The sequence below is a fragment of the Pseudomonas sp. URIL14HWK12:I6 genome (assembly GCF_000514195.1).
GTDB classification, from domain to species: Bacteria; Pseudomonadota; Gammaproteobacteria; order Pseudomonadales; family Pseudomonadaceae; genus Aquipseudomonas; species Aquipseudomonas putida_A.
In genome coordinates this window covers 115344-173014 of sequence record NZ_AZVL01000005.1, presented here as the reverse complement: position 1 = coordinate 173014, position 57671 = coordinate 115344, and the positions used below count along the sequence as shown (strand labels likewise).

General features: G+C 52.7%; 52 protein-coding genes and 3 pseudogenes (2 of these 55 cut by a window edge). 21 read left to right on the top strand and 34 right to left on the bottom strand.

Translation table 11 applies throughout. The annotated features are described in order from the left end of the window. A protein-coding gene (locus H043_RS29090) for an NACHT domain-containing NTPase (RefSeq protein ID WP_155953482.1) crosses the window boundary here: on the bottom strand, positions 1–2423 show its 5' portion. It extends 1939 nt beyond the left edge of the window; the window shows 2423 of its 4362 coding nt (coding positions 1–2423); it begins with the start codon at positions 2421–2423; the stop codon falls past the left edge of the window. A 266-nt stretch (positions 2424–2689) separates the two neighbouring features. Here H043_RS29090 and H043_RS29085 point away from each other — a divergent pair, with 266 nt between their 5' ends. The 4 genes from H043_RS29085 (at position 2690) to map (ending at position 6333) form a co-directional block, all read left to right on the top strand. Further along, on the top strand, positions 2690–3370 hold the full coding sequence (locus tag H043_RS29085; protein WP_081730210.1) for a nitroreductase family protein: 681 nt from the start codon (positions 2690–2692) through the stop codon (positions 3368–3370). A 328-nt stretch (positions 3371–3698) separates the two neighbouring features. Continuing rightward, positions 3699–4595, top strand: a complete 897-nt coding sequence (locus H043_RS29080; protein WP_049827854.1) for a TIR domain-containing protein — start codon at positions 3699–3701, stop codon at positions 4593–4595. Beyond that, the gene (locus H043_RS0110865; protein ID WP_027611880.1) at positions 4592–5365 is read left to right on the top strand and encodes a hypothetical protein; all 774 of its coding nucleotides are present in this window, start codon (positions 4592–4594) and stop codon (positions 5363–5365) included. Before H043_RS29080 ends, H043_RS0110865 begins: the two co-directional genes overlap by 4 nt. A 179-nt stretch (positions 5366–5544) precedes the next feature. Then, positions 5545–6333 (top strand): type I methionyl aminopeptidase, encoded by a 789-nt coding sequence (map, locus tag H043_RS0110860; protein ID WP_027611879.1) that lies wholly within the window; start codon positions 5545–5547, stop codon positions 6331–6333. A 1309-nt stretch (positions 6334–7642) separates the two neighbouring features. On the opposite strand, the gene H043_RS31005 is transcribed toward map, so the two are convergent. Continuing rightward, positions 7643–7885, bottom strand: a complete 243-nt coding sequence (locus H043_RS31005; protein WP_368681406.1) for a hypothetical protein — start codon at positions 7883–7885, stop codon at positions 7643–7645. A 9-nt stretch (positions 7886–7894) separates the two neighbouring features. On the opposite strand from H043_RS31005, the pseudogene H043_RS29720 reads away from it, so the two are divergent. Next, positions 7895–8208, top strand: a pseudogene (locus H043_RS29720) (aldehyde dehydrogenase family protein); the annotation flags it as partial. A 178-nt stretch (positions 8209–8386) separates the two neighbouring features. Here H043_RS29720 and H043_RS0110845 read toward each other — a convergent pair. From H043_RS0110845 to H043_RS0110835, 3 genes are all read right to left on the bottom strand, one after another. Further along, positions 8387–8734, bottom strand: coding sequence for a hypothetical protein (locus H043_RS0110845; protein ID WP_027611876.1), 348 nt, complete (start codon positions 8732–8734; stop codon positions 8387–8389). Positions 8735–8854: 120 nt separating this feature from the next. Beyond that, complete coding sequence (locus H043_RS0110840; protein WP_049827853.1) at positions 8855–10087, bottom strand: hypothetical protein; 1233 nt, start codon at positions 10085–10087, stop codon at positions 8855–8857. Positions 10088–10354: 267 nt separating this feature from the next. Then, a complete protein-coding gene (locus H043_RS0110835) occupies positions 10355–11008 on the bottom strand; it encodes a hypothetical protein (RefSeq protein WP_155953481.1) in 654 nt (217 codons plus the stop codon). A gap of 875 nt (positions 11009–11883) precedes the next feature. On the opposite strand from H043_RS0110835, the gene H043_RS0110825 reads away from it, so the two are divergent. The 3 genes from H043_RS0110825 (at position 11884) to H043_RS29075 (ending at position 13835) form a co-directional block, all read left to right on the top strand. Then, positions 11884–12240: a hypothetical protein gene (locus tag H043_RS0110825; RefSeq protein ID WP_155953480.1), complete on the top strand. Its 357-nt coding sequence runs from the start codon at positions 11884–11886 to the stop codon at positions 12238–12240. Between the two features lie 233 nt (positions 12241–12473). Next, positions 12474–13037, top strand: a complete 564-nt coding sequence (locus H043_RS0110820) for a TetR/AcrR family transcriptional regulator (protein WP_027611871.1) — start codon at positions 12474–12476, stop codon at positions 13035–13037. A gap of 60 nt (positions 13038–13097) precedes the next feature. Then, a complete protein-coding gene (locus H043_RS29075; RefSeq protein ID WP_049827851.1) occupies positions 13098–13835 on the top strand; it encodes a methyl-accepting chemotaxis protein in 738 nt (245 codons plus the stop codon). Positions 13836–14057: 222 nt separating this feature from the next. On the opposite strand, the gene H043_RS0110810 is transcribed toward H043_RS29075, so the two are convergent. Beyond that, entirely contained in the window at positions 14058–14564 is a 507-nt protein-coding gene (locus H043_RS0110810; RefSeq protein ID WP_027611870.1) for a DUF1993 family protein, read from the bottom strand. A 296-nt stretch (positions 14565–14860) separates the two neighbouring features. Continuing rightward, entirely contained in the window at positions 14861–15469 is a 609-nt protein-coding gene (locus tag H043_RS29070) for a TetR/AcrR family transcriptional regulator (protein WP_177325620.1), read from the bottom strand. 488 nt (positions 15470–15957) lie between these two features. Between H043_RS29070 and H043_RS0110795 the strand changes: the two genes are divergently transcribed. Continuing rightward, positions 15958–16248: a LysR family transcriptional regulator gene (locus tag H043_RS0110795; RefSeq protein ID WP_027611869.1), complete on the top strand. Its 291-nt coding sequence runs from the start codon at positions 15958–15960 to the stop codon at positions 16246–16248. 173 nt (positions 16249–16421) lie between these two features. Here H043_RS0110795 and H043_RS0110790 read toward each other — a convergent pair whose 3' ends face one another. After that, positions 16422–16961: a methylated-DNA--[protein]-cysteine S-methyltransferase gene (locus H043_RS0110790; protein ID WP_027611868.1), complete on the bottom strand. Its 540-nt coding sequence runs from the start codon at positions 16959–16961 to the stop codon at positions 16422–16424. A 122-nt stretch (positions 16962–17083) separates the two neighbouring features. Next, complete coding sequence (locus H043_RS0110785) at positions 17084–17992, bottom strand: DNA-3-methyladenine glycosylase (RefSeq protein ID WP_027611867.1); 909 nt, start codon at positions 17990–17992, stop codon at positions 17084–17086. Between the two features lie 276 nt (positions 17993–18268). Here H043_RS0110785 and H043_RS0110780 point away from each other — a divergent pair, with 276 nt between their 5' ends. Then, entirely contained in the window at positions 18269–19039 is a 771-nt protein-coding gene (locus H043_RS0110780) for a hypothetical protein (protein WP_256214179.1), read from the top strand. Positions 19040–19162: 123 nt separating this feature from the next. Here the strand turns inward: H043_RS0110780 and H043_RS29065 are convergent, their stop codons facing one another. The 3 genes and pseudogenes from H043_RS29065 to H043_RS29060 form a co-directional block, all read right to left on the bottom strand. Continuing rightward, positions 19163–19831 carry a hypothetical protein gene (locus tag H043_RS29065; protein ID WP_049827849.1) on the bottom strand — a complete coding sequence of 223 codons (669 nt, stop codon included), beginning with the start codon at positions 19829–19831 and terminating at the stop codon, positions 19163–19165. A 42-nt stretch (positions 19832–19873) separates the two neighbouring features. Then, positions 19874–20206 (bottom strand): annotated as a pseudogene (locus tag H043_RS29715) (MFS transporter); the annotation flags it as partial. 9 nt (positions 20207–20215) lie between these two features. Continuing rightward, positions 20216–20899: pseudogene (locus H043_RS29060) on the bottom strand (beta-ketoacyl synthase N-terminal-like domain-containing protein); the annotation flags it as partial. A gap of 151 nt (positions 20900–21050) precedes the next feature. Here H043_RS29060 and H043_RS0110765 point away from each other — a divergent pair. Further along, positions 21051–21611: a LuxR C-terminal-related transcriptional regulator gene (locus H043_RS0110765; RefSeq protein ID WP_027611865.1), complete on the top strand. Its 561-nt coding sequence runs from the start codon at positions 21051–21053 to the stop codon at positions 21609–21611. A gap of 105 nt (positions 21612–21716) precedes the next feature. Next, the gene (locus H043_RS31000; RefSeq protein ID WP_081730208.1) at positions 21717–22061 is read left to right on the top strand and encodes a LysR substrate-binding domain-containing protein; all 345 of its coding nucleotides are present in this window, start codon (positions 21717–21719) and stop codon (positions 22059–22061) included. Positions 22062–22452: 391 nt separating this feature from the next. On the opposite strand, the gene H043_RS0110760 is transcribed toward H043_RS31000, so the two are convergent. Continuing rightward, the gene (locus tag H043_RS0110760; RefSeq protein ID WP_218187160.1) at positions 22453–23229 is read right to left on the bottom strand and encodes an isocitrate lyase/phosphoenolpyruvate mutase family protein; all 777 of its coding nucleotides are present in this window, start codon (positions 23227–23229) and stop codon (positions 22453–22455) included. Between the two features lie 676 nt (positions 23230–23905). On the opposite strand from H043_RS0110760, the gene H043_RS0110755 reads away from it, so the two are divergent. Beyond that, the gene (locus H043_RS0110755; protein WP_027611863.1) at positions 23906–24409 is read left to right on the top strand and encodes a TetR/AcrR family transcriptional regulator; all 504 of its coding nucleotides are present in this window, start codon (positions 23906–23908) and stop codon (positions 24407–24409) included. A gap of 278 nt (positions 24410–24687) precedes the next feature. Here H043_RS0110755 and H043_RS0110750 read toward each other — a convergent pair whose 3' ends face one another. Continuing rightward, on the bottom strand, positions 24688–25809 hold the full coding sequence (locus H043_RS0110750) for an alkene reductase (RefSeq protein ID WP_027611862.1): 1122 nt from the start codon (positions 25807–25809) through the stop codon (positions 24688–24690). A 422-nt stretch (positions 25810–26231) separates the two neighbouring features. After that, the gene (locus H043_RS0110745) at positions 26232–27344 is read right to left on the bottom strand and encodes an alkene reductase (RefSeq protein ID WP_027611861.1); all 1113 of its coding nucleotides are present in this window, start codon (positions 27342–27344) and stop codon (positions 26232–26234) included. Positions 27345–27810: 466 nt separating this feature from the next. On the opposite strand from H043_RS0110745, the gene H043_RS30240 reads away from it, so the two are divergent. Next, positions 27811–28140, top strand: a complete 330-nt coding sequence (locus tag H043_RS30240) for a hypothetical protein (protein WP_155953478.1) — start codon at positions 27811–27813, stop codon at positions 28138–28140. A gap of 239 nt (positions 28141–28379) precedes the next feature. Here the strand turns inward: H043_RS30240 and H043_RS0110735 are convergent, their stop codons facing one another. The 3 genes from H043_RS0110735 to H043_RS0110725 form a co-directional block, all read right to left on the bottom strand. Further along, positions 28380–29504, bottom strand: coding sequence for a DUF3800 domain-containing protein (locus H043_RS0110735; protein ID WP_027611859.1), 1125 nt, complete (start codon positions 29502–29504; stop codon positions 28380–28382). Between the two features lie 505 nt (positions 29505–30009). Next, complete coding sequence (locus tag H043_RS0110730) at positions 30010–30921, bottom strand: LysR family transcriptional regulator (RefSeq protein WP_027611858.1); 912 nt, start codon at positions 30919–30921, stop codon at positions 30010–30012. A gap of 133 nt (positions 30922–31054) precedes the next feature. After that, on the bottom strand, positions 31055–31801 hold the full coding sequence (locus tag H043_RS0110725; RefSeq protein WP_027611857.1) for an SDR family oxidoreductase: 747 nt from the start codon (positions 31799–31801) through the stop codon (positions 31055–31057). Positions 31802–32327: 526 nt separating this feature from the next. On the opposite strand from H043_RS0110725, the gene H043_RS29055 reads away from it, so the two are divergent. Both H043_RS29055 and H043_RS0110715 read left to right on the top strand, forming a co-directional pair. Further along, positions 32328–32891: a TetR/AcrR family transcriptional regulator gene (locus H043_RS29055; RefSeq protein WP_218187159.1), complete on the top strand. Its 564-nt coding sequence runs from the start codon at positions 32328–32330 to the stop codon at positions 32889–32891. A gap of 172 nt (positions 32892–33063) precedes the next feature. After that, positions 33064–33747 carry a M15 family metallopeptidase gene (locus tag H043_RS0110715; protein WP_027611856.1) on the top strand — a complete coding sequence of 228 codons (684 nt, stop codon included), beginning with the start codon at positions 33064–33066 and terminating at the stop codon, positions 33745–33747. Positions 33748–33796: 49 nt separating this feature from the next. Here the strand turns inward: H043_RS0110715 and H043_RS0110710 are convergent, their stop codons facing one another. The 10 genes from H043_RS0110710 to H043_RS30415 form a co-directional block, all read right to left on the bottom strand. Beyond that, complete coding sequence (locus H043_RS0110710; protein ID WP_305809465.1) at positions 33797–34477, bottom strand: DNA-3-methyladenine glycosylase I; 681 nt, start codon at positions 34475–34477, stop codon at positions 33797–33799. 120 nt (positions 34478–34597) lie between these two features. Then, positions 34598–35785 (bottom strand): MFS transporter, encoded by a 1188-nt coding sequence (locus tag H043_RS0110705; protein WP_027611854.1) that lies wholly within the window; start codon positions 35783–35785, stop codon positions 34598–34600. Between the two features lie 251 nt (positions 35786–36036). Further along, on the bottom strand, positions 36037–36492 hold the full coding sequence (locus tag H043_RS0110700) for a helix-turn-helix domain-containing protein (protein ID WP_049827847.1): 456 nt from the start codon (positions 36490–36492) through the stop codon (positions 36037–36039). Between the two features lie 394 nt (positions 36493–36886). Next, positions 36887–38290, bottom strand: coding sequence for a hypothetical protein (locus H043_RS0110695; protein WP_027611852.1), 1404 nt, complete (start codon positions 38288–38290; stop codon positions 36887–36889). A gap of 145 nt (positions 38291–38435) precedes the next feature. Beyond that, on the bottom strand, positions 38436–38759 hold the full coding sequence (locus tag H043_RS0110690; protein WP_027611851.1) for a hypothetical protein: 324 nt from the start codon (positions 38757–38759) through the stop codon (positions 38436–38438). A 90-nt stretch (positions 38760–38849) separates the two neighbouring features. Next, on the bottom strand, positions 38850–39362 hold the full coding sequence (locus H043_RS0110685) for a hypothetical protein (RefSeq protein WP_027611850.1): 513 nt from the start codon (positions 39360–39362) through the stop codon (positions 38850–38852). Between the two features lie 191 nt (positions 39363–39553). After that, positions 39554–40600 carry a Wadjet anti-phage system protein JetD domain-containing protein gene (locus tag H043_RS29050; RefSeq protein ID WP_049827846.1) on the bottom strand — a complete coding sequence of 349 codons (1047 nt, stop codon included), beginning with the start codon at positions 40598–40600 and terminating at the stop codon, positions 39554–39556. Continuing rightward, positions 40600–44934 (bottom strand): hypothetical protein, encoded by a 4335-nt coding sequence (locus tag H043_RS30665; RefSeq protein WP_256214178.1) that lies wholly within the window; start codon positions 44932–44934, stop codon positions 40600–40602. The genes H043_RS29050 and H043_RS30665 overlap by 1 nt, the downstream gene beginning before the upstream one ends. Before the next feature lie 9 nt (positions 44935–44943). Continuing rightward, on the bottom strand, positions 44944–45654 hold the full coding sequence (locus H043_RS0110670; protein ID WP_027611849.1) for a hypothetical protein: 711 nt from the start codon (positions 45652–45654) through the stop codon (positions 44944–44946). Positions 45655–45663: 9 nt separating this feature from the next. After that, a complete protein-coding gene (locus H043_RS30415) occupies positions 45664–47130 on the bottom strand; it encodes a hypothetical protein (RefSeq protein WP_177325619.1) in 1467 nt (488 codons plus the stop codon). A 189-nt stretch (positions 47131–47319) separates the two neighbouring features. Here H043_RS30415 and H043_RS0110660 point away from each other — a divergent pair, with 189 nt between their 5' ends. From H043_RS0110660 to H043_RS0110650, 3 genes are all read left to right on the top strand, one after another. Further along, on the top strand, positions 47320–48135 hold the full coding sequence (locus tag H043_RS0110660) for a WYL domain-containing protein (protein WP_049827866.1): 816 nt from the start codon (positions 47320–47322) through the stop codon (positions 48133–48135). A gap of 198 nt (positions 48136–48333) precedes the next feature. After that, the gene (locus H043_RS0110655) at positions 48334–48750 is read left to right on the top strand and encodes a hypothetical protein (RefSeq protein WP_027611846.1); all 417 of its coding nucleotides are present in this window, start codon (positions 48334–48336) and stop codon (positions 48748–48750) included. After that, the gene (locus H043_RS0110650; protein WP_027611845.1) at positions 48747–48944 is read left to right on the top strand and encodes a hypothetical protein; all 198 of its coding nucleotides are present in this window, start codon (positions 48747–48749) and stop codon (positions 48942–48944) included. Before H043_RS0110655 ends, H043_RS0110650 begins: the two co-directional genes overlap by 4 nt. A 151-nt stretch (positions 48945–49095) precedes the next feature. Here the strand turns inward: H043_RS0110650 and H043_RS0110645 are convergent, their stop codons facing one another. Both H043_RS0110645 and H043_RS0110640 read right to left on the bottom strand, forming a co-directional pair. Then, a complete protein-coding gene (locus H043_RS0110645) occupies positions 49096–49293 on the bottom strand; it encodes a YbdD/YjiX family protein (protein ID WP_027611844.1) in 198 nt (65 codons plus the stop codon). A 2-nt stretch (positions 49294–49295) separates the two neighbouring features. After that, positions 49296–51353, bottom strand: coding sequence for a carbon starvation CstA family protein (locus tag H043_RS0110640; protein WP_027611843.1), 2058 nt, complete (start codon positions 51351–51353; stop codon positions 49296–49298). A 336-nt stretch (positions 51354–51689) separates the two neighbouring features. Between H043_RS0110640 and H043_RS0110635 the strand changes: the two genes are divergently transcribed. Next, positions 51690–53057, top strand: coding sequence for a cache domain-containing protein (locus tag H043_RS0110635; RefSeq protein WP_027611842.1), 1368 nt, complete (start codon positions 51690–51692; stop codon positions 53055–53057). Positions 53058–53092: 35 nt separating this feature from the next. Further along, on the top strand, positions 53093–53725 hold the full coding sequence (locus tag H043_RS0110630) for a response regulator transcription factor (protein ID WP_027611841.1): 633 nt from the start codon (positions 53093–53095) through the stop codon (positions 53723–53725). 77 nt (positions 53726–53802) lie between these two features. On the opposite strand, the gene H043_RS29040 is transcribed toward H043_RS0110630, so the two are convergent. From H043_RS29040 to H043_RS0110610, 4 genes are all read right to left on the bottom strand, one after another. Then, positions 53803–54705, bottom strand: a complete 903-nt coding sequence (locus H043_RS29040) for a hypothetical protein (protein WP_155953477.1) — start codon at positions 54703–54705, stop codon at positions 53803–53805. Positions 54706–54870: 165 nt separating this feature from the next. Further along, positions 54871–55599 carry a metallophosphoesterase gene (locus H043_RS0110620; protein ID WP_027611840.1) on the bottom strand — a complete coding sequence of 243 codons (729 nt, stop codon included), beginning with the start codon at positions 55597–55599 and terminating at the stop codon, positions 54871–54873. A gap of 182 nt (positions 55600–55781) precedes the next feature. Beyond that, entirely contained in the window at positions 55782–57104 is a 1323-nt protein-coding gene (locus H043_RS0110615; protein WP_027611839.1) for a type II toxin-antitoxin system HipA family toxin, read from the bottom strand. Between the two features lie 182 nt (positions 57105–57286). Further along, positions 57287–57671 carry the 3' portion of a hypothetical protein gene (locus H043_RS0110610; RefSeq protein WP_256214177.1) on the bottom strand. The gene runs 110 nt beyond the window's last position, so only the last 385 of its 495 coding nucleotides appear in the window; its start codon lies beyond the right edge, outside the window — the gene reads right to left on this strand; its stop codon occupies positions 57287–57289.

Here is a 57671-nt window from a genome sequence, read left to right as displayed (position 1 = left end):
GGATCGTCACTGACTAGAGGCCTCAGCGTTTCCACGTAGCTCGCCCATTCCTGAGAATGGTCAGCCGCCTGCGTGAGTGACGCTTCCAGCATGAGTTGACGCATGTCGAGAGAATGCAGACGGTCGGCCAAGGCTGTAATAATCCATTCAGAATCCTGAGTATGGTTCAGGTGTACCGCTCCGCTAAAACTCGATGCGAATAACCGCGATCGAGGATCGCTTTCAGCTTTAAGCCGTTGCCGCAGGCTGTCCTCGCAAGAAAATACGAATGATCTGACCTGCGAGGGTGCATTGGCGAATACCTCCCTGATCGTTGTGAAGTGTTCGCCGCGAAGTTGAATTGTTGTGGCTATCGCCAAGGTGAGAACGAGCCCTTCCACCACCTCCTGGGTGACCAGCTCCCGGGTAGAGAGCCGCAGCCCCGCGATCGCGAGCAACGAAACAAGATCAGGGCGAGATACACGGATGTAAGGCCAGTCCTCTGTCCAAGATACGCTTTCATTAAGCACTGTTGAGATCGCATCAAACAATCGCTGGAGCTCAGCGTCGCTGAGATTGGTGTCCTGTACGATTCGTGCTAAATACCCCATTCGCCCGCTTTCCGGTTTCGGATCCACCGGAAGTGAAGTTAACACCTGCACCAGCGCTTCGGGCCCCAAATAGGCCGGGAAAAGCTCGTTGATGGCCCCACGAACTAGCCGCTCTGACCAACGCTCTGAGGGCACCAGAATCTCTCGTACGAACGTTGATAAGCGTGGATCAGCCAACTGCACGAAGGCAGCGATTGCATCCAGGCGTTCATCATCTTCAACTGACGGATCCATGGCGATCGCAAATACGAGGTCGCTGCAATCATGCATATCTGCGTGCGCAACAAGCTGAATCAGCAGTCTTCGGATTTCCGTATTTTCGATCCCCTGCTCCAGCATCTTCCGGACTGTTGACGACATATCGTGAGAAGCAAATCGGCTAAGCTGCAACGACGGTATCTTCAATCCGCGCCAGCCCCCGTCACCGTATCGAGAGACAAAAGCCTTAAGTGCTTCGACTCGCTGCCTTGGGCTCAGGGACTTTGGATCACCTTCAGAGAGCAAAACTTCGGGTTCACGATTTCGAACTTCTTCGAAAATGCTGGGGTTCAACCGCGCTAACCACGCCGCGGTCGATCGCATGGAGGGTTTAATGATTTTGATGTTGTGCGATGTCTGAGCGAACAATAGGCGCTTGACGGCTTTGAGCGACATGCCGGCGGACAAGCGATCGGCGAGACGGTGAGCCGCCAGGTATTCGACCACCGACCGGTGGTGAAACCGGACACGGCCATAGCTTGCGAACCCGAAAATGCTGCGTTCCAAAAGCGTCTGGATTTCTTTGGCGCTCCAGTCGCTCAGTACGCGGTCAGGTTCTAATGCGATTGACTGCGGATTGGCCTCCAAATCGGATTCGGTGTTGTGACGGATCGTCAGCTTACGAGCCAGCATCGCGGCAAGGGCCAGTCGGCTGGCACCCTCCAGTGCGCGCTCAGGCGATATCTCACCAGGTTCAGCTCTACCAACGCGTGCTTTCAGCTTCACTTGGATATTCTGCAGAACTTGTTCTTGATGAGTTCGGATGCTTTTGGAGGCTCGCCAGTCAGCGCAGAGCTCGATCAGGTCTTGCGGGCGCCTGGCAAAATCCTGAGCATTTTTATTGCGAATTGAGGCGACAAAATCATCAATGTCCGTCACGCGCTGTGTGGCGGCCATCTCTCGAATCTGCGCATCAGAAAACGGATTTAGTCGAACGAGGAGAAGCGCTGCCGCGCGATCCTCATCGTCTGTTACGTCGGCGTGGATCATTTGACCGGATACGATCTCAGCAAATCGTTTGGCACTAGGCGCAGCCTTTTCTTTGAGGTTGCCCTGATATGGAAAATGTTGACGAATCAGATGCTGATCCACAGGAATCGGTCGGGTCGTGATGACGATACGTACCCTTTCCAGATTCCCCTGCAGTTTTTTACTCAGCTTGTTCACCGCTAGTTTGAATGAGCCGAATGTGAGCTGTAGCTCGTCGATTGAATCCAAAAAAAATGTTGCGATGTCCGACTGGCTTGTCTGCCAGGCATGGAATCGGGTTTCTTCTTGTGGGGATAGGAGATCCTCGAACGAGGACACTGCGAGATCTGATAGCTCCAGGAAAAATGCCGGCTCGCCTCTTTCCCAGAGCTGTTGCTGCTGAGCCTGACACTCAAACGTTTTGCCCGCACCGGCCTCAGAAACAATCAGCACGCGCATGGATTTCAGCAGTTCATCCCAGTCGATGATCGGAGCCAAACCAAGCTGCTCTCGTAGCATCAGGTTTTCAATGTCTGCGGCTTTTTCTTGAGAGAGGGTGCCAAAGGTGCGTCGAATGCGTGACGACTGCGTACTGATTGGGCTCATGGAGAGGACGCCGAGGGACGAAATAGCGCTTTTGTAATCCATTTTTCAAGCGGTGTCTGCAAAGCTGTGGGCGTATTACTGTCTCAAGCACTTCCCAGTCTCTTAACTCTGACGCGTAGGCGTCGTGCACCTCTGGCCCTCTCCGGATCAGGCTCCGAAGCGTTATCGATAACATCCAGTTGCAAGATTATAGATGACGTGTTTAAGCTATATAGGTCCCGCAACCCAATACGCGGATGCCCATATTGCCCCTCCAGGAGCCCGTCATGGATACGTTCCAAACGATTCGCGAACGCCGTTCAGTCAAGCATTATGATCCAACACACCGCCTCTCTCCCGAGGAAGAGAATCTGTTGATCGATCTTGCACTTGAATCACCATCATCCTTCAACGCACAACATTGGCGCTTGGTGGATGTGAAAGACCCAGCCATTCGCGCAAAAATTCGTGCCGCAGCGTTTGACCAGGAGCAAGTGACAGATGCATCGCTGCTCTACGTCATCTGCGCAGACATCAAAGCGTGGGATAAAGACCCGGCCCGTTATTGGGAAAAAGCACCTGCCAACGTTCGGGATGTCATCGTTCCAATGACGAGATCCTTCTATGAAGGACGTGAGCAACTGCAACGCGATGAGGCGATTCGTTCTGCAACCTTCCTTGCTCAAACAATGCTGCTCGCGTCCACAGCGATGGGTTATGACTCCTGCGTACTGATTGGCTTTGACGCGGACGAAGTGGCCAAAATCATCAGCTTGCCGGAAGATCACCTGATCTCTATTTTGCTGGTGGTTGGCAAAGGCACCAAGGCGCCCTGGCCAAAACCTAGCGCGATCCCAAAATCTGAATTCATTTTCAGAGACGGATTCTCAGTCACCAAAGCGGCGTCTGAAGCAGTCGAAACCCCAAGTGAAGTGGGTATCGGAGCAGGATTCTGGACAAGTATGTGAATACCTTTAAGTGCCGCCCGTAGCCTCCCAGCGCACCCTGCCCCCCTTCCAGATTCGGCTCAACAGCCTGCCGCTTTCGAACAGAAAAGACTCAATGTCAGTCGTTCCTGTTCGAGCAGTATCTTGTCGAGAAAAGGGTATTAGGCTGCAGGTACGGGGCGGGGACTGGATGACGCACCACCAGGAGATAAGCGTGGCAGCACCAAACAGGGAACATCATCAACACAGCGCTTCAAACATTCGCTTGGAAGGATGAGGTACCACGTTCATGATCCAATGCTTTTTTTGACTGACCATCAGACGATGTAAACGTACAAGGATGAAAAATATGTTTGAAAGGCTGAAATCGGACGACTCTGAGGTCGTTGACTTACTCCTCACCCAAGCACTGGTTGAAAGAGAATCTGATCGGGCAACGTTTCTGCAAACCAACGGTTTACTCGAACATTTCGCACCTGGCAAGGACCTGATCACGCTCGGAGACACTGCAACTGACGTCTATTTCCTGCTCACCGGCAAGGTAAAAATCAGCATCGGTAAGCGCGTCATTGTGGAGTCGTATGCGGCCGGAAATCATGTTGGCGAGCTGGCAGCGCTCCAGGTCACCAACCGTTCTACAACCGTCACTGCTTTGGATGACGTGGTCGCGTTGAAGATCACCAAACCCATCTTCAAACAATTCTTGAGAGACTTCCCAACCGCCGCCAGCGCGTTGGCTCAAGAGCTGGCTAAGCGGTTGGTCATACGCAATGCCAATATTGCCAAGCCAAATCCTAAGCATCGTATTTTTGCCATCTCATCGGCAGAGGCCCTCAAGGTGGCGTTGGGTGGAATGGCTTACTTTCTTCACGACAATCAATTCGAGTACGCGCCATGGCCTTCTGCTGATGTCTTCCAGATCTCAAGCTACCCCCTGGATGACCTCGAGGCTGAATTGGAACGCGCCGACTTTGCCATTGCGATTGCCCAAGCTGATGACATCGTGCACTCGCGAGACCAGCAATCCATGGTGCCTAGGGACAATGTCCTTTTTGAATTGGGCCTGTTCATGGGGCGCCTGGGGCGCAAACGAACGATTTTGATGGTGCCCAAAGGCAAGAACGTAAAGCTCCCCAGTGACCTGGGTGGCTTAACCATCATTTACTACCCGAGTGAGATGACGAAGTCTGAAGAGCTCGCTATTTGGGAGCAAATCAAAAATCATTTCAGGACGCTCATTCAATGAATGCCGACGAACAGAAACAGGTGCGTGACGCGGCAGTCGCCGGTCTTGATCAGGCTATCAAGACTTGGGGCAAGGTTAGGCAGGTGATGCTGGAAAACTTCGGCATGGAGAGCCGGGGCATCCCGGTAATGGACTCGGCCACTGCGAGCAACATCCCTGGGCACCCCTTCGTCGATTATGGAAAACCCGAGGCGACGGAGTTCGTGGCCATGGTTGTCGACATGCGTAACTCCACAGACAGACTGCAGAATCTTCAGCGCTTTGACGGTATAGAAGATGGCTTTCAGCGGGTGTACTACGAAACCTCTGCCCTCCTCCCAGCGCTTGCGACAACGGCGCTGTTCAAGGGCGGGCATGTGACCGAATACCTTGGCGATGGTGCCTTGATTCTATTCAAGGTAGATACCGACGACCGTGGGCAAACCGTCAAGGATGCCTACCGAGCAGCCTCGAACTGCGTGACTCTCACGCGCGACATCGTCAACGAGCTGTTGAGTAACCGATTCAGGCTACCTGCGTTGAGCATTGGGGCCGGTCTTTCGATGAGCCATGCAATCGTCACGTTGGTAGGCACGCGCGACTTCATGCAAGCAAAGGCGATTGGGACTTGCGTTTGGGAAGCGACAAAACTGAGCTCCGGCGTCAATGTGGTTCATGTTTCACAAAAAATGCGAGACGGTTGGCCTACTGGCAAAGGGGGCACAATCTCTTTTTCAAAATTGAATAATTTGCCTCCGAAGCTGACTGGATTTTCGGTATCGGAGCGTTGACAGGACGGCTGCGCCGGATCTCATAGAGCATTGAGGGGCGTGCGCAGTTCCTACAGCCCTTCATAACGCCGCCTGTTAATTTGCTCAGTGATGGAAGTCGGCTTAGCTCTGAAACAGATCTGTGCTCTCACGCACAGTCCACCTAACGCCCTGCGTCACGTAGCAACCGGAGCCAGAGAGTGAAAGTGAACGTCCCGATCAATTCTGTTGCGGAAATAGCCAAATCTCGCGCGGCTGCAGCCTTGGCCGCCGAGGTGCTGGCGATGATCGCATCCCATGTGAAAGCGGGAGTGACCACCGACGAACTGGATCGGCTCTGTCACGATTACATCGTCAATGTGCAAAAAGCCATTCCGGGCAACATCGGGTATCTCGGCTACCCGAAAACCGTGCTGACCTCCGTCAACCAGGTGGTCTGTCACGGCCTTCCTTCGGCCACCACGCTGAAAGATGGCGACATTGTCAATATCGACATCGCGGTGAAGAAGGATGGTTGGTACGGCGACACCAGCCGCATGTACTTCGTGGGCGAGCCGAGCCCCGAGGCGCGACGTTTGGTCAAGACGACCTACGAAGCCATGTGCGCGGGCATTCGCGTCGTTCGCCCGGGTGCCACGCTGGGCGACATTGGACACGCTATCCAAACGGTGGCCGAAAGGAGTGGTTTCAGTGTCGTACGCGAATACTGCGGTCACGGAATCGGCAAGGTCTACCACGATGAGCCACAGATTCTCCATTACGGCTATCCAGGCCAGGGGCTGAAACTGAAGGCCGGTATGATCTTCACCATTGAACCCATGATTAACGCGGGCAAGCGTCAGGTGAGAACCCTGGCGGACGGCTGGACAGTGGTCACCCGCGATAATTCACTTTCGGCGCAATGGGAGCATATGGTGGCGGTCACTGATGACGGTTTCCAGGTGTTGTCAGCGTGGCCCGATAGCAGTGAAGAATATCCCGCCGTCTGACGTGTCTCACTTGATTGATCGCAAAAATGCGAGAACTCAAAACCATTGAGAGTGTGGCATTGCATCCGGACTCTGATTTTTTCGTCGATTGCGATCTGCGGGAAACAGATCGACTTTGACGACCACCAACGCTCCGCAGGCCAAAACTGTTCCTGAACTCTTTGCGTTTACGGTCAAAAATATGATTAGTAGGCTCAAAACTGGTCGATCTGCTGTTATGTCCTGTGATCGATTGCGAAACCTTTCCAATTAAGAGGCGTGGAATGTCCAACATCGATGTGTTTTTACCCGCAGTTGATGGATCAGAATATCGACCCATAGCAAAGGGAGACTCGTGTAAAGAAGCGGTACACGTTCTCTTCACAGACGATTTCGCGGCCCCTCCTCACCGGTTGGTAATCAAAATCACAACTGATTCGGGGAAGGTTGTCGAGGTGAATATTCCGTACGATCACACCGGAAAAGCTACGGTGCGAATCGACGGCGAATCCGTATGAACTGTGTACCGCAAAGACGATAAGCGATTTGGCCAGACGGGGATCTCAACTGATCCCCGTCTGGCCTGAATCGATTATTCGGTAGGAAAATATTCTGCCTGCGCTTCGCAGAGTACTTTCGGCGCACTCGGCCAATGAAAAGCGAAAAAATTAGTCGGTTATGGCTTGTATCGCTGTCGCTGCATTCTTACAGAGCGTTGAAACCAGTATTTCGGCCGCCCAATACTCCCCCCTTCGCTGCCCTCTCAACAACAGGTAGTGCGCGTTTCGCCCGTCCACTCGGAAGCTTGCCGTTTTATAGTGAGCGAGTTTGTTAAGCGTATTACGCAGACTCAAACTCGTTGACCGCGTGCGGTCAATCTTTTTCCGAAGCAACATTCCCGCCTGGTCCGCCCTGGAAATATTTTCCGCGATAATACCGGTATGCACCTGCATCACGGAGGCATCAAGGTGCCCGTTATCCTGTTCGCCGCGGAGTATTTCAAATAGCTTCGTCATAACGTTCCAGGCGTCCTTGGAAGCTGCTTGCTGAGCCTTCTCATCTCCTGCAATTAGGGCTTTCCTGAATCGCTTCGAGGAACGTCGTAGCCGGGGCACCAAGCCTTTCGCCCGATCTCGTCGAGGGATATAGTGAAAATAATGAGTAGGCATTGATCCAAGTCTGCAAAGTGGCTGGCCGCAAAGATGCGAATTTGAGTGTGATATTGAAGCTCAAGGCGAGTCAATCGCGTGTTAAATGTCAACGGCTCGTGACGTTAGCATTCCTGCTTTTGAATTGGATCACTCGTAATGTTGATTGAAGCGAAGAGAAACTAAACTTTAGTGTTTCTTATGATCTCCTTCGAACTTCCGAACACGGTTTCAGAGGATCGCATCAACATGTTCCTGTTTAGCGTCTTCACCAGTTCAACTTCGGCTTTCACGATCCCAACGCCATATGTATCTGAATCATTGACCATGTAAACGAGTTTAGGGGAAATGGGGAAGTAGAAGTCCGTGTTGGATGGAGGTTCACCGCTAAGCTTTTTGTCCCTTACGGTCGGATGGACATTGATGACGGGGGCATCGCGCGTGAGGAAATTTTCGGCCCCGTGCTGACGATCATCCCCTACGACAATGACGCTGAGGCCATCAGCATTGCCAACGATACCGATTATGGACTTAGCGCTCTGGTGTTGGGGGAATAGCCCGGAACGCTGTGTGAACATCGCCCGTCAGATCGACTCGGGACGTGTGCTCATCAAAACCCTGACCCACGAACCGCGCGCCCCCCTTCGGTGGTTTCAAGCACTCGGGCCTTGGACGCGAAATGGGCAAATGGGGCATGAGTGCTTTTCTGGAGCCGAAGACATTGATCATGAATGGCCCGTTGAAATGACCAGGTCGGGTTCCTGCTAGGGAGCACTGTGTGGATAGCATCGCAAACCGGGCCAAAATCGCTCCTGGTATCCAGGAGCGATTCGAATAATTGCTAGAATTTGAAGTTGGACGTCCATGCTGCCGTACGCCATGCCTGGGAACCGCTCAATGCTCGCCCTGCCCTCAGATGATTGTGATCAAAGATCCAGATCCTTACTCAAGTGATCCTCCTTCATTGCATCAACGGCATGACCGATTTTCATGAGGTGCCACTGCAGATGGTAAGCAATGTGCGTTTTCAGACGAGATCTTATTTCGACGTAATTGTCAGAGACTCCCACGTCGGCGTCGTGGTGACGCAGCACTTTTCGTAAAATCTGGATACCCAGTAGCCCTATATGCGAAGCATGCAGCCGCACGAGAGGATCCAGGCCAGGTGCTCTCTTGTAGCCGTTGACTGCCTCTTGGACCAACCGCTCGAATGCCGGCGCATCGAAGAATTGTTGTATCAATCGCCAGACTTGAAACTCGAGTTCACTGTGCATTTTCACCCCATCGTCTGTGTTCAGTTTCGACTGTAAATGGGCTGTTACCCGACGGGAGCAAATTCACGTGGGCTTGTCTTGCTTAACGCGATCGTTCAAACAGTACGAGACGAATCGGCGTCAGTTTGAGTTTTGGCTAAGCGCGCCGAATGCACTTTTGGTATCCCCTATCCAGCGTTCAACCTCAGCCTTTGTGTCAAATATTTCCGAGTCAAATGGCATCAGTCCTTGAAGAAGTTTGAGCGCAGACCACGCCTCGAAATCATGGAAGGGGTTCAGGCCGATGACGTTGCCTAAACTTAAATCCACCTCGGAGACATCTGACGCAATCTGGGCAAACAGGTTGCTCGCCCGGTTCAAATCCCATTCTGAAATAAACAGAAGCAGCGATGAGAATGCCAGGAGCGGACGAGCCCCCTTTATGGAAACGCCGGTATCGCTTTTTGGCGTGGCCTGAGCTACTGGAGCGTAGTTCCTGCAGATGAACGTCGCCAAGACCTGTGCGCGTTGATACTCAAGCTGCAACGATGTCGGATCGAAGACCGCCTTACCTTGATATTCAACCGCTAGCTTTTCAATTCTGGAGGCAGTTCCGTGCATCCAGACTCGCTTTTCCAGAAGCGCATCCAGCAGCGCATGATGGCGACGCGTTACTGCTTCTCGTGCCGTAGCTACGAGATCGAATCCAGGAATTTCGATGATTGCCTTGCTTAAAACGATGTCTTCAGAAGCTTTGTTCCAAGGACCCGCGCGCATTCGTTGAAGTGATGCGATCCATTTGGGAGCGCGAGGATCCAGGGTGACAACAAAGCGCGAGGCCACTTTCCTTTGGAAATACCACTCTCGCATCGCACGAATGTCTCGCTGCCCTAAGACACCCAGCTGGATACCTCGACAAACAAGCTCGCGGATCGCCTTGGAGACAGCGTCTTTGGCTGACGAAAACTGAACCAGGTTTTCGGGTACATGGTCCGCGGAAACATTGCCTGCAAAGTCGCAAAACGGGTGATGGCCATCAGCACCACTGCTTTTTGGAAAGCGAAAATAGGCCTGGCGGATCGCCTGACCTGTCTCCTTGGAATTTGAGGCTCTCACCACCTCAGCGCCGCGGCAAAAACACGCGGGGCATTCGATATCATTCCAAATGAATGTTTTCCAATCATCCGGAATGGGTGTGGACTTGCCGGGAGTTGGTCGTTGCGTACGCAGTGCCAGCTCTTCCAACAGTTGAGTAACGTCCAGTTCGACTTCGCGTGAGGCTGAGAATGCTGTGATGGGCACAAGTAACCCCGTCGGTGTAAGGGGAAAATTAATGGAGAAACAGGGCCACTCTTCTCCGTTGACTAAAAACATGGCAACGCACACCTGAAACGAATGATGATCCAACTGAGCACCAGTCGACGTGGGCGCATGCCCAGGCACGCTTGTGTCCGCTGAAGCAAGCGTGCCGACTGCGTTCAAGCGGGAAGCAATACGCTGCTACTGTCGACAGTTTTTGTTCAAGCACGGCGTTCTCGAACGCCTCCCCCGCCCGCTATGTTTTCCAGCTGCTGAATCCCTCACCGTTGAACTCCTAGAGCACACACCGCACTACCTGCAGCTTAAAGGCTGATCGCTAGATCATGGACCGAAGCGTCTCGTCGTCTTAGGCCGAGGCGGTGATGGGGCAAACGATGTGTGATCCAACCATTGTTTCAGCCCTCCCACCGACTGGAACTCTAAAAACTCTAACGTATTGGCATCTGGGTTATCGATCAACAATTCGATATCACCACCCTCCTGCCCTTCAAGCTTGAGCAGCCAGTTGGTGTACCGCTCGAAAGCGTCGAATTCTGCACCCACTGCCCCTTGTAGAAATGTGTCGGCTAACAACTCCGCCATTATCCGTGTTTCAAGGTCCGGAACGTCCCAATGGAGCCCACTGTCCTTACCAAAAATCTCACGATTACAGATCTCTGGATAATACTGATTGAAGTTCAAAATCCTTTGCTCGTGCACTTCCGACCAGGCGACAAAATGGCATTCCAAGCTCAATTGGCGCCACATCTCTGCCGTATCCAGCGCTTGGCACAAATGCAGGCGTCGATCTTTTTTGGACTCGTCCTTCAGGTGGATTTTTTCATACTTAAATTCAACCAGAACAAATCTCGTGCTGTTGGTGAAAATGTAATCTGCACCAAGAATGGAGTCTTGACCGTCCATCGAGCATCGGGTTACGGCCCGCCCGTTATCGACAGCCACCCTGTTCAAATAATTGAAAAAAGCGTCGATCAACGACTGTTCTTTTCGCCTTCTCATAAACCCCTCAATACACAACGATCGTCAACTGATACCAAAAAATGGAAGCTTGTAGCGCTTGCGCGCTATCCTAGCCTTCTGCTTGAGCAGATCGGCAGAGATGCGCCCTGATTCATAACCCCAGGATCAACAATCCTGCTGAAGTCAGAATCTGCTGTTTCTCTTCGCCGGTAGCCCCCTCTGCCAAAGTACTCCGTCGTGATCACCTTCATGAGCATCATGTTTCTCTTGAACGCGGCCTGCTTTGCCGGCGGGACTCGGTTGTTCAACTGCCCTGCACTTTGCGCGGACATCTTCCCTTTTGACCGATAGCTATATGCCACGAAGGTCGCTGCAAAAGCCATAGCTGCCAAGCTCGATTAGGCATCAGGGAGGCATTCCTCGTTTCTCTCCACTTCAGATCGCTGGGCTAATTTTTCGACAGTCAGTCCCCCTTCAGTCAAGGGCAAAAAAAGCACATGTGAGTCGTGTCGTTTGCGTCCCTTGGTACACGAACCCCGGACTCTTCGATCTAGCAGATTCAAAGATACAGTCATGTGATGCTGCTCAATCCTTGTGAAGGTCACACTACATCTGGGCGGCGTCTGCATAGCCTCGCGTCTGCGCCTAGGGTGATCACCAATATTGTTCTTACCGACCATTCTATCTAACGATAGATTCACAAAAGGTGCAGGATTACGATATTGTGATACCACGCTTCGTATCTCGCTGCGTAAGACACCAACAGGTGGGGTTTAGCAAGGCGCTTTCGGTGTGCCATTGGCTACACACCGATTGGCAGATTCAGTTTGGATTCTCGGCCATGGCTGGATTCTGGAATGTGGTCACTTCACTGCTTTTGGATGAGGACGATGAATAAATTTGCCGCGCAAGAAACGCTCAACCGAGTCAAACAACGGCTGAGGCTGGAGGCCGATCCAACATCACCGTTCGTGTCAAGCGATGGGCACATATCGCTGCAGGTCGGTCGTGCCCCCATAGTGATTGAGGGCCCGATCAATCAGTACATGTTTCGAGAAGGTCAAGCTTTAGCCACGGAAATCGTCAGATCGGTTGGCCTAAAGAACTCCGCTGCTCTCGTAGCCAGGCTAGTCGCCGCGGCTGAAGGTCGTCCTGGAAGCTATGCAGCGGGCATCAAACACGTGATTGACGCCATCAGTAAACACGCTCCTGTCACTGAAGGCATTCACACGAGCGATTCGGAATAAAACGTTAGATCCGCAAACCTTCGTCGCGTAGACCACCTGATCACCCAACTGAGAGGCGGAGCGTCGAGGACACTGACATGCTCTCAAGCACCTTGCTGTGCAAAAAGCGGATCGAGAAGGTGATTTTCGCCATTCCTGTTCGCTGACAACTGAGATCGATGGCCAGAGTAGCGTGTTCCTTTACTGCTGTGTTCCCTGCCCCCGTTCGCAGCCTATTAATATCGGTAAAAATCATGAGAGTAACTAAAGAGCAAAGTGCGCTAAATAAAGACAAAATTCTGATGGCTGCGTCCAGGCTGTACCGAGAGTTTGGCGTGCACGGGATAGGCATCGCCAAACTTTCGAAAACCGTGGGCCTGACGCACGGCAGCTTTTATCAGCAGTTTCCAAATGGCAAAGAACAGCTCGTGTCGGAAGCCATCCTTCACACCTTCGACGAATGTTCCAAACGTTGGTCTGCCGAGCAGTCGACAGCCACTTTGGTGAAAAGCTATGTCAATAGCGAGCATCGCTCAGATAGTCAGGACGCCTGCCCCATTCCAACCCTGGCTGCTGACGTAACGAGAATGGGCGGATCGATAGGTGACGCATTCACTGATGGTATCCGGAAATTACTCGTCGTTTTGATGGAAAAAAATGCTGAAGAATCTGACCAAAGCGAAGAACAAGCGATGCAATTAATGTCCTCCATGGCTGGCGCCATACTGATCGCTGGGGCACTCAATGATTCTGCTCTTGCTGAAAAATTCATGTCGTCAGTTGTCGGCCTGTGGTGCAACGAATCAAGGGTGCAGTGACTCGTTTGCAGGCATATCTCTTTGTGCACCGTTCAGGCGTTCTGAGCGCGGCTTACAAGCTTGCTGCGGCAAGAAACGGAACAAATCGCAACAGCCGTTAATGAGTTGTCAGCGGCTGCGACAGAGGTTGCCAGGAATGCAAAGGACGTTGCCCGAGCTGCCGAAGAGGCGGATCAAGAAGGTCAGTCGGCCGCAAATGTCGTCAGTGCAAGCGTCAATAATATCTATGTCCTCGTTGAAAATCTGGAGTCCAGTGGGCTGTCGTTGGCTCAACTTCAGAAAGAGGTTGAGGCCATAGCGAGTGTCGTCGGTGTCATCCGCTCTATTGCCGAGCAAACTAATTTGTTGGCCCTTAATGCGGCGATTGAGGCCGCTCGTGCGGGTGATGCTGGGCGTGGTTTTGCTGTAGTCGCTGACGAAGTGAGAGCGCTAGCCAGCCGAACCCAAAATAGCACGCAAGAAATTCAGACAATGATCGGCCGTCTTCAACAAGGTACAACGCAAACTGTTTCGGCAATGCAGTTATCAGGCGAAGCCGGAAGCAGCAGCCGTGAAAAAGCGGCGCACGCTCAGGCCATCGCTGAGCTGATCAACACCATCACTGAAATGACCACTCAGATTGCAAGTGCTGCGGGACAGCAAACCGAGGTCTCAGAGGACGTCAATCAAAATATTCATCAGATCGCAATTGCGGCGGACAATGTGCCTCAAGACATTCGAAAATGTGCAGAAATTACCGGGGATTTGAAGTTGGTGAGTGAGAATCTCAACAGTATGATCCGTCAATTTCGGATCTAACATTGGAGGATGATCCATGGAGCGAGAGGTTAAGCAACTCGCTCCACGGACACTGATCAATGTAGGGCTGTTACAGGCCTGTTAGAAGACCAAGGACACATTCGCGAATTCGCGGCTATTACGTAATTCTGGTTTAAAGATCGCCCCCTTTAAGCCAGAATTATCAACCTAGCCGCAAGATGATTTTCCGCGTATTGATTAATACGCTTATAGTCAAAAAAATTAAGCGTCAATCATATTCAATTTTCCTAAAAAATCCATCTTGCCGACATCAACGCCGTTATTTCGTAAGATGGCGTAAGCCATAGCAATATGGAAATTTACATTTGGGATGACTACTTGCAGCGCATAATCGGGGGCAGCAATAACCTTGCCTGGCTCCCATGAAAGAGTCATGGTCCGCTGATCTGCTCCTGAATACTGCTCTTTCCCAATGCTTTCGACGAAAACAAGAGTCTTCACTATTCGGGCGCGCAGCTCGTCGATCGTTTGCTCGGTATCTGCGTGACGAGGGATCTCTTGACCTGAGAGCCAAGCGGCCCCGCCTTTTAGATAGTCACAAGCACTCTGCACCTGGTAGATCAAAGGTTTCATATCAGGGGCTAGGCGTGCGTTCATCAGTACGCCGACGTCAAAATTCTTCTCGATGGCGTATTCCTGCGCCTTCAGGAGAAAACCTTCAATATTTTTCAAGTTGCGTGCGCACTGGGAAATGATTTCGAAATACATGAAATAGTCCTCTTTAAGTCGAACGATGGATGCAATGCACGTACCAGTAGTGTTCTTCCCGTCAAGCGATAGATACCTTAACAATAGCGAACAGCTTCTCTTTTGCAAGCTTACAAAAAATGAAATAGCCTGATATGTGCAAGAATCACAAGAAGAGATGAAAGCCAACAATCTCAGCAGCACTAGATAGTCATTTCAATATGCTGACGTTCATTGGTTCAATATCAGATCTCAGCGGTTTTTCAATCGCATGTCGAGCATAAAAAACCGCCTGCATTAGGTAATCACCACTTCAGTTATACGATTTCCAGCATCGCTTTTTTATGCAAAGAATCTCCTGGAATATCCTTCAGACGGTGTCTCGCTTCGTGAAGAATCTGATTTGAGAGCTCCTGGTCGTCTACGATGCGGGCCATCGTGACCGCTCCAACCATGGTTGAAAGCTTGAATAAAATGTCCGCTTTGTTCGCTTTAGCGCCCTCACCCGAAGCACGCTGAGCAATGATGTCAACCCATTTTCGAAAACCGTCCGAGGCTGCACGGCGTGTTTCGGAGTCGGCTCGCGCCAATTCGCTCCCCATCATCACAAACGCACAGCTAGCAGCAATGTCGTCATGATATTCCAGCGATAGAAAATCGCTGAAGTGCTTCAAGAACGATTCCTCGCCCCCCTCCACCGCCACCTCAGCTTTATCAACGAGGTTCTCCATGCTTACCGTGCACGCTTCTGCGACCAACTGCTCCTTGGAGGTGAAATGCCGGTAAAAGCCTCCGTGGGTCAATCCTGCAATGGCCATGATTTCTGCAACGCTCGTCGCGTGGATTCCTTTTTTTCGAAATTCTTGAGAAGCAATATCCAGAATGCGCTTCCGCGTTGCTGCCTTTTGTGCCTTTGACGTCTTCATCTTTATCGCCTTTCTCGCCAACGCGACTGCGATTCGCAGTCCCATCTGCACCTGGGTTTTCCGAGTTTTCTTTCGCACTCACCTGACGCTACGCCCAAAAAACGCTTAGCGTCAACTGATAATCTAATTCACTTTTCGATCGTGGTCTTCCGTTTCCTTGGTCGAGGAAAAGCGCGTCAGACATCCCCCAAGTCTATCGCTTGACAGATTTAGATGACGTCTTTTATCATTACATTTAGTAACCTTTGATCATCTTAATTGGCCGCCCAGGAAGGCTGTGTTTTCAGTGGTTGGCGAAGCGATCGTCATTCGGTTTGTCGACGAGGTAGACCTTCTATCGATGGAGGATGAGGGTCAAATTCGCGGCCGTTGCAGCGACACAAGACCTCCGTCACATCGTAGCGCTGGAGGATGGCGAACCCGGCGTGCGAGTAGATGAAACTCTCCTCCACTTCTGTTTTAGGGATCGTTAATCCAGGAGACTGAAGATGCTAATCGATGGGCAGATTTTCCATAAATTTGACGTGAACTCTCTTGTCACCTTTTTGGTTGTTTACCAGGAGAGAGGCGTGTCGAGAGCTGCAAAATCACTCAATGTGACCCAGCCTGCTGTCAGTAACGTGCTAATCAAACTGCGCGCCCTATTCGACGATCCCTTGTTCATTCCGTGTGGAAGATCTGTCAAACCAACGATCAAGGCGGATTTGATTGCAACGGCATTAGCGCCCGCGATGGTTGTCGTTCAAGGCATCATCGCTGAACGGTCACCAAAATGTTGAGCTGTCTGAGCGCTGCGTGACGACACCATCTGCAATCAGCCCTTGCAGCACCGTTCGGCGCAGCATTGCCTGCTGCGCTAGCCTGTGACGTAAGTGAGGCAGACGATAGATTGCACCGACAACGCGCCCTGTGATTCCTGTATCGCATTGTCGGACGAATTAAGACATTCGCTCTAGAACAGCGACCTTTGCTTTGAGGCATCGCCGCCGCGCGCTTTTGGCGCCTTCTGTGGCAGGCAGCCTTCCAAGGTCAGCAGCAACTCCTTCGCCATCAAGCCGCCTGCAAACCCGGTTAACGCTCCGGAGCTACCGATCACCCGGTGACAGGGTGTGATGATGGAAATCGGATTCCTGCCATTGGCCGCGCCGACCGCCCGGACGGCGGCTGGATTGCCGATCTGCACAGCAATGTCGAGGTAACTTCGGGTTTCACCAAAAGGAATGGTCAACAAGGCGTGCCACACCTTTTTTTGGAACTCGGTGCCCCGGAAGTTCAGCTCCAAATCAAATCGACTACGTCTGCCGGCGAAATACTCGTGCAACTGCTCTTCGGCGCGATTGAGAATATCGCTGCCCTCGTCCTCGCTCATCACACCCAGTGGCACGCGATTAGGCCGGTCGTTTTCCCAAAGAATCGCGGCCAAGCAGGAATCTTGCGCGACCAGTTTCAACTGCCCCACCGGCGAATCGATGAAGCGATAAGTGAATGTCATGGAAATGATCCTCGTCGAATATTGACCGAGCCCGCACGCAGCCAGTGACTGATCGCGGTATCGAGATTATCCGTATCAGGATTGGAGCAACCCTAATCTTGCGATCAAATGTTGCGCCAATCTTACGCTCTGCCGGTCGTATCGACTGCAGAATTCCAGATGTGCATTGCCGCGTAGGCTCGCCACGGTTTCCAGGCTTCGGCGCGAGTTTTGTGTAGCGACAGTCGCGTCAAGCTAGGGTCCTGTTGCGTCATAAGATTCATCAGCACCAAGTCCGATGCGGGCCATGCATCAGGATCACGCCAAGCACGCATGGCGATGTATTCAACCGTCCAGGGACCGATACCTGGCATCGCCAGTAACTGTCGACGCAGCTCACTGATATCACCATGGTTAGCACTGAGAGAAAGCTCGCCAGAGGCGACGGCCGCGGCGACACGTTGTAGCGTTTGAACACGCTTGCCGGGCATGCCGATTTTTTCCAGATCAACTCGCGCCAAGGCATCTGGCGTCGGGAATTGCCATCCGAGTTGTTCATTGTGATCTTGAATCCGAACGCCCGCTCGCTGCACCAATCGCCCGATGATTGTGGTCGCGCCTTTGACGCTTACCTGTTGGCCGACGATAGTGCGCACCACCAGTTCGAAGCCTGAAAAAGATCCAGGTACACGCAACCCAGGACGCGCCTGAACCAACGTCCCTAACCATGGATCGCTGGATAAACCCTGGGCGATATGATCAGGCACCGCGTGCAGATCAAACATATGAGTAATTGGCTCGATCAAGTCGTCAATGTACCGGCTGACGTCGCCACGCACGGTGGCAATTAAACAGGTTTCATCCGGCGCCATTGAGACTGAAAGCACGCCTACACTGTCATTGAACTCGATGTTGCGCGTGTAGACATCATCGATCACTGCTTCGACGCCAAGGGTCAAATGTCCAGCAAAAAAGGCAAGGATGCGGTGCCAGTCGAAGGGAGGGTTGAATGGCAACAAACGTACGGCTTGAGGGGAGTCTGACGCGGACATTAAGGGAGTATGGCCATGCAAATTTCGATCAAAGAAATTAGCTTAATCCCCTACCCCATCGCAATCCACCAAGGTGCTATAGCCGTTTGCGCTTTTGCCGGATAATCTGCTGTGGGCAAGGTTTTAAGCGTGCTATGGCCTATCTGTAAACGCCTAATTTTGACCACAAAAGCATTTCTCCAATCTTCATGGGACGGCCACATTGTCGACCCGATTGCTTGGCACAAAGCGTGGTAAAACTAGCATCAGATCATCGAGGCTTGAGCCTGTGAATCGATGGCCATCCCTAACCAACAACGGCATCGGGTCGACGTCACGCTGAGCAGCATCTCGCATGTGGAAGCGACAAATAACAACAAAGAGGACACTCAATTGGGTCAAGCAAAAAATCGTGGCACCAAGGAACAACGCATTCTGCAAGCCAAAGAAAGTGGCAAGGAGCGTAAAGCTCAGGGAGTGACAATACCTGCGCGCCTTAACCCGGTGGAAATGATGGGGCTGGCGGCCAAAGCCAGGCACGCTGATCCGCTATTCGACTCGATGACCACGCCTAGTGAAATCAATGAGCAAGTTTTGCAATTTGCACGGCAACTGAGTGATCAGCCACCGGTATTTTTGGACTGCCAACCTGAGCCTTGGAGCCGGCAAAGCTGCTGCGATCTGAACGTCATCAAGTTCATGGAAATGCACGGGGGCAAAATGCTGTGTGGCTATCGGATCTGGTACAACGAGCCTCGCTATATTGAGGGCGAGCGGCACGCCGTTTGGACTGATGGGGATACGATTCGCGATGTGTCATTTGCTGACAGTGGAGAGAACACGATTGTGTTTGTCCCTGATAAATTGGCATTTGATGACGCACCCGGGAAGATACGTTTTGCCTTCGAAGAGCACGATAAGCAAGCGCTGGTCGATTACGAGAACTTCATGAATTGCTTCCCTACCACCAGGATGTCCAACGAAGAGTCGTGGGCTACCTTTCTCACCCACGAGGACTGGCTCGCCGGCAAGCGTATGCAGAACATGATCCCAAGCTTTTCCCATTGAAACGGGATCCTGATCTGCGTCTGACGGCACTCACATACCTGTTCTGCGTCATAGGGTGATCCTTCAAACACCTCAGTGCTACCCGGGCCAATCGTTGTCCCGGGGCACACTGAAAAATGGGTGCTACAGGGTGCTGAGAATCTGTCGAATATTGCCGTTTGCGCGTTCGGCTTTATCCGTCCAGGCAAGCGTCTTGTTTAAACGCTTAAGCTTTTCAATAAAATGCTCCAGCACGCCTGCGTCAGCCTGGACGTGAAGATAGAGCTTACGAAGTGTTTTCTCCCTGGGCTTCTTCCCCTCTGGTAATTGCTTGTGCCCGATGAGGTAGATCTTGTGCGCCTCGTCAACCACCCGACGCAATTCGGGGCAGGCAAATGCATCTCTATGGGTCTGACAGTTTTCCTGCAGGTCAGCCAAACTCAGCTGCTGGGGTATGGCCTTATTGAGCGCACTCAAAAACGCATCGAAGTCGAATGCGTTGCCTCCACCTTCGAGCCCAAGCTCCTCACGAATGTATTGCTGATGTTGATCCGTTAAATAGACCTGGAATTTATTGAACTGAGGTTCATAAACCTTGTGCCGGCCGTACATTTTCCTTTCAATCATCCGCTGGGTGCGCGCCAGGTATAGAAACAACTGATCTTTAGACTCATCGTCGTCTGAGAAAAACATCATGAAGACGAAGACACCGAGTCCGTTTGTAACCTCGAAGACCACAGTTTGTCTGTCGTTGCGCCGCGCGGCGACATAGACGTTGTTAATGCCACTGAAATCAAAGCAAATCTGTGCCACTCAATGCCCCCTCATGTCATTCAGGTCGTCACGACATGGAAGCTAGCAATGAGAGGTTGCTCGCAACTCATCACGCGGCTTCACATGGCGCGGGTGTACTGCGAGATCTGGAGCCTGGCCACCGTTGTTGCAGGCGACAAAATCTTCTTTACGCAGGATGCTCAAAGCAACCAGGGAGACAATGCCTGTTCCGATATAGAAATACCATGGCGAACTGATGTCACCGGTGTACTGAATCAGCCACGTTTAGATAAAAGGTGCGCTACCGCCGAACACCGCGACGGGAATGTTGTAGGCGACGGCAATGCCGGTCGAACGTATACGGGTCGGCAGTAACTCGCTCATCGTGGCATAGGTGGACGAAGCGTAGAGGCCACGATTGGCCGATGCCAAGACGATCGCGGCAGCTCCGTCGGTAATGAGTGAGCAATCGCTGAGTCGCAGCGGTGCGGCGATCACAGGGTTGCTCTCGGAGACGGTATTGCAGTGTTCAAACGTCATGGCTTTGTGCATATGCGCGAGTGGATTTGCCATGGCATTACCATGGTTTTTCGTCGCAATCGCCGCCATGGCAGACATCGGATCTTGATAGCGATCGTGATATCTCCGGGCGGCCAAGCCAAACACCTGAGGAAAGCTCAGACCCGCTTCAACGGGGTCATTTTGATACCCGGCTCCCGCTAGGGCACGTGTGACCTGAGCAGTGGTGTTGGAGGTCATCTTTTCCGCCCCTACCACGAGCACTAACTCAGCGGAACCAGATCGGATCGCATTAATGCCTGCAAGGATGGCTGCTGAACCTGAGGCGCAAGCGTTATCGCATCGCGTCGCTGGTTTAAAGCGCAACCCAGGATCGGCCTGCAATACAAGAGACGCTGGGAAGCCATCTGGAACCATGCCGGAGTTGAAATTACCCAGAAATACAGCGTCAATTTGTGAGGCTTCGATGCCCGCATCATCCATGGCCTGACGACTGACCTGAACGATAAGATCCTCCAGCGTTTGATCGCTCAATCGACCGAAGCGACTGTGACCGGCGGCGACGATGGAGACAGAATTGTTGGCCATTGTTTTTTCTCCTACGCAATGAACTGACATTGCTTACAATGGCCACAGAAAACCTTGCTTGCTATCCGTGCAACTACGTACATGGATGAGTAGCCAAGTCAGACGAAGCTCAAATCAGTGCTGCTTGAGAGAAGAGTGACGGGACGACCCGATGACAGAGAACTTAAGCCATCTGGAGGACCTGGAGCGCTTAGCGTTTCGAGTCTCACCTGCGCCTCAAGTGATCACCGGTCACCGTCGAATGCTGGATTTCAATGAAGCGTTTTTGACCCTGTTTGGCTATCAGCGTGAGGACCTGGCAGAGCAGCTGATTCTCAAGTTGTATCCCTCGCAAGCGGACTATCAAGCCATTGGAGACCGTAGCTTGAACTGGCTGCGTCACGCTCGCAACGGTGCCTATTCCGATGAGCGCTTCATGCAGCACCAGAGCGGTGAAGTCTTTTGGGCGCGCGCCGATGGTTACACCTTGACGCCTGATGACCCCTTCCAGCTGATGGTGTGGCATTTCGAGCGGATGGATCGTGTCTTCAATCCCACCGTCAATCTGACGCCCAGGGAACGAGAGATTTCGGCGCACGTGGTAAACGGGCTTTCCTGCAAAGAAATTGCCCGAAAGCTGTCGATTTCCCACCGTACCGTGGAGGTACACAGATCGAGGTTGATGAAAAAACTCCAGGCCAAAAACAGCGCAGAGTTGGTATCGAAACGATAGAAATGCGCACGCTCAGAGTCGTAGGCTCCGCACTAAAAATGAAATCCAAGCCGGCTCCCGAAGCGCCCATGTGTACCTTCAAAACTCTTCAACCAAGGCGAATGCATTCCATCGATACAGGCTTCGATTCAAGAGCGCGTAATTGAGCTTTATCTCAGCTGCTCTCCACGATTCCGTGAGAGCGAACCGACTACGTGCTTTCCCAGTCTCTATGAAAAAGATGTGGACGTTGCGTTCATGATTGACGCACCGCCAGAGTCATCGATGGTTGCACGCAAAGTGGGTGCTGTTCGCTCAGTACTCTGCGCAAGCCCAGGCTATCTGCAACGACAAGGTGAGCCACAGATACCCCAGGACATGTTCGCCCACTCGACGGTTGTTGGTAGCCCCGAGGCAGGTGACCTCGAGTGGCGTTATTCCCATGTCCAACAGCTAAGTCGCAGGTCTTGAATGCACCACACAACAAGAAGCGATCGAAGCCGCGTTGGCCAATGTCGGGATCACCCGCTGTCTGAATTATCAGGTTCATCATTATATGCGTGCGTGCGTGCGTGCGTGCGTGCGTGCGGGCGGGCAGCTGCGAGAGCTACTCCCCGCATTTGCACCGCCTGCGATCCCGGCATACCTCGTAAATCGAGAAAGCCGCAAGGCCACTGCACGAGTGCGCAGCTTCGTAGACTACGCGACTGCGAAAGCACCCGACCTTAGAGGGGAAGGAATCGTTTTCACCTTGGCCATAACTTTTATAAGCGTAAGCACTTCCGAACCATGGTGAGCAGCGGTCGGATTGCGTAGAGGGCGCTGATCGCTCCCTCTCAGATCAGTCGGGCGCGACTGCAACTCAGTAGCCTCCCTTAGAGAAAAGCACTGTTGCCGCGCTTTGTAAGACGTTCATTGTTTGTACGTAGGGTGTAGGCCCGAAGCTGATTCGCGCCACCCCTAGCGTGGACAATGTACGGATCGATGACATGCCGGTAAGAAGCATCACATTCACAGGTAGGACAGTGCTGTCACAGATTTCGCGTATCAAATTGTCCTCAACAAGACCTGGGACAAAAAAGCCTGAAGCACCCGCGGCGGCATATGCCTGGGCTCTTTTAATTGCCTCGTCCATGTCGTTCTCGGGCCTTCCGTCTTTTTTGAGGAAGAGATCGGTACGCGCGTTGAGGAATAGAGGAACGCCCATCATATCGGCTGCTTCACGGATAATGGCAATTCTGTTTGCCTGGTGATCGACCTCATAGAGGCCCTGCCCTTTGACAATTCTGTCCTCAAAATTGAGACCAGTGATTCCAAGGTCTAATAATTCCAAGACGTTGAAGACGAGCTCATTATCGTCATCTCCGCTGTAGCCTCCTTCAAAATCCAAGCTAACGGGGGCATTGATGGTTGCAACAATGCGATTGGTAAGCTGTGCCATCAGACTAAATGGGATCAATTCACCATCGAGATAGCCTTGAGCCCGAGCCATTGACCAACTGCTAGTCGCGATAGCTTTCGCTCCGCACTCAAATATGGATTTTGCGCTACCAGCATCCCAAGCGTTGTAAAGCAAAAGGGGATTTCCCTTTTGGTGTAACTCTGCAAAACGCCTTGCTTTTTCGATTTGATCCATCATTGCCATCCTCATTGCCGTATCGCAAAAGGAGTCACGTGCTGTAAAGGGATTGCGTCGATATTTTGAAACCGGCTGCAAGGGCTCAAATTTCAAAACAGGGCCGCAGTATCTCCGGTCACGACTCTCTATCTAACGATAGAGCAGTTGTTGTCCCGTGTCTAACCTCCTTCGTACGTGTGGCCGGACCGATCGTTGAGCGAGACGGCTTCCAAGCTTCGCCTTGCAAACAATCAAGACACTTCTTTTCGCTGGCTCTGCAGCTCAGAACTTCGAGAAAGCTAAACGAGTGCTCTCAAAAACTCATCCGATGTGAAAATAGGCAGCATTAATCGCATTTTGTCGTCGAAAAACTGTGCTGATAGGCAGCATCCACGAAGGTGCAAAAGAGAGCGAAAGCAGCTGCCGGGTTCCCGCCCGCTTTGACTCGCCCCAATTTCAAGGCTAGGCGATGTGACTGCCGTCAACCTTGGCAACAAGGGCGTAGATGCCTCAAATTTAGGATTCCAAGGGTATGGCGCCTCCACAGCGTGGATAACGACCTCGCAGTCACCGCAGAAACGCTTTCGCCATGGGCGAAAAACACATTTTAATTCTCGTCGAGATTCCAGACAGGTATCAAATATGCCCATAATGAATAAAATAATTGCTGTCGATGAAATGATTAAGGAGCAAAACTATGAGCGACATCGGGGTCGCGATCATGGATGCTACCGAACGGCGAATGCGGATCGGTGGATTCAATGGTTTTAGTTTTCGAGAAATTGCCACAGACGTAGGCGTCAAGAGCTCTACCGTTCACTATCACTTTCCCACCAAAGAGGTGCTCGCCGCGTCGGTCATTCACCGTTATACCGAGCGTATCGCAGAGTTGATTGACAACGAATTTGATGCTGATCCTGACTGCATAAAAGTGTGGGTCCGGGCATTTCGCGGAACAGTTTACTCAGTTGATCGTATGTGCCCAAGTACGGTATTGGGTGCTGAAACGAGGGATTTACCCGAGAAAGTCGCGGCTGCGGTGCAGAGTTTCTTCGAAATGTGCCTGGAGAGAATGACCAATCAAGGTATGACGGTTGACGGAGCATCTCAACTGCTGTCGACGATCGTCGGAGCCTTGCTGCTCACCAATGCCCTAGGGGATATCAAAGCTTACGATCGTGCGACCCGTGGGATGCTGTAGCATATTTGAACAGACGGTATTGCAGAAGCAAATGGGATTACCAGTGCTCGGCCATCCGTCCTTACAAAGCAGCCTGACAGTTAAGTGATGGTCCTCGCGCGTATTCGTCATCTGATCAAAAATCCTCAGGAGACAACCACCCTTCCCTCCTGACAGGTGTCGGTTCTCCACTGCACAGCCCCTCGCGTAAGCGATGCACATTTTTGCACGTGCAAAAGACGGCCATGTCAGGAAAAAAAGCCGTCTTTCACACCGTTTGTATCTAGAGCGAACACCTCTTAACTCTGATCATAAAATGGATAGTCCGTGTAGCCGCGCTCATCGAACGCGTAAAAAGTGTTTCGGTCATACGGATTGAGAGGAAACCCACGTTCTATTCGTTTTGGCAGATCCGGGTTCGCTATGAAATGCCGACCGAACGCAATCAGGTTTGCATCACCGCCCGCGATGCTTGTTTCTGCTGTGGAAGGCTCAAATCCACCTGCTGCGATTATAGGGCCTTTGAAATAGCGGCAGAGGTCCCTCGCGGCGATGGGATCCTGCCCTTCAATAAGTGTTTCTCCGCCTTTGATTCTTGGCTCAATCACGTGTAGGTAAGCCAATCCAATCACGTTGAGACGACTCGCCAGGTGTCGAAACAGGCTTTTGGGATCGCTGTCCCCCATTCCGTTAAACGTTCCGCTTGGCGCAATACGGACTCCGACTCGGCCAGAGCCCCAAACGGAGACCATTGCATTCACCACTTCAATGAGAAGCCGCACTCTATTCTCTAGCGAACCGCCGTAATCGTCGGTGCGCTTATTGCTGATGTCTTGTAGAAATTGATCCATCAAATGCCCATTACCCGCCATCAGCTCGACGCCATCGAAGCCTGCATTTTTTGCGTTTGCAGCGGCGCTTCGATACTGCTCCACGAGTTCAGGAATCTCGTGCGTTTGCAATGCTCGATGTGGAGACGGCAACTGGAAGCCCTCAACCGTTGACACCATATTGATGTCATCCGTCCAGTACGTAGCATCAACAGAGGCTGAGATTGGCGTCGATTGGGTGACGGAGGTATGTGAGCAGCGGCCTGCATGCCATAGCTGGGCGAACATACGGCCACCGTAAGCATGCACAGTCTCAACAATGCGTTTCCACCCGGAGACCTGTGTCGTATTGTATATTCCTGGGGCGCCGTAATAGCCATGCCCGGACTGCGTAATTGCGGTTGATTCAGTGATAATAAGCCCACCATCTGATGCTCGTTGACGGTAGTACTCAAGCATGAGGTCGCTGGGTACTCCGTCAGGAAGAGTGGCCCTGAGGCGGGTAAGTGGTGCCATTACTACGCGGTGTTTGAGTGTGATATCGCCAATCTGGACAGGTGTGAAGAGTTTCTGAGGCTCAGGTGTGGACATTAGTAATCTCCTGAAGCGCGGAGCGATAGGCATCGCGAATACACTGACCCGCGTCCTTACGCTGAGGTTTAGATCGCAGCGATTCGTTACCATACGCAACTCTTCGCCGACTCGTCATGACGCCATCTTCCATTGGCAGCACCACTCCAATGATGACTGCAACAGCTCCTATTCAGCTCAAGCGATCCTTTTTATGCATCTATCGTTAGATAGATACATTCAAATGAAATAGCCCTAAAACAAACAGCCGTCAAGGGCGTTCGAATGACGTTTTTTTTGCGGGGCGCGACCAAGTTGAGGAGAAGGAGCTGTCAGTCGTCGTGGCGAAATCACAGGGTTCGGCTTTGGATCAACTTCTGTTTTTGAAACAAAAAAACAGACCTGTGGAGAACAGGCCTTTTTTGATGCATGGCTCAAAATCATCAAGCAACAGCGGCGCTTTCTTCGGAGTAGAATGGATAATCGGTATAGCCCACTTCATTGCCACCCATGAAGGTTGGGCGATCATATGCATTCAGAGGCAAGTCGCGACGCAACCGTTCTGGCAGATCAGGGTTTGCCACGAAGTGACGACCAAAGGCCACCAAGTCTGCATCGCCTGATTCAATGATGGCTCTCGCGGAGTCTCCGTTATAGCCACCCGCCGTGATGATGATCCCCGAAAAGTGCTGACGCAGATGCTTCGAAGCAATAGCTTCTTGGTCGACGTTCTCGTCCTCGATAACACCGTTGATACGCGGTTCAATCAAGTGCAGGTAAGCAAGGTCCAATTTATCCAGTTGCTGCACGACGTAAGTGAAAAGCTCCATCGGTTGGCTGTCACCCATGTCGTTGAAGATACTGGCCGGGCTCAGACGGACTGCGACTCGATTGCTTCCCCAAACACTGATAACTGCTTGGGTCACTTCGATCAGCAAGCGTGCACGGTTCTCGAACGAACCACCGTACACATCGGTACGCTGGTTGACCGAATCTTGCAGGAATTGATCCAGCAAGTAACCGTTAGCGCCATGCAATTCAACGCCGTCGAAGCCGGCGGCCAAAGCTCGTTTTGCAGCAGAACGAAACTGTTCCACGATTCCTGGAATTTCGTCTAGGGTCAGAGCACGGTTCGGAGTACTCGGCGTCCATCCGCCCTCGAGATAAGCCATGCCATTGTGCGGGATCTCTGAAGGCCCTACAGGCCGTTCACCTTTAGGCTGCAAGTCATCATGCGATTGACGTCCTGCGTGATAAAGCTGGGAGAATATTTTACCGCCTTTGGCATGAACACCTGCCACTACACGACTCCAGCCTGCAATCTGGCTATCGTCATAGAGCCCTGGGGCGCCGAAGTATCCATTCCCACCAGGTGATACGGCGGTACCTTCAGTGAGCAGGAAACCACCGTTGGAAGCTCGCTGAGAATAATACTGAGCCATCAGCACACCAGGAATCGCACCATCCTCTGCACGCATACGAGTCAACGGAGCCAACACGACTCGGTGATTAAGTTCGAACTGGCCAATTTTGACGTTAGAAAAGAGTTTCGACATGATCGTTCTCCTGCAAAAAAATCACTATGAGTAGGTGAGAATTGCAATTGGCTGTCTGCCCTCACGACTACGCTGCGAGCTTTCAGATACCGCGTCTTCCTGTTTGAAGCCAGGGTCTCTAATCCAGCGAATCTGGCTTGTTGACCCAATGGACACGAGTTTAGAGAGGCAGCGTTCAAAGCAGAATCCGGCATTTCTGAGAAACATTTCCCCACATAATGGGGATATCCCTTGATAGGAAAACGAACGTGCACCAGAGCGGAAGGTGTTCCTGGCTTCGGTCATGCACAGTGGATACAGGGCAGGCCTGAAGGAAACAGGCTTTCGTTGCCAGGTGGTGAAATCGAAGCGATCGAGTAAACAGAAGAATCTTTTTCAGATAATCTCGCCGTCTTGCCATTCGCAAATGGGGCAGCGTTGGCAGAGGAACCACCTTTCTGGCGTTTACGAATTGAGGGGTCTAACGATGGCAGTTGTTCCAGAATCGATTGAGCAATTGAAAGCTCGCAAGCTCAATGAGCTCGCGATCGAACTGACAAAACTCGAGACACAAAACGACACCACAAAGCTCTATCGACTCGGCATCTTCAAAGGTCGCGTGCATGAACTTGAAGAATGTGGTGTGTTTAGCTGGGAGGAGCGTCGCCATTTCGACAACGCTGCGATGACTGCTTGCGGGTACGAGATGCCGCAAGATCGCGTCGCCCGCGATACAGACGAATTGCAGCGCCTAGGGGATCTTATTTCCTCAATTGAAGCTCAACGCGAGCTGGCCAGGTCGTTGAACCAAAAATAACTTCAAGGGGGTTGGCGATATGATGAGCAGCGGAAACAGGAGTGGCCAATCGGCCGAATTGGGGCAACTCCCCTTCTGCTCAACACTCATCCGCTGATGCTGAGCACCCACTGACGAAGTCACCTAAACAAGGTGTCTTCGTCAGACGTTTATGCCTGATTTCCACTTTTTCCAACATGATTCGAAGATCGATGTCGCTTGGCTGGAGATCTTCTTTCTTGGACCAGTCCAGATGCCCACTATGCCATATGGAATGGCGAGAATTTGAGACTGCGCACCAGATCCGCAATGGCTTGAGACATTCCATCGGTAAGGCTGATACCGTCCGTAGCCCGCTGATGCAAATGCTGTAGCACCAGGGCATTCAGCTGGGGGCGAAATTGCGATCTGAGCTCGTCCGTGTCGGGTATCACGCTGCCATAGTGAGCCTGGCGGGCGATTATGTGCCGCCAATGATCAGCTGCGTCATCTCGTGCCCCCGAAAAAACATACACCGCAGCTGCGGCGATGGCGTCAGCGATCTGGATACCATGAGAGTCATGCGAAGATGCGAACTCGATAGGGCCGGACAGATTGAATGTGATGGGATGCCGATCTCCACCTATATCAGAAAAAAGTTTTTCGGTGTTACCCACCATCCCATTGAACATTTCTTGGTTGTGCTGCAGAGGCTTTGAATGGTCACAGACTGCGGTAAGCACGTCATGCTCGGTGCCCCAATTCGCCAGCAAGGTGTAAAGGGCCGTATTGGTCAGATCAAGCACCCACTTGCCGGTCTCGCCGTCAGCCAATGATTCCAGTTCACTCCGGATGTCCTGGTGACGCATCTGGGCAAACTCACGGATCAACCTGATGGTGTCGGAATGCTGTGCGACAGCTGAAGACGAGAAAATGGTTTCGAGGTCAGGCCTCGTACTGTCTCGCATCAAGCCTTCGAATTCAGCGAAAAGATCTTCCGCGCCAGCGCCCCGCGCAATGAACTCCATATAGAGCACGTTTGCGATGAATCGGTGGAAACCTATGCCATAGAAAAGAGAGCTGATGTCGGAGTAGCAGGGCTCGAAAATGTACTCATGAATTTTTCCAGCGAGGGCAAATTTCTTGTCGGAGATGGAAATCTTGATACGGCCATCGAATGCATCGAGCACCTCCGTAATGGCTTTCCTGCCCTTCGAAAACTTCACCAGGTTGGCGCCTTTAAGCTCTCCCCCCTGAATGTTGTACTTCTTGGTGATCCTATCGACCAATGCTTTCGCCTCATCGTCGTCGGTTGCGACCGAAGCGTAGGCGAAATAATTTTGCGTTGGATGCAGCAAGTTGTTACCAGTGAATCCAGACTCATCGAAATAAATTTTTTGCGACATTTCACGTTCCTGAGGAGGTTTGATCAATGGCAACGGCAACGGCAACGGCGCATGATTAACGCCTGAAGGAGAGAAAAAATCCACTGTATGCGTATGTCCCACTTACCTCGCGCCAATCAGATCGATGCTTCTTAACGCGGCAGCCGCTACTTGATCTCATTCGTTCGATGCGTTGGCGGTCGCATCAGCACATCTTTGGATCGTGCACATTCATGCGCGCATAACTGGATCAAACACATGTTCGCCACCATGCGTTTGCGCTGGGAAACGATCCGGCAAACAATCCACTTGAGCGCCTGAACGCCCAAGGCCCAAGGCCCAAGGCCCGATCGGGTTTTCCACTTTGTTTTATCGATGGATGCAGACTCGCCTTCGAGCGGTACCCCCGACTTATTCAACGTCTAAGGCTTTTATTCAGAACCATAAGTGTTGCGGATCAGTTGGGCGCAAGATTTCGTCGGTCTTGCCTCACATGATTTCGTGCTCGCACAACCTCCCCCGCAGATCACGCCTTCCCAAACTGAGACAATGACTCTCTAAGCTTTGGTGCAGCAAAATCAATGAAGCGACGGAGTTTGATCGGCATCAAATTACGCGATACGTGAATCATGTGCACCGGAACCGGTTCGACCTCGAACTCTGGAAGCAAGATCTCCAACCGACCGTCCCCAACCGCCTCGGCGGAATCGTGCTGGAGCACCAACGTCACTCCAATCCCGTAAACAGCCGCATCCACCGCGGTATCGGGGGCAGACACCTGCAGACGCGGCTCTACGGGAACAGCGATAATTTTCCCTGTTTTGGGCATTCGAAAACGCCACGGCGAAAGATACGGGCTGTTGAACACAACACACGGAATTTTCGTGAGTGCATCCGGTTCACTGGGTATACCGTACTTCTCCAAAAAGGAAGGGCTGGCACAGAGGGTCGGTCGCAGATACCCAACGCCCGTCGCAATCATGCTGCTGTCGGCTAGCTCTCCAATACGGATCGCCAGATCAGCGTGTGCGTCGACGAGATCTACGTTGCGATCGGATTGAAGCAACCTGATCGTAATGTCGGGAAACAGGGACAAAAAATCGTTGATGATCGGCAGCACGTGCATCCGCCCAAATTGCACGGGAGCTGCGATGACCAGTTCACCTCGGGGGGCCGTAAATTCGCCTGTTGCCTCTCGCTCCTGATCATTGACCTGGTCCAAAATTCGCCGCGCTGCTGCAATGTAGGCAGCACCGGCATCAGTCAACGTCAGCTTGCGCGTCGTACGCGTAAGCAGTCTTGTTCCGAGATGCTCTTCAAGATCAGTAACACGACGAGTTAGCGTTGATACCGGAATCCGCAGCTCTCGGGCCGCAGCAGAGAGGCTTCCTTTATCAACAGCGGTTAACAGCATCGCCATTGCTTCGAGACGGTCCAAATCACTTGTCCATTTCAGGGTAAACGCCGCCAGTGTAGGAGATTTTGACATTGCGAGATACGCGCGCATAAGGCCCGAAAAAAAACGACCGCACTTAGCTTTTGCTAGCGCGGTCGCTCGTGATAAAGCGTGATTAGAACTGTGTCAGACCACCGTCCACTACCAGCTCAATGCCTGTGGTGTACGATGAATCATCGCTTGCGAGATACAGCGCGCTTTTGGCCAGTTCCGACGCTTCACCAAACCGCTTCAGCGCGATCTTTTGTTGCAGGCCAGCAGCGACGTCACCCAGTTGTTCCTCGCTCAATCCCATCTTGCCGTAGAACGGCGTGGCGATCGCGCCCGGACTGATTGCATTGACCCGGATACCACGAGGAGCGAGTTCGGCACCCAAGGTACGTACCAGTGAACGTGCTGCCGCTTTTGTAGCGGCGAGAATCGACAACCCGGGCATGCCGATGGTGTTCAGGAAGGACGTGGTTACGATGATGCTGCCGCCGGCAGGAATGAGCGGAGCGGTTTTTTGGATCGTGAAAAAAGTGCCGTTGAAATTCAAAGCCAGGTTGTCTTCGACGTACTCCGGAGTAATCGCCTCCAACGGAGCAACTGTGCTGGCGCCGGCATTGGCAAAGACGATGTCGATATGTCCGAATTTCAAACGTGCTTCTTCGACAGCGCGTTCAATGTCCGCCACTTTGCGCACATCAGCCTGGATAAGCGTTGCTTGGCCATCCAGTTCACGACCTGCTGCCTCCAGGCGATCAGCGTTAGAACCAACGATCACCACCTCTGCGCCTTCAGCTCGAAAAAGCTTGGCCGTTTCCAAACCGATACCTGATGTACCACCCGTGATGAAAGCCACTTTGTTTTTCAGTTTCATGTCGTATCTCCTGTCGAGTAACCAACGCACGGATGCGCGCCCAATGTTGCAATCATCGCCTTCCAAATCTGCTAAAAGCGGAGCGGCGACGTTGCTGTGGGGAAATCATGCCTGCCGCGAGGAATTTGGATAATCCGGCAGATACGGGTTACACCTTCCCGAAAATCGATTAAATGAAAATCGCGCCGTAGCCCTCGACAGCCGCGCATCGGGTATTCCGGGCAGATCGGCTAAGACTGCCGGGAATGGGTGGTCAAGCTAAAGGTGGTAGCAGCGAATCGACGAGAATGGCCATTCAAGCGCGATCGGCACTCTGTCTTGCGGGTCATCGGAGATCAGACAAGGTACATATAGATGATGAGATGTGACCGAATATCCGTTTTAAGTGTGTGGGTTAGATTAATTTGATAAGCTTTAATCATTATGGTCGGTTGCTGCCGCGCGGAGCCGCAGCGCCAGGTAGATAGGAGAGACTGTTGAAATGAGGAAATCAAAAGCAGAGACGGCAGAAACACGGAAGCGGATCGTGAACGTCGCGTCCCAAGTGTTCAAATGCAACGGCATCAATGCCACCGGCGTGTCAGAAATAATGGCCGCAGCAGGACTGACGCATGGCGGTTTTTACCGTCATTTTGAGTCGAAAGAACAACTCGTTGCCGAAGCCTGTGCTGTAAGTATGGAAGAGTTGGTGGGTGCCGCAGAAATCGCCGTGGATGGCGGTGATGAGACGTTCTTGCAGCATATCCAAGACTTTCTTTCCGCGGATTATCGTGACGATCGTTTGGGCGGTTGCCCTTTGGTTGCCATGGGTAGCGAACTGGCCCGCGCAGATGCAGAGACTCGTCGCGCTGCGTCATCGGGGTTTGAGGGTTTGATCGAGCTCATGGCTAAACGTAGCCGTTACAAAGATCCGGAGTCGGCAAAGGCTGATGCGATTTTTACGCTTTCGTCCATGATCGGGGCCGTCACGATGTCGCGAATTGTCGACGATCCGGAGCTTTCCGATCTCATCCTTGAATCGACAAAGGCACGTCTACTCGAACTGTCATCTGGTCCTAAAATCAAACGTGCCAAAGCAAAGGCAGCATGACTGGTTTAGCGATCGGGGGATCAGATCGTGATCCTGCCAGGGCGGGTGACCAACCCGCCCTTCGCCTTCCCCTTTTAGATGTCAACTTTTTTTGTTGGCTCCCTTCTCTTCTTGTCGGCCCTATAAATTTCATTGGTACCAGCTCTCTACCAAATTAAAGGCGCTGAATATCATGCTCAATGAACTGGAACTGACAGGACGCACACGGACACACATCGTCCAGTTTTCCGAACCTAGATTCGCGACTCAACCAGAAGCAGCTGAGGCATTCTTGGACATGCGAGCAGAAGCTCGGCGCTCGGGTATCGATCTCCTGCCTTACAGCAGCTTTCGTGATTTCAGAACGCAACTGCGGATTTGGAATGGGAAATTTAGCGGGCAGAAACCGCTTTACGATTTGGAGGGTCGCCCGCGCGATTACAGCTCGCTTTCACCCTCTGAAATTATCAGCTGCATCTTAAATTGGTCCGCATTGCCTGGAGGAAGCCGGCATCAATGGGGCACTGAAATCGATGTGATTGATGCCGCGGCGATGCCATCCGACTACGTGCCCAAGCTCTTGCCCGAGGAGACTGCTCCAGGAGGCATTTTCTCTGATTTGCATCACTGGCTCGATGCCAACATCGAAGCCTATGGTTTTTTCCGGCCATACAAATATTTCAAGGGCGGCATGTACCCAGAACCCTGGCATCTCAGCTACGCCCCGCTATCTATGCCTGCTCTGCAGTTAGTCACGGTCGAGCTGCTCGCGGACGTAATTCGAGAGGCTGACATGCTTGGAAAAGAACTCGTACTCGAACAGCTTCCGAACATCTTGAGAGCTCACATCACCAACATCGTATTGCCTGGCGAGTAGCAGGCTGCCCTCTTTATCCACGGCACCATCTACGAAATCAAACACACGGCTAATCGATAGCCCAGACACCCGAACTGCCCCGCCTATGGCTATCCAACAGGTGGGTGTCTACCATCCCGATGGCCTCCATCAACGCAAACATTGTGGTGGGTCCTACAAAGCTGAACCCTCGTTTGCGTAACGCTTTACTTAATGCGATGGATTCTGGAGACGTCGTCGGCACCTCGGCCATTGTCTGAGGGAATGGTGTTCGTTCGGGTTTGAAAGACCAGATGAGGTTGGCCAAGCCTCCGTCATCCCTCAGCCTGATGGTGGCGGCGGCGTTGCTAACGGTAGCGATTATCTTGGCCCGATTTCGGATAATCCCTGCATCTTCCATGAGACAATTGATGTCTTCCTCATCGAATGCGGCAATTTTGTCGGGGTCGAATTGATCGAACGCAATCCGGAAGTTCTCCCGCTTACGCAAAATGGTCACCCAGGATAAACCGGCTTGAAAAGCTTCGAGACTCAGTCTTTCGAAAAGCCCGCGCTCATCGCGAATAGGCATTCCCCACTCTGTGTCGTAGTACTCGCGAAGCAGCAAATCGGTTGACGCCCAAGGTGGTCGAATCAATCCATCCTCGCCTTTCACCGCGTGTATGGGCTTTATTTTCGCCTCACGTCCATCAGACCGATTGTCTGGCACCGATGGGCCATTTTTCTGCGCGCCGCTCTTGTTTTTCATCATCCAAAATCACCGAAGTCATATCAGCCGAGAGATCTCCCTGCGAATCTTGAACGCTGCGACTTAACAACGGCGAACCTCGATTCTTGAGGACAAATCATCTGCGTCATCGTCGCTTCACATTTACTTGGGTGACATCGTGGCTACCAATCCAAGGACAACTCCGCCGGCACATACCGCTCCCCATCCTCCGACTGACCAAAGCATCCCAGAAAGCGCTGACCCAAGCGCACCACCGACGAAGAATGTCGCGACGAAGATTGCGTTAATCCGTCCGCGTGCATCAGGGTTGAGCAGGTTGATCATGTAGCGGCCTACGGTTTGGTTACCAAGCACGCCCATATCCAGTAGCAGTGCACTTACCCCCAAGCCAATCAACATAACGTAGACAGGCAAGCTCGCAACGAGCCCGCTCACTGCAGCGAGTACAAACCCCGCCATCAATACGACATGCGCAATGTTTGTCACTCGGCGCCCATGGCCTCGATCAGACCAGCGCCCCACCATCGGAGTGACGATAGCCCCACCGGCTCCCACCAAGGCAAACAGCGCGATACCTTTCTGACCCATTTCAAATGGAGCGCCTTCCAGAACGTAAACAATCGTCGTCCAGAAGAAGTTGAAGGCAGCCATCACGATCGCGGCGGAAATAGCGCGGTGCCGCAAGACAGATTCATCCTTGAACAAGTGCCACAGCGAGCTGATCAGCTGAGAGTAACGGATGTTTTGACCAGGCTGGCGTCTTGGCAATCGAATTGAAAGAGTTAGCCCAAGTAAGATTGTTGATGTACAGCTGAACACATAAAAAGCTTTCCATCCCCACGTCCCGGCCAGAAAACTAGCAATAGGTCGTGATAACAGGATGCCCACCATGAGGCCACTCATGATGTCACCGATGACTCTCCCCCTTTGCTCAGGTGCCGCCATTGATGCTGCCGAGGGTAACAATACTTGAATAACGGAACACGAAGCGCCCAGGATGAATAGCAACATGAACAGCGTTGTGGCATTGGGAGCAAACAATATCCCGGCCGCGGATAGCGCTCCAGCCGTTAACATTTGCAAAACAAGCCGACGATTTTCGACAAGATCAGCCAACGGAATCAAAAAACACAAACCAGCCGCATACCCGAGCAACGAGATCATCGCGATCAATCCGCCAGACGACGAATCCAAACCAAACGCTGTCGTTAACAAGCTGACTAGCGTTTGCGGCGCGAATATGTTGGTGATCATGACGCCAGCCGAAATTGCAAAAAGTAAAACAGGTACGCGCGCCCTTGGGACAATTCCTTCACTGGCAGTTTGCATATCACCTCCTAATGGCGCAATTCAGTATTTGATCAGTCGGCAACAGTCGATCGCTCGCTAGACCTAAGAAACAAGCCACGAATATTAAAATCGGATCAATCGATAAGCACTTATTGCTATACGTTACTGCTGAGCTTTAAATTTCAAAAAGCTCATGGAAATCCAAATCAGTTCCCGACAAGTTTCACCGGTTGTAATACCGGTACCGCGTGCCAAACCTGATTTGACCAATACGGAGCCTTGCCTCTCTCTCAGCCTGATGCAGTGAGTGGAAGATTTCGTCGTTTGAGGGTCTCAATCTTCTTCTCTGAATTCGCAGGCCCTCCTCCGAACACAATATCTTTGAGTTGCAGCGGCATCCCTGTGCGCTCATCGACTACGATGGGATCGATTCGCTGATGCGTGTCGACGTGCATCATCTGAGTATCGATTCCATCCGGGGATGCATGTTTATTACCAAAAGCCAGCAATGTTGCGATTACAGGTAAGAAATCCTCGCCTTTCTCAGTCAGTGAATAGGCGTACCGCGGCGGATTATCCTGGTACAACGTTTTTTTGATCAAACAAGCCTCTGTCAGCTCGTTCAGCCGCTTGCTGAGCATGCTGGGAGAGATCCCCAGGCTCTTACGAAATTCGTCGTAATGCGACAACCCTTGAGTGAGATCGCGCAGGATCAAAATGCTCCAAGACTCTCCGACCAGGCACATGGCACGTCCTATAGAACACCGAATGTCAGACAAATTTTCACAAGCCATCAGGTTCTCCAGCGTTCAGAAGCAACGAGTCACTACGAAAACAGTAGTAACAACGAATGAGAGAGTCAACTACTAAATCAGTAGCGACTACAAAAATAGAAGCCAGTCATCTACCTCCCCTCGCCCCAGCTTTATGCTGCGGCCTTGTGCCCGTATTGAGGGGCTTTTGGCCAGTGTGAGCAAAAGCATGCGACTTCTCATAAACATGAATCTGAAATCAAGTCAGGCTTCATGATGGCGAGGTGGCGAGGTGGCGAGGTGGCGAGGTGGCGAGGTGATGAATTGAACGCCAGAGTCGATTTTCAAGGGGTGAGCCTGTCTCCAGTCGCCTAGTCATGTTCAAGACTTAGCCATTTTCTTCAGTGACCCCATGCTGAGCGAAAAGCGCCTTGAAGAACCTGACCGCTAACGCTCGCGATTGATCACCAATTTCAACGCTGCCACCGCGCTGTACCGTATCGTTAAACTCTCCCCCACCGAAGCGATAAACCTCGTATCCCATCAGCCTCAATCGTCGATCTTCGGCAACCATTGCGGCGTACCTGGCTGGAGCTGGTTTGCCATCGATTGCATAGTGATGCTGGCCGTCAATTTCAATGACTACTCGTACACCGTGCTCAAGGAGCAACAAGAAATCCATTCTTTCTCGCAGCAGCACCTTGTCTGTCCCTCGCTGCCGTGATGTCTTAGGGTCGTAGTGAAGGTAAACTTGAGGAATCAGAGCCGGCAATCGTTGTTTGAACAGGGGCGCTAGCTCGCGGTAATAGCTGTCAAAGATTACTTCTTCGCCAGGAGAGCGGGCTTGCCTCACAGAGTCTCTCAGTCGTTTGTAAAGGCCTCGCTGAGCAATCTCCAGGTCATCGTTTTCTCGGTGAGCCCACCAGCCCACCAATTCGCTCCAAAGCAGGCCGTTGTTACTCAATGAACGGTCATAGATCAGGGCGTCGTGCTGATTCCTGATAGCAACCTCATTGTTGATCGCATCCGTGAGATATAGATCCGGTTTGCTGTTGATCGAGGCAAAAATCAGGTTCTTTGCAGTCCCCTGTACCCCTGAAGAAAGACGACTAATGCCATAGATAGCCCGGCGTGAGATCTCCTTGACCACCATCAATGTAAAGCCGTCTGCCGCGAGCAGATCAGTCAGCATCGGCACCAGGATCTTCTGCTCGAGGTCGGTTCGACACTCGGGAGAAAGGGTGTAGGCAATCAGGTCGATGAAGCGCTGTTGCGAGCACGTCATTGCCCCACAGTGCTTGAGTACGGTGGAGTTTGTATAGTCGTTGTTCCGAACGAAATGTTGTTCAACATCGCGGTGAAGCGTGTTGAGGAAATGGCCTTCAGGCCCGGACATGCCCCAATTTGGACGCAGGATTGCAAGCCCATCCAAAGGTGGTATCTCGCCAAAAAGCGGGTTTATCGAGTCCAGGGCTCCGAGAATTGCACGTCGGGTGATATCAGAAATGCGATAATCTTCAGGAGTCATTAACTCGCTGACAAAGTCTTGCAAGTCTGCATCGCCGATTTCATCCATGACATTTTTTGCCAGGGCAATCAGATCATTGAAACTGTGATCTCGTAAACGAGAGCGAACGTACGTCCGCTTGCTACGATAGGCTTCTTCTTCGCTGCCGGGCTCAAGACCAAGCTTGGCGCATACCGCGGGTAGGTCGTACGCTTTAACATTGTGAAGAGAGGCGGCAATCGCGTCACGAATCTCCTCCAAACTTATGTTTTTTGCGTACGCCACTGTTCACCCTCACAGATAATCAATTACGCGGCAACGCCCTTAAGGCTCGCCCCACTGGGGTAAAATTTGCCTTTAAAGCCATCCAAGCACCTCAGGTCGATCGCCAAAAAACCGAACATAGCTCACCTACACGCCATCGGATGTTTCAGATCGGGGTTACCGACACCACGGTGATGTATTTGTACTTTTTCTTGAAGGTCTTTTTGGCGTCCATTTCTGCGACGATTTTACTGAGGGTACTGGTGTCGTAGTGGACGATTTCATAATCGCCCTCAAATACATTCGACACATGCAGGGTAACTCGGAGCTTCGAAGTTACGGCTTTTGCAGAGGTTCGAGGCTTCTGTGCAGGATTTGCCTTGGGTACAGGGGCGGGATCAAGGCGGCTCGATGGCGTTGAGCTATGAATAGGGTTCGTTGTTCCGAAGAGCGCCCGACGCATCTCCTCTTCACTCAACTGTGTAGTCATTTTTTATCTCTTCATTGCGGCAGCGGGATGGAGTTTTCTCCACAGAAGTGTTCCAGTGCAGACGTCCCCTTGGTAGAAGCATACTCGAATTCAAAATGCCGAATCAAAAACATTAATGAGCTCCTCATTTTCCGCGACGACCGAATTCATATTAATTCGCTCGATAGCAGTCACTACTACCATTAACAAAAAGAACACTACTGCGAAAAACGGAATGGGCTTATTCATATAAAATGGCGCTTTATCACTAAACGTAGTCAGCCCCAGCAGTGAGATTATGCTCACCATGATGACGAGAAAATCGCTTCTCTGTTTGTATTTCACATTAGCGCCCTTTAGCGCCGCCTTGTATTTTTTTATATCGGCTTTTGATATGACTTTGGCATCAAAGTCGCGCTTTACGATGCTGGAATATTTATTGATCATTGCTTGCTCAGCCATAATAACGCCTAATAGATATTTCTTACTTCGTATTAATCGACTCCATAATCCGTAGAGGGTCATCAGAATGGTCTCAAGGTGAGTTTTGCGCTCAGCCAAATAATCATTCCGAAGCTTAATGAAATAATTGACTACCCCGTTCCCGGTTGTTTTGTTGCTCACGAAATTATCCTTTATTTTATATCAACTTATACGCAACACTTGGCCCAGCACTCTCCCCCTCTCCTGCATTGTGAAGGTCTGGTACATCAATACTTCGAAATTACTAAACAAGATCAATTATGGCTGCGTAAAGCCTTCGATATCCAATGCCTATTGGCCGCAGCCAGTACAACGATCATTTAACCACTACCCTACGACTGAGCAGCTGCAAACAGGTTGTCGATTAAGCCTTTGTTTAAGCCTTGTTCATGAGGCTGGGGCAAGAGTTGCTCAAGCCCTACGCCCTCTTGTGGCAGACAGTTGCCCTCCTTCCACAGATCGTGGACTTCCCGGGCGAGCTCAGGTATCCACAAAGTAACCGCCTGGTCGTCACCTGCGTAAAGGATGGGCAGCGGCCTGTGGCGACCGATAATCAGCAGCTTTCGGTAGAGCCAGATCGCCGGGTACAGCTGGGTCTTATGCTTCGAGTTGTATCGCAGCGGTATTGAAACACCCTCGGGGTCCAGATCTCCGAAGTATTCCGCTCCGTCACCGTCAACCTCTCTGATGACTTCATCCAGTGCGGTTCCAGTTGACGTGATGGCGCTACCCGCGCCATAGACGACCGCCGCGTAGCGATGTGCGGTGTCGTTCCATTCGCCAAGGCTGAAGAACGTGTGGTGGTTCTCTACGACCAGCACCGGTCGCCCTGGTTTGCCAAGCTGCTGCCGGTAAGGCAAGGGAAGGTCCACCTTTCTGGCGCCAATCGCCGACAGAGCAAGCCTGCCGCCAAAAAGTGCATTGGATCGCACCCTGCCATCGAGGTATTTCTCATCCCCGAACATCTCAAGCGATCGCTCGCGCAACGGCACCGTCATAAAGCGCCCTTTGCGGCGAATGAGCCATTCGTTGATGACCTTGGCAGTGACCTTTTCGCTTTCCGTCAATTGCATCCAGAATCCCAATTCCGGCATCCAGGAAACGGCTGTCCAGTCCGGTTTCAACACCGAGATCGTTTCAACGATGACGGTGATAAACATGGGCATGGCCGGATTGCCGATACGCTCGAAGCTGCGGGGAGAAGGAAGTCTCAAAATGCCTTGCTCATCGCCAGCCCTAAGGGCCTCCATGAGCAATCTATCTCGATTGGGATACTGCTGGAGCTCTGGATGGTGTTCTATCCAGAGGCTCCTTAATTTCAGTAGCTCTATGCGCTTTTTACGGCTGCCGCGCAACGCTTCAAAAAAAGCAGTGTTCATCAATTTTTACCTGCTCTTTGCACCGCCGTGTTGAAGGTTGCAGTCGCCATTTGAATGTGCGACCGGCCACTTTTCACCCCATCCTTGCGCAGACGGATCACCCGCTGAAAACCGGCAAGAATGTTTACATCCTTCATGGCGGTGAAGAAAATCAACTGCACGCCAATGGCCTCGGCCAGCATGATCTGGACGTCAATCAACGCCCGGGTTTGTACCTTGGCAAACGGGTTATCAAGAATGAGGGGGCAACCGCCTCCACGTTTAGTGACGACCTGATGGGTGCGTCGCAGTTGACTCATCATCAGGTACATGAACATGGCGATAACCACCCCTTGGCCACCGGATTTTTTCAGCCGCCCGGCATCTTGGTACTGATGATCGGCATTCTGCTCCATTTGCAATAATTGCAAACCGAATGCCCGCTGTGGAGAGAGATTAATCATGCCGGCAGCGACCAAGTCAGCCCCCAGTTCAGGAATGACCTTGGTTTCTATCAATCCGTTTAAGTAATGCCGGATAGCAGTCTTCCCGGTTTCCGTCGACACACCTGTAATCGGATGACGCATCTTCATGATGACTTTGCCACCAACATAGGGGGCGCCTTTCGGCACCATGACCTCGCAAGCTTTCTTCAGGACACTCATACCCTCTTCTACCAACTGATGCACTTCGCCCACGCAATTTTCAAAGTCCGGCAACATGCCGTCCAACTCAGACTGCGAGGCGTCCGTACGCTCAACGATGAGCATCATCAGTCGCTCGAAATCGCTGCAGGTGGTTTCAAAGGAATTGCTCGACAGCTCGTGCGCCAAGCCCGGATCAACATCTTGCACCGCCTTTGACTTCACCACATCCGTAAACCCGTCGAAGTGCGATTGAGCCAATTTTCGGGCTTCTTCCAGACCGACGCTTTGCTGCTTATAGCGATCGAGCACCGCCATCACTTGCGCTTCTCCGTCACCTTCAAGCTCAATAAACTCAGGAGCGGCAGCCTCATGAGGAACCGCAGAAGTGAGCATGTTCTTATGCTTGTTCAGCACATCGACGTTCTTCTTACTTTGAGCGCGCCCCTTCAATGCTTTCTCGGCTTCTTGCTGACCAGAAACCAGACTTTTTTCAAGCTGTTCCGTATTGTCCTGGACTACCACGATGTGTTGCGCAAGTTCATCATCGCTGAGTGATAAGACATCATCAGAGGGTTGAAGAGGATCAGCCTTGGCGAAGAAGGCATCTCTGTCGCTGCAGGCCACCGCATGTGCATTTGATGATGATACAAACGCCTGTTCGTACAACCCGACTTGCGTTATCTGGGTCGTGCGCTCCTGTGCCAGATCGAGGCTTAGCAGGTTGATCACGGCTTCTTCGCGCAGATCGGAAAACTCAAGCCTGTACTCCTCGCGAGACATGACTTCTGTTTTGCGCAATTGCTCGAGGGCTACCCGACGAGCGCCCAATCGCTCAGACTCCACAGTATCAAATACGGCTTTGTCGGAATCGTAGTTCTTGATCAATGCCTGCAGATCAAAACCAGATTCAAGGGCTGTTCGATAATCGAAGCTGGGATCGAAAATTTCTGTGAGGTCTTTGCGACTCAGCAACTGCTGGGCGCTCCCTGCAAGATCAAACTGCAATTGCTTCGAGTGGGCGATGATCGCCGCTTTCGAATCGATCAACTGCTCAAGGCCTTCACTTTCTGTTTCTGCTTCTTTCAAAGACGCTCGCGCTGTTGCCAACTGCTGTTTCCATTGCGCAAGCGGCTGTTCATATTCGTGCGAATAACGCTCCAGGCGCTGGACCCTGCTGGCCTGATTGGCGAGATCACCTGGAATTGGATCTATCTCCTTCTCCAGCCCCTTCGCACGCTCTTGCATTTCAGCGGCTTCTTCCAGGCACCCGACCTGCAGGCTCGTGAACGCCTGTTCTTCCTCGTAATGAGTTTGAATGCATCGCTCAAGCTCCGCGATTCGCACGGCGCCGAAGCGCTCTTGATAATCCTTGAGTTTGTTGGCTGCATCACGTGCTTCGTTGCGGCGTTGAATGTGTGCCTCGCGCGTGCCTGAGATTTCAGCGATTCGTTGTTCAAAATCGATCAGCGCGGCGGCAGCGGCCTCCAGGTTATAGGCAGAGTCGTCTTCTGCGGATATCACTACCCGATCGAATGTCGCGACGGCCGTATCAATGGTGGCAAGGGCGACAGTTACCGGGGTGCTCAGCGAGAAGTCAGCACCTGCGATAATCTTGCATGATTTTTCCCACTCTTCGGAGCCCACACAGACGCCGAGAAACCGGGCGGGGTCGGAGTTGACCAGTCGACGGGCCTCTTCAGCATCGGGGACAACATTGGCAATGTAGGAGTTGGTTGCTCGCGCAGAATGAATGCCGGCAGTCCGAAGCAACCGGACAACTTGATCGACGTCATCACTTTGGCCCGCAAGTTCGGATTCTTCGATGGACTGTTTGGCGCGCTCGAGGTTGGCCAGGCGAATGTCCCGCTCCAGCACTTCACGGTCCATGGATTGGATAAATTCGTAAACGGTGCCCAGCAGTGTCAGGGAATCAGGGTCGCATAATTCAGCTTCGACCACCGAACACAGCAACCGATTTTGCTGAAGGTCTTCTTGAAGGGCTCTGGCATCACCGACTTCTCTGTTCAGACTTTCTCGGATGTACGCTTGCGCTTGGGCTCGCAATCCATGCTGCGCCGCCTGCTCACGAAGGAGGTCAACGTGTTGTAGGTGGCCCGCTCGTTCAGCGCGCAAGGTATCGAGGCGATTTTGCGCCTGGGTAATGGCCGCCGTAAATCTTTCGATCGCAGCAGCGGCGTCATGATCGAACGCGCCAAGCACCCCGTCATCCAGCAAGCTGACGCGTTGTATCTCGGCATTATCGACGTTGGCCCCGACTTTTGCCTCCTCTTGCTGAAGCGCTTTGATGGATAAGCTCAACGTTTTAATGTGGGCCTTGGCTTGCGTTACTGCCTCAGCAGCCGCCAGCTCAACATTTTTCTCCGCTAAGCGTTTGTCGTCGTTCTGTTTCAGTAAAATATCGATAGCGCCACGAAGCAGTGCTCCCTGTCTTTCGAGTGCTTCTTTGATTGGGCGAAAGCCCTCGACTTCTGCTGCCAGCGACCGTTCCTCAATGAGAACCTGCTCATGAGCGCTGGTGATCTTCTTGTACGAAATGGCACCGTTGAGATGCCTCAGACGCAATTGAGCCGCGTCCTTTCCAGCCGTGGCGTCTTTAAACACCGCTGCAGTGCGATCCACACGGCGCGTGTGCTGCAAAGCACGCATTGAAAGCGTGGACGCGCGCTGCTGTACCAGTTGTGCCTGGTTTTCCAAAATGCGTGAGTTGAGGGTATCGATCAGGTCACCAAAATGAGTGACCTGCTTTTCTTCACTTAAACGAACCAGCTCCATAGCGGCGGCCAGTCCCGATGCACGGCGTAACAACCCCGATCGTGCTTCAAGCGCAAGCTCAAACGCTTTAGAAGATTCATCCAGGGGCTTCATGCACGACAGGATTCTGGCCAACTGTACAAGCCGCGCCTCAAGGCGAGGTTTATTCTGGTATTTGTCCGCCACATTCACCACGGTGTTGCGCACTGTTTGAGCGCGCTCAGGGTCCACCGTCAGCGCCATCAGCTTACGAACCAGATCCTCTTCATCCTTGAAAGTCAGGAAACCGCTTTCTAGGCCACCTTCCTGCCCATTGAATTGACGCTGCATGACCAGAAGATCGAGATCCAGCAGTCGTGTAGTGGCGAGGTGCGTGGTCCAATCGTGTTGATGGCGAGTGTGGTAAAAGTCTTCAGGACACTTCCTGTACATTTGAGTCAGCCATTGGTTGAGCTCCGCCATCGTGCTCACCCCCGGCACACCCAGCGTGTTGATGCCGGGTGCCGGGATATCTTCAAAGGTGATGCCGTGGTGGGATTCAAACGCGAAAAATACCCGATCGATATCGTTACCACGTTCAATGACATCGCGCATCGCAACAGCTTGGCCAATGACCAGCTTGTAGTCCTTGCCTCCCGGCAGTCGTGATGGCATCGACCACTCAATGATTATGAAAGATGGTTTTCCGTCCTTAGCGAAATAGTCATTGAACTGGTGATTGGGGTTCTGCATGTGCTGAATGAACAGATCTCGGCGCGGTTCGAAAATGCTGAACACGTACGACAGCAGCGAGGTCTTGCCACCGGTATTCTCCAGATTGACGATAGCGTTGACCGCCTCGCGCGTATCCGGCGCAGTAAAGTCGAGCAAGGTCTGGTCGTTCCAGGCGGTGGCGGTGCCGTAGCGGCAGACATGCATTCGGGTGATTTTTTGCATATAAAATCCTCAGGCCGTTGCGCCGGAACGCACATAGTCAAATAGTCGCGGTAGCGTCCGTTCACGCAACTGAATACGCAGTCGATGGGTGGCGGTAAATTCAACCGCTTCGCCCTCATCCTGAGCCCCCACGTTATTCACCAGTCCGTACTCAATCAGGTAGTTGAGTGCCATGCGCACCAATCCTTCAACCGAGTTGGGTGACGCGCGATCGGCTTGGGGGATCGAAACCGGCAGGCTGTGAATGTAGCTCCAGCCTGGTCGCAGCTCCTCTCTTGAATAATCATCGGAATCTTCGAGCGCGTTCATGCGCCCGGACAAACCCGTCAAGGTGTCCCTGAACATGGCCAGCGTCGCCGGCATTGGAAACCGACTGTCATCTTCAATCAGAGCAGTCGTTGGATAAAACACCGCGCAGATGGCCAGGAAGCTCAGCGCCAGCGCCACGCGTTGGTCTTCAGACAGGTTTTTGCGAAGATCGCCAAGTCGTATGGAAAAGCGGCTTTCCTTACGTGTCGGGGCGATGATCAAGCCTCGCTCGCTGACATCCAGCACCATCAATTCCATTCCTTCAGCAATTTCCGCGAGGACCTGCTGCAGTTCTGGGCTAGCGCGGTACCGAGCCAATAGCTCGCGATACTCCACGTCATTGGCCGGGGTCGCACTTAGGTTGAGTGCCCGATATATCAGACGTGCAGCGGCGCTGTTCTGGTTATCCAATTGAACCTCCTAGACCTTTGTCTTGACGTCGAACCTGAGGTTATCGCCTCGGACCACTCGGGTTTCATATTCACCATCGAGCACGGCATGGTGGCTTTCAAATTCTGATTCGCTGTCGGGGAAGCTGCGATAAAGGCAGAACGCAATGCACTGTTGCTCAGTCGCACTGAAGCCTTCGTGTGTTCCTGCATCGATCAGTTCATCAATCCGCCAAGAGCGGTTTTCTTCAAATTTTGCGGATAGCCATTGAGAAATTTTGACAACCAATTGATCTGGAAACGGATCTGGCCAGACCTGGAACGGCTCGAACTCGTCGTCGTCCTCGTCGTCATCTGCGTCTTTGTTTAACTGACGTCGCTCCATCAGAATGCTGAGCAGGTTCGATAAATCAGGTGTTTTGGGAAACACGGCCGGGAACAAACTGACAATGAGATCTTCGGCCGCCTGGCCCAACTGCGCCCCGGGGCGGATCATTGCTTGCGGAAGAAGATGTGTCTCAAGGTCAGGAATTCCGGAAGATTTTCGAGCTCGAAACGCCGCTGTCTGAGCGTCGATGAAACGCCCTTCAGCGCTGCTAACTTCAAGCTGCAGTCGGGCTCTTACGGTGCCTGCCTTCGACAACAAGTCATGCAAACTTAAAAGCTCTTGCTTGCTTTTGATGTTTTCGACTTCACCCATCTTGTTGCGAATCGCCATGAGCAACCGCCCCTCTTCTTCTTGACGGGCTTTGACGTGTCGGCGAGATTCGTCCAACTGAGGCTTGATGTCCGTACTCCACCTCACCGTTCCCGGCGCGCGGATTGCCTGAACGATTTGCCCATGAATGTGTTGCCGATGCTCAATGGAAAGCACCATGGCACGCCTCGCGAACTCCGCGGCCTGCTCAAAGCGCCCCCTTTCGATCAGGATCTGCATCATCTTTTCCATAAGAATCTGCTGATCTTCAACGTCCACATTCAGCATGCCGATCAGAAGCAAATAACCCTCTGGTGAGGGGCGATACCGATAGACATCATCAAGATCCGGTTCAAGTGTCACCAGACGAAAGCGGTACACGAGGGTTTGCAATGTGGGCGCGTGAAAGTAGGTGAATTCGAATTCTTTGTAGTTCTCCGCTTTATTGCTCAAACAGCCAATCACGACATCGGCTGCCTTTGCACACGCTGAGCTGGATTTTTCAGGCCGGATCCGACTGATCATTGAATTCACATAGGTGTGCACATCCGCGATGCTGTACCCCGCGCCGACAGCAGATCCCTCCATCATGAAATTGAGGGTGGCCATGCACAGATAATGGGTGTCCAGCCCATCAAACAGAGGCTGTCCATCCTCGTCTTGATGGAAGTTACGAGTGGCATGGAGCTGGTTCATTGGTTCCAGTAACCGCTGATTTCGCAACTGGGGTGATAAGTCGATCAACTCGCTCTTGGGTTCGCCCAGCGAATCGGGTGCATCGGGCAGCTGTTCGTTTGGCATGGAATTCTAATCTGCTCTGCAATGAGATCAATATTATTCCTAATGCTTATCAATTTGATAGCTATGACAGAATTCTATTGATGATCGTGTAACATGACAATCCCCTTCATCACAAAAAGTTCGACCATGCTTGAACACCTCAGTCAGCCACAACGAGACCGCCTCGCCTTCATAGATCTCAGACTGCGTATGCTAGGTGAGCTCAAACGTCAGCATTTGATCGAGCGCTTTGAAATTCAGGAAGCGGCTGCTAGCCGGGATATCGCTCTGTACAAAACACTCAGTTCGCACAACCTGGTGTATGACGCGAGTTCGCGTATCTACAAAGCCAGTGAGGACTTCGAGAGCTTGTTCGATTCCACCGCGGAACAAGCGCTCATTTGGGTTACCAAAGGACTCGGCGATGGGGAACCCCGAAACACCACACCTGGAATCACGGTCGATTTTCCTGATCAACTGTCGTGGCCGAAGCTCGATATCCTGGCTCACGTCACCCAGGCGATTCATCAGAAATGCCCACTGCAGATTGATTACGAGTCGTTGAACAGTTCCAGCCAACGCGTCATCGTCCCTTTTTCTCTGATCGACAATGGACTTCGCTGGCATGTTCGTGGGTTTGACAGGAAGTCGGGAGAGTTTCGAGATTTCGTCATCACCCGGATCCGCAAGGCGAGCCCTCTTCCCGATGATCCCGTTGCTGTTCACGAAACGAGCGATCGAGACATCCAGTGGACGAGAATCGTTGAACTGACACTTATCCCTCACCCCAATCAACCGCGACCGGAAGTCACGCTCATGGATTACGCAATGGTTGATGGGATGCTGTCGCTGAAACTTCGGGCGGCTACGGCGGGTTACACCCTGCGAAAGTGGAGCGTGGACTGTTCACCAGATCACAGTCTCAGGGGGCCAGAATTTAGGTTGTGGTTGTCCGACCCCTTGGCACTGTACGGCGTCAAGAACGCGATCCTTGCCCCGGGTTATGTCGCACCTGACGTGCGCTAATTTTGAATGGATGGTAGGAGGCACTGGCGATGGTTTTCTCGTTAGGTGATCAATCAACAGCGTTGACCTCGGACTAATCACCTTAAGGCTCGCCGATAAACCATTGGCGATGGTCCTTCACCTATCCGCCTTCCCCACCGCTTAGATGAATTAGACATTTCGAGTTCGGCATGCGATTGATTGATGTAAGGAATGCTCATGGATATTGACCTAAAAGCTCTTTGGCAGCGCGAGCGTGCTCGTCGGGAAGCGTTGTGGACGCTGGAACGTCTTCGTCCTGGCTCAGAGGAGGCACATCCGCTATTGGCTGTCCTCAACGACATTGATCAACAAGACCAAAACAACCCCATCGGCGAAGCGTGTTCATTGACGATTGATCAGTTGCGCGAACTCGTCCCAGAGACTCCATTTCAAGGAAGCGATGGCTACCCTTTCGTCATCGTGTTGGACCAACACATCCCTCAACCTTGGCGGATGAGGTTTGAAGCTGCGAGCGCAGGATCCACTCGATTGCACGAGGGGAGCTACGCGAGCGATTGGCGGCGTTTTTTACGGCTGTGGGTGCGAGAGATGGAGCACCTTGCCGCACACAGGAAAGGTGGATTGGATTCATGATTGAATTTGATTTGAATACAAACGATGCAGAAGCGCTTTTGAGGCATTGCGAAAGCTATGTGCCCACGAATGATGACGCGAGGGAAAATCGACGCTTGCAGGCTGCGCTGGAAGCTCTGAGAGAGGCATTGCTGAGCATTTTCGTCCAGAGATCAGCTGAGTCTTTGCGCACTATGCGTCCTCTCGGCGCGTAATGAAACATGCGTTATCCAATGATCCCGAGATTTAATTCATGGGTTCCTGGGTATCAAATGCGCTTTCTTCGCTCTCTTGAAAGAATGCAAAACGGATGTGGAAGCGACATTGCTGCGCTCCCACATCACCTTTCTTAGACCACTCAGCCGATCAACAACACTTCGGTCCAGCCTTGCTGCCATAACGGGCTTCCTGGCGCTCTCGAAAGAACGCCTCGTAGTCCATCAGCGGCTTGTCGGGGTGTTTGGTCTGCATGTGCTCGACATAATTATCGTAGTCGGGCATGCCCATCATCAGGCGCGCTGCCTGACCGAGGTATTTACCGAGACGACTCAGGTCATTGAACATGATCAGGCATCCGGCAACGCGTGGAATGGTGCTTCTTTGTCCGTGCGTTCCTTGGTGCCCCAAGCGGCAATACCGACCTTGAGGGCAAAGAATAAGATGCTGAACACCACAAACAGGAACAGCGCGGTCAGCGTTGCATTGGTGTAGGCGTTGAAGATCACGTGCTGCATCTGCTCGATGCTCTTAGCCGGCGCCAGTACCTGACCGTTGGCCAGGGCATCGCTGTATTTTTTCGCCAGGGACAGGAAGCCGATCGCCGGGTTGGCGTCGAACAGCTTGATGAAGCCTGCCGATACGGTGCAGATCAGCAGCCAGACGGCGGGCAGCATAGTGACCCAGACGTAGCGTTGGCGTTTCATTTTGATCAGCACGACGGTCGCCAGCATCAGCGCAATACCGGCCAGCATCTGGTTGGAGATGCCAAACAGTGGCCACAAGGTGTTGATGCCGCCAAGTGGATCGATCACGCCTTGGTACAGCAGATACCCCCACATGGCCACACAGCCGGCGGTGGCGATCAAGTTAGCAGTCCAGGAGTCCGTGCGTTTCAGCGCCGGCACGAACGAGCCGAGCAAGTCCTGCAACATGAAACGACCGGCACGGGTACCGGCGTCGACGGCGGTCAGAATGAACAGCGCTTCAAACAGGATCGCGAAGTGGTACCAGAACGCCATGGTGTTTTCGCCCGGCAGGACGTGGTGCAGGATCTGCGCAATACCCACGGCCAAGGTCGGTGCACCGCCGGCGCGGGCGAGGATGGTGGTTTCACCGATGTCCTTGGCCACCGCTTGCAAGGCTTCCGGGGTAATCAAGAAGCCCCAGCTGCTGACCGTTTGAGCGACCGCGACAGCGTCAGCGCCCACAATCGCCGCCGGGCTGTTCATGGCGAAATACACGCCTGGCTCGATCACCGAAGCGGCGACCATGGCCATGATGGCCACGAAGGACTCCATCAGCATGCCGCCGTAGCCGATATAACGGGCATGGCCTTCGCTGGCCAGCAGCTTCGGCGTGGTGCCGGAAGCGATCAGCGCGTGGAAGCCGGACACCGCGCCACAGGCGATGGTGATGAACAGGAACGGGAACAGACCACCCTTCCACACCGGCCCGGTGCCGTCGATGAACTGGGTCAGTGCCGGCATTTTCAGCTCGGGCATGGTCACCAGAATGCCGATCGCCAGGGCGACGATGGTGCCGATTTTCAGGAATGTAGAGAGGTAATCACGCGGGGCCAAAATCAGCCACACCGGCAGTACCGCCGCGACAAAACCGTAACCGATCAACATCCAGGTGATCTGGATGCCAGTGAACGTAAAGGCCTTGGCCCACACCGGATCAGCCGCAATCTGCCCGCCCAGCCAGATCGAACCTAGCAGCAGGATCACACCGATGACGGAGATCTCACCGATACGGCCCGGGCGGATATAGCGCATGTAGATGCCCATGAACATCGCGATCGGGATGGTCGCCATCACCGTGAACATGCCCCATGGGCTATCGGCCAGAGCCTTGACCACGATCAGCGCCAGCACCGCGAGGATGATGATCATGATCAGAAAGCAGCCGAACAGCGCGATGGTGCCAGGGATGCGGCCCATTTCTTCACGGACCATGTCGCCCAGCGAACGGCCGTTGCGGCGGGTGGACATGAACAGGACCATGAAGTCCTGCACCGCACCGGCCAGTACCACGCCGGCGATCAGCCAGAGCGTGCCGGGCAGGTAGCCCATCTGCGCGGCCAGTACCGGGCCGACCAGCGGACCTGCGCCCGCGATGGCGGCGAAGTGGTGACCAAAGAGCACGTGCTTGTTGGTCGGAACGTAGTCCAGGCCATCGTTGTTGAGCACAGCCGGCGTGGCCCGATTGGGGTCGAGCTGCATCACTTTGTTGGCGATGAACAGGCTGTAGTAGCGGTAGGCAACGAGGTAGATGGCGACAGCTGCAACAACGATCCACAGGGCGTTGATCGCTTCGCCACGGCGCAGGGCCACGACACTCAGCGCAATCGCTCCCAGGACAGCCACGGCAAACCAGGCGAGGTGTTTAGCCAGACGGGGCATATAGGGTCTCCTGCCGACAGCTCGTGACTGCGGCGGTAATTTTTATAATTGTGTCCGCTAGGCGGAGCTGCTCCAATATCCACCCATGGCGTCCACAAATAAATCCGCGCGACTACGTACACATCGCCTACGTATTTCTACGTAATCAAAGACATCTCCGAACATCGAAGTTGGCTGCCCAATGTTTTTTCGTGGCCCTCGCGCCTACCGGGCTGGTGTTTCGGTTCGCTGAACTTACCGACGCCAATCATTACGTTCAGCATCACTGCTGACCTGAGTATCTTTGGTAGTTGATACCGGCTTTTGCCCCTTCACCCGGGCGTCCTAGGAGCAGTCATGCAGCTCAAACACAAGATCGTTGCACTCGGAGTTCTGCCGCTCCTGTTGTCCATCGCGGTTATCTGTGCGCTGGTGATTTCGCTTAATCGGCAACTGGGTGATCAACAGGCGCAACTGATCGAAGACAGCATCCTGTCCAGCAAGCGTGCCGAGCTGAAGAACTATGTGGAAATGGCACAAAGCCTGATCGCGCCCCTGTACGAGGACGGCCGCGGTGACGCGTACGCTCAGCAACAGGTGTTGGAAGAGCTGCGCAAGCTCAGCTTTGGCGTCAACGGTTATTTCTTCGTCTACGATCGCGAGGGTCGCAGTCTGATGCACGCACGCCAGACCGAATTGGTGGGCAAGTATCTGTGGGACATGAAAGATCCGCACGGCTTACCGGTGATCCAGGCGCTGCTCAAAAGCGCGCAATCGGGCGAAGGCTTTCAACGCTACGCCTGGAACAAACCCTCTTCCGGGCAGGTGAGTGACAAGCTCGCCTACGTGGTGATGCTTGATCGTTGGGGCTGGATGCTCGGCACCGGCATTTACCTTGAAGACGTCGAACGAGCCACCCAGCAGGCCCGTGCCGAGGTGACCCAGGATATCCGCAAGACCATGCTGTCAATTGCCGTGGTCGCTCTCGTTGCCGTGCTGTTCGTGTTTGCCACCGGCATGACCCTCAACGTCAGCGAACACCGTCTGGCTGACAAAAAGCTGCAACGCCTGACCCAGCGCATAGTCAGTCTGCAGGAGGAAGAGCGCTCACGGGTATCCCGCGAGCTACACGACGGTATCAGCCAGTTGTTGGTCTCGATCAAATTTCAGTTCGAACTGGCCAGCCATCTGCTGGAAAACGGTCAAGCCCACGACAAAGGCCTGCACACATTAAGAGACGCCACTGGACGCCTCGGCGAGGCCATTGGCGAGGTGCGTAGCCTGTCTCATGACCTGCGCTCATCACTGCTCGATACCCTTGGCTTGCCAGCCGCCATTGGCCAATTGGCCGCAGAATTCGAGCAACGCAGCGGTCTTACCGTGATCTATAACGACAATGAGTTCGATTGTCATCTGGTCGATGGCGCAGTGATCTCGTTGTTTCGAATCGTGCAAGAAGGCTTGACCAACATTGAGCGGCATGCGCAGGCGAGAAACGTTTCAATTACTTTGCACGGCAGCAAAGACAATGTTCGTCTGACGGTGATCGATGATGGCGTTGGTTTCAACGTCACGCAGGTCGAACGTCGTCAAGCCGGCATTGGCCTGAGGAATATACGTGAGCGTGTAGAGCATTTTGGCGGCCGGTTAGACCTGATTTCGGTGCCGGGACGCAGCGAATTGAACGTGCTGCTGCCGATGAAATCTACCAGCGGCAAGTGCTGACCTAATAAACCTAATAATAAGAGTGAATGCCCTTGATGAACCTGCCCTCCCCAATCCGGGTCGCCTTGGTCGACGATCATTCCCTGGTCCGCGATGGCATCAAGGCCCTATTGGCCGTCATGGCCCTCCTGGAAGTAGTAGGCGAAGCCGAAAGCGGCACTGAGGCGATCGAAATGGTCGGGCACTGTCAGCCAGATCTTTTGCTGGTCGACATCAGCCTCAAGGACATGAATGGACTGGAGTTGACCCGGTTGCTACGCAGCCAGTACCCATCGCTCAAAGTGCTGGTGTTGAGCATGTACGACAATTACGAATACGTCAGTGAATCAGTGCGTTCCGGGGCCAGCGGCTACGTACTAAAGAACGCACCGTCACGAGAAATCATTGCGGCCATTGAAGCCGTGGCCAGTGGTGGCACGTTTTACAGCGCCGAAATCGCCCAGCGATTGATCACCAACAAAAGCACCGACAATGAACTGACACCCCGTGAAAGCCAGGTGCTATACAAAATGGCGCATGGCATGAACAACAAGGAGATGGCGCGAGAGCTGGGCATCAGTGTGCGCACCGTGGAAACCCATCGTCTGAGCATCCGCCGCAAGCTCAACATCGACAAACCGGCAGCGTTGGTCAAGTACGCCATCGATCACGGCATCATTTCGCGCTGAGGACACACGGTGCTTATCGATTAATCGGATGAGGTATACCCGGGACGTCGGAGGAACTTCACTGCCCCCTTCCAGACTCAATCAGGGGTGGATTCCGCTCGGACAAAGTAGGGTGGCGCCAAGGGAACGCTTCGAATCTTTTCTATCCAAGGCTGCGAGTCAGTAGGCTTGTAACGACAGGAAAAACTTTCTCTTCGTATGTTCCCTCTGGCATCCTCGTAGGATACATAGCAAAGACCCTCAACACCTTCCTCTGACTCGAGAAAAATGACATCAAATTCACGATGAGAGGTGCTTTTTATATCTCCGAAAAAATAACGGTTGCCTACTGTCATGTCTGCGTCGAAGTCTACATAAACCCTGAAGCTATCATTGCCGGTGTTGGTAAGCCGCGCACTGAACACGACTTGTTCTTGCTCTGAAAGAAGCTTGAAATTCATCTCGATATTGAAGCTCGCCAGCAATGTCTTATCTCTGTCCTCTAATTGCAGTTGAAGTGCCTGTTGCTGCACTTCGATCTGCTTCAAGGTGGCATCTGCCAAAGTGGCTTGGTGCTCGACTGACCTCTTGAGCTCATCAGCTTGATCTTCCAGTGCCTTTGTACTCAGACGTAGCTCGTCACCCTGTTGGAAGTAACCCAGGACCAGCCAGAGAAAGGCCACTGGGCCGAATATACCGGCCACGAAGTCGCCGAACTCATTCAACGGCATGACCAATAGGGTACTGATGCGACCCCATACCAACACGGTGATCACGATGATGTAGATCAGCGTGCTGAAGACGCCTATATCCAACATGTGCTGACGCAGACGCCACTCCGGCTGCTTGCTTTGTCTGGCAATGCGAAACACCAGTGCTGCAGTGAAAATCACTGCGACCAAGATCACAATACTGACAGTTGATAGTGGATATCCTGCATCCGGTAACACAGGAGGCTCTTTCGTAAACACTCCTCCAACCGGTTTCCACAGTTCCGTCATCGCATCCCCCACAATCGATGCCGCACTGTATCTGCGGCAAAAAGTCGGGGATCATAACGGCACTTGCCGGCGGGCACCACTCCACTACATGACCACCCGGCTTGTTCAAGCCCACGAAGGCAAACAAAGGGCATCTGCGATTCCGTCACCTCAGCACGCGAACCTTCAAACCTCGATCACGAGATCCGCTCTGAATCCCGTTTTTTCACCTGGATAACCTCTTGGGTTCGAAATCATCCGACAGCCGTTTTCAACAAAGTCAGCTGCAGCATGGGTATGGCCATACACCCACACATCTGCCTGCCGCACCAACTCGGGCCAGTCATTCGCATAAGCCGCCTCCAGGTGCATGCCGAGCCTCTCCGAAAGCCCTGAAGGGGTCGGAGCATGATGGGTGATAACCACCGTTTTCCCTTCGAATGGTTTTCTGAGCTCTTCTGATAACCAGGCGTACGTTGCTCTTGATTCGCTAACCAGATCGTCAGGCCTGAGGCGCCCGAAGTTGTTTGAAGTGCGAATAGCGACGTAGTCGTTCATGCATTCCAATGCCGCTCTTTTTGCAGCGAACACATCGCCCATGAGTGAAAAATCAGTCCAGGCGGTGGCGCACAAGAAACGCGTTTGATTGAAAACGAAGGTCTCATTGTTCAGCACGTGAACGTGCGATCGAGCACTTCCCTTCATTTTGATCAGGGTGAGCTCAAGGTGCCCCCTGTAGAACTCATGGTTCCCGCATATGTAAAGTACTGGGCAATCGAACGTGTCGTTGGCCCAATCGACTCCGCGCGCCTTCGTGTGAATATCACCGGCGAGAATAACGATGTCAGCACCAGTCGGCCCGGGATCAAATGACGCAAACTCGAGATGCAGATCAGAATAGATTTTAACTTTCATTGCGAAACCCCATTTCAGGGTGAGCGTGCGCCGCAGGCAGTACCAGCATCAGTTTTGGCTAGCTGCAACGGCTGCGCTCAACGATCTGATGGCCGGCCAAGACGCGTGATTTCTTGAACCTCGACCAGCCAAGATGAACAGCACGTCTTGGCTTTCAAAAAAGCAACCGTTGAGTGGAACAATCACATCAACTTCCACCGGCGAAACGTATCTTCGAGACGTCTGAGCGGAATCATCGGCGAGCGCCAGGTTTCCTGGGGCAGTCCTAAATCCTGTAGCAAATCCGGCAACGCCAGCAGCAACCGAGCATCCGCCTGTAAGCGATCGAACAACCATTCCGGATCTGCCCTATGCGCGAAGCGAGCACACACAGCCCCCCAATCGACCGAACCTAATCGTTCAATATTTGTTGACCACCGTGTGATCCGCACAACGCCCTCGATATCCATCACCATGGGCGCAAGATCGTAGATGGGTGCAACGCTCACTCGCTCCTTGCCCCGAAGGATCGAGAGATTTCCGCCATGGTTGTCGGTGTTCCCGACGATTTGATTGATCAAATCCCGTCGCAAGTATTCGCTAACCATGTCCGGTATTTCAGATTCTTGGCCGGCCGCAATCCATGTTTCCGCTAGCCGATCCACGACATCGAAATGATTCAAATAACTACCTCGATGCCTGACGCCACATAATGAATACATTGACTCGACTGCGATGCGCTCCACTGCCCCCGGAGAGACCTTCCGATCGAATCTTTGCATCCAAATGCTAGGCATCTTCGCTGCTTCGTGGGTCAGACCATCGGCGGCGATCGTGTCGATCCCCAATTCGCCCAGCGCGTGGTAAAAGCAGTATTCGGAATGCAGGATGTCTCGGTCTAGTCTGGTTGCGGTGTTACGCGGGAATTTAACAAACCAATGTCGGTACACCTGCGCGTCGCTTAGCACCCCGTCGGGATAAAGCTGCCCCGAAGCATCCTCGACCAGCAGCATTTTTGGAGCTTCACCGCCGGCCCCGAGAGCGCCGGTTATTGCCATCCCGTTTTCCTTGGCGTGGTCGAGAAAACCCATGCCTTCCTTGACAACTTCTTCTCGGGTAGCCCCATCAGGCACTTTGCCTACGGAATACAGCGTTTCGGCCGCGCTTTTTATGCGCAGGTGTCCAATGGGAGCAGCAGCGAATTGTTGCAGCAGGAAGAGATCAATCGACATCCCTGGCGGTACTACCGATCTCGACAAGATGTGCCGACGTGCAGCACCCGCCGGGATGACATCGTGCAGAAAAGCTGGGGCAGTCTCGCGCCGAATGTCCCACTCCAGCGAGAGATTCGCACTCACGGCTGGTGCTTTAACTGTACCCAGCTGAATGTACTGATACGCAAGATATTCGGGCAGATAGTGGATGATGCAACGGCTGCGCAGGCTATCTCCTGATGAATCGAAGCTGATCACCATTGCATCATGCCAATGGCCTTCCGAGTGAGCCTGGAGCGTGATGGATTCCATACATCATCTTGGCAAATTGCCGAAGCCTCACTGTGCCTTGGTCAATATGAGTCCGCCGAGCTTTTGGGGGGGCTGACGGTACCCTTGGACGGCGGAGAGTAGTTTCTCGATCAGCGTCGCCGAATCACTCCAATCGCGAGCAAGGCGTTCCGCCCAAGCAGGGGGCTTTTCCCAATCTCGCACTACTTGACGAGCCCTAACAAATATTCGTGTAGCGCTGCAATAGCAGGCACACTTACGTGCTTTCTCGCGCCTCGGCCGGCCAGGATGTACAGCATGTCTTTGCTTTCGAAAATGCATCCATCAAGATCCCGTTGGTAGCCGCTTAACACGCTTTCGCCAGGGCGGTGCTTATTCTGGCTATCGAACACCATCAACTGGGCAAACAAAATGGTTGTCTCAAGACCCTGCGCTTTGATGTCTTGCTCTATGGATGGTGGAGGCAGCACATCCAGTAACATCCAATGTCGGACGACGCAATAATGCTTTTCCTTGAACGTATCGTTGGCGACACTGATCAATTCATCGTTGGTGAGGCTTGATCCTCCCACTGCGTGTGCTGCCCCA

What these genes read in the sequence shown, in the direction of transcription:
- H043_RS29085 (WP_081730210.1), top strand. Translation starts at nt 2,690, where the DNA reads ATGGATACGTTCCAAACGATTCGCGAACGCCGTTCAGTCAAGCATTAT.
- H043_RS29080 (WP_049827854.1), top strand. Translation starts at nt 3,699, where the DNA reads ATGTTTGAAAGGCTGAAATCGGACGACTCTGAGGTCGTTGACTTACTC.
- H043_RS0110865 (WP_027611880.1), top strand. Translation starts at nt 4,592, where the DNA reads ATGAATGCCGACGAACAGAAACAGGTGCGTGACGCGGCAGTCGCCGGT.
- H043_RS0110845 (WP_027611876.1), bottom strand. Translation starts at nt 8,734, where the DNA reads ATGCACAGTGAACTCGAGTTTCAAGTCTGGCGATTGATACAACAATTC.
- H043_RS0110840 (WP_049827853.1), bottom strand. Translation starts at nt 10,087, where the DNA reads ATGTTTTTAGTCAACGGAGAAGAGTGGCCCTGTTTCTCCATTAATTTT.
- H043_RS0110825 (WP_155953480.1), top strand. Translation starts at nt 11,884, where the DNA reads ATGAATAAATTTGCCGCGCAAGAAACGCTCAACCGAGTCAAACAACGG.
- H043_RS0110820 (WP_027611871.1), top strand. Translation starts at nt 12,474, where the DNA reads ATGAGAGTAACTAAAGAGCAAAGTGCGCTAAATAAAGACAAAATTCTG.
- H043_RS0110810 (WP_027611870.1), bottom strand. Translation starts at nt 14,564, where the DNA reads ATGTATTTCGAAATCATTTCCCAGTGCGCACGCAACTTGAAAAATATT.
- H043_RS29070 (WP_177325620.1), bottom strand. Translation starts at nt 15,469, where the DNA reads ATGAAGACGTCAAAGGCACAAAAGGCAGCAACGCGGAAGCGCATTCTG.
- H043_RS0110795 (WP_027611869.1), top strand. Translation starts at nt 15,958, where the DNA reads ATGCTAATCGATGGGCAGATTTTCCATAAATTTGACGTGAACTCTCTT.
- H043_RS0110790 (WP_027611868.1), bottom strand. Translation starts at nt 16,961, where the DNA reads ATGACATTCACTTATCGCTTCATCGATTCGCCGGTGGGGCAGTTGAAA.
- H043_RS0110785 (WP_027611867.1), bottom strand. Translation starts at nt 17,992, where the DNA reads ATGTCCGCGTCAGACTCCCCTCAAGCCGTACGTTTGTTGCCATTCAAC.
- H043_RS0110780 (WP_256214179.1), top strand. Translation starts at nt 18,269, where the DNA reads ATGGCCATCCCTAACCAACAACGGCATCGGGTCGACGTCACGCTGAGC.
- H043_RS0110765 (WP_027611865.1), top strand. Translation starts at nt 21,051, where the DNA reads ATGACAGAGAACTTAAGCCATCTGGAGGACCTGGAGCGCTTAGCGTTT.
- H043_RS0110760 (WP_218187160.1), bottom strand. Translation starts at nt 23,229, where the DNA reads ATGATGGATCAAATCGAAAAAGCAAGGCGTTTTGCAGAGTTACACCAA.
- H043_RS0110755 (WP_027611863.1), top strand. Translation starts at nt 23,906, where the DNA reads ATGAGCGACATCGGGGTCGCGATCATGGATGCTACCGAACGGCGAATG.
- H043_RS0110750 (WP_027611862.1), bottom strand. Translation starts at nt 25,809, where the DNA reads ATGTCCACACCTGAGCCTCAGAAACTCTTCACACCTGTCCAGATTGGC.
- H043_RS0110745 (WP_027611861.1), bottom strand. Translation starts at nt 27,344, where the DNA reads ATGTCGAAACTCTTTTCTAACGTCAAAATTGGCCAGTTCGAACTTAAT.
- H043_RS30240 (WP_155953478.1), top strand. Translation starts at nt 27,811, where the DNA reads ATGGCAGTTGTTCCAGAATCGATTGAGCAATTGAAAGCTCGCAAGCTC.
- H043_RS0110735 (WP_027611859.1), bottom strand. Translation starts at nt 29,504, where the DNA reads ATGTCGCAAAAAATTTATTTCGATGAGTCTGGATTCACTGGTAACAAC.
- H043_RS0110725 (WP_027611857.1), bottom strand. Translation starts at nt 31,801, where the DNA reads ATGAAACTGAAAAACAAAGTGGCTTTCATCACGGGTGGTACATCAGGT.
- H043_RS0110715 (WP_027611856.1), top strand. Translation starts at nt 33,064, where the DNA reads ATGCTCAATGAACTGGAACTGACAGGACGCACACGGACACACATCGTC.
- H043_RS0110710 (WP_305809465.1), bottom strand. Translation starts at nt 34,477, where the DNA reads ATGATGAAAAACAAGAGCGGCGCGCAGAAAAATGGCCCATCGGTGCCA.
- H043_RS0110705 (WP_027611854.1), bottom strand. Translation starts at nt 35,785, where the DNA reads ATGCAAACTGCCAGTGAAGGAATTGTCCCAAGGGCGCGCGTACCTGTT.
- H043_RS0110700 (WP_049827847.1), bottom strand. Translation starts at nt 36,492, where the DNA reads ATGTGCCTGGTCGGAGAGTCTTGGAGCATTTTGATCCTGCGCGATCTC.
- H043_RS0110690 (WP_027611851.1), bottom strand. Translation starts at nt 38,759, where the DNA reads ATGACTACACAGTTGAGTGAAGAGGAGATGCGTCGGGCGCTCTTCGGA.
- H043_RS29050 (WP_049827846.1), bottom strand. Translation starts at nt 40,600, where the DNA reads ATGAACACTGCTTTTTTTGAAGCGTTGCGCGGCAGCCGTAAAAAGCGC.
- H043_RS30665 (WP_256214178.1), bottom strand. Translation starts at nt 44,934, where the DNA reads ATGCAAAAAATCACCCGAATGCATGTCTGCCGCTACGGCACCGCCACC.
- H043_RS30415 (WP_177325619.1), bottom strand. Translation starts at nt 47,130, where the DNA reads ATGCCAAACGAACAGCTGCCCGATGCACCCGATTCGCTGGGCGAACCC.
- H043_RS0110660 (WP_049827866.1), top strand. Translation starts at nt 47,320, where the DNA reads ATGCTAGGTGAGCTCAAACGTCAGCATTTGATCGAGCGCTTTGAAATT.
- H043_RS0110655 (WP_027611846.1), top strand. Translation starts at nt 48,334, where the DNA reads ATGGATATTGACCTAAAAGCTCTTTGGCAGCGCGAGCGTGCTCGTCGG.
- H043_RS0110650 (WP_027611845.1), top strand. Translation starts at nt 48,747, where the DNA reads ATGATTGAATTTGATTTGAATACAAACGATGCAGAAGCGCTTTTGAGG.
- H043_RS0110645 (WP_027611844.1), bottom strand. Translation starts at nt 49,293, where the DNA reads ATGTTCAATGACCTGAGTCGTCTCGGTAAATACCTCGGTCAGGCAGCG.
- H043_RS0110640 (WP_027611843.1), bottom strand. Translation starts at nt 51,353, where the DNA reads ATGCCCCGTCTGGCTAAACACCTCGCCTGGTTTGCCGTGGCTGTCCTG.
- H043_RS0110635 (WP_027611842.1), top strand. Translation starts at nt 51,690, where the DNA reads ATGCAGCTCAAACACAAGATCGTTGCACTCGGAGTTCTGCCGCTCCTG.
- H043_RS0110630 (WP_027611841.1), top strand. Translation starts at nt 53,093, where the DNA reads ATGAACCTGCCCTCCCCAATCCGGGTCGCCTTGGTCGACGATCATTCC.
- H043_RS29040 (WP_155953477.1), bottom strand. Translation starts at nt 54,705, where the DNA reads ATGACGGAACTGTGGAAACCGGTTGGAGGAGTGTTTACGAAAGAGCCT.
- H043_RS0110620 (WP_027611840.1), bottom strand. Translation starts at nt 55,599, where the DNA reads ATGAAAGTTAAAATCTATTCTGATCTGCATCTCGAGTTTGCGTCATTT.
- H043_RS0110615 (WP_027611839.1), bottom strand. Translation starts at nt 57,104, where the DNA reads ATGGAATCCATCACGCTCCAGGCTCACTCGGAAGGCCATTGGCATGAT.